Below are 57,029 nucleotides of genomic sequence, written 5' to 3'. Positions count from 1 at the left end.
GTACGGTTCGCCATGCGGTCTCAAAGGTAAAAAAGCCCATCCCTGGCTTCGTCAGACGTTTGAGAAACCGATGATCTTGTTCGATGAGATTGTTGAGGTATTTCACCTGTCGCAATTCCACGTGCTGAGGCAATACTTCAGTGGCTTTCAAGTTGGCAATGGCCTTGGGATAGGCCGCGTTTTTGTCGACATTGATCACACGAGGAGTTCGTCTTGTGGGAGTGGGAACCGTTGGAGCCGTGGGCGAGGCTACCTGTTGAGCTTGAGGCGTTGAATCCGTAGTGGCATGCAGCGCTTTGAGAAAGAAGCGTTTGGCCGCCTCGGCATCCCGCGTTGGACTCAAGAGAAACTCGATCGTGTTTCCTTCAGAATCCACTGCGCGATAGAGGTACATCCAGACGTTCTTGACCTTGATGTATGTCTCATCGACTTTCCACGAATCATTCCAGGCTTTCAGGTGAGGCCGACAGCGTTTTTCCAATTCTGGAGCAGAGTGCTGGACGAGAGCGAAAAATAGTGGTATGGTCGATGGATAGGCCCCACTCCCGCATCATCTCTTTCAGGTCTCGGTAGCTTAAAGCATACCGAAGATACCAACGAACACAGAGCAAAATGATCGCCGCTTCAAAATGACGCCATTTGAACAGTTTGGCATTTTCCATGACAGGGCCTCTCTTCAGAAAATAAGCCCAAACGTATCACATTGGCGTCATCTTTGCAACACAACCGTTCAGGCTTCGTCTCAAAGACAGTGATGAGCATTATCAGGTTCCTCTCTCAGGAAACAAGCATGTCAATCAAGGAATGAACTGGGAAAAATCTGTCCAATTCCGGGGGCCATCTCCCCGTCTCCTAAACGGGCAGATCACCCCGTAGTTCTCAACTGTCGGCCCAGTCACTCCTGTGATGTACAGAAAATGTCCATTTTGAGGAAGCTAGCTCCTCCCCACAGGCCATGTGCATTGCTATGGCTTGAGGGAGAGCACCGCTTTGCCATGCTCCAAATCGACAGGCACCGAGTTCTGATGGTGCACGATCAGCCACTTGCCGTTGATCAAGCGCCAGCACGCGGTCCAACGCAGCCAGAGATCGGTCTTCTGCCCAGTGTTCATGGTTCCGCTTATCCGGTTGAGGCTGTGGGTGAATGCAACATCATCGCCCACCGTGATGGACAGGTCGTGCATTTCATAGCCTATCGGCCCCTGGAACGACGAGAACACCTCTTCCCAAACGTTCCTGAATGCATCTGCTCCCACGTATCGCAGCGGGGGCACGATGTCGAACGACACAACCTCCTGCGCGTAGAGAGACATGATGCCTTCGATGTTCTTGTCATGAAGCGATCTGATGCAATCGTCTAGGAGTCCTTGGATTGCGGCTTCATCGTTTTTCTTGTGTTCTTCGACTGTCATAGTTTCCTTCTTCCTCTCGCCTGTCTGTTATGAATCGCAAATCCTCGTGGAACTTTGCCCATTTTGGGGAGAAGCTGCTGATTTCCTGGCAATTCTTTTGTTGAAAGCATCTCCCCTTAACGTTGTAAAGTTCGTCGGCGGGCCTAATAGGCCATGTGGGGCTTCTGAATAGTTACATCCTTTGCCATGTGTACATTGGTGATCTTATATCCTACCCTTTCGTAGAGAGATATGGCTTCCCTATTATGCCCAAAGGCATGTAACGTGATCCTCTCTAGACCAAGAGCATGCGCCTTTCCCTCAATTAACTGAAGTGTTTGCGTTCCATGTCCTTGTCTGCGAAACGCTTCATAAATCAAAATATTGACAAGAGTAAGATAACGCAATCTCCCGGTCTGCTGAATCATGAGCCAGACAAAACCAACGGAGACGTTCTGAGTGTTCTCGACGATCATGTAGAGGATACTGTCTTTGGTATTCACTCCATTGGGGAGTAGCTCTTGATACTCCCGAGTAGAAAGCTCCATCGCATCAGCAGAAGCATAATTGCCGGCTTGTATTTTCTCTTCTGCATAATTGGTGATGGCATAGTCAAGAAATTGCTGGTACTCCGTTTCATCCATTGGCCTCAGATACAGCATGTACTCTTCCTTTTTAACAAAAACATCTAGCATATAATTGCCAAGTTGCAATTACAGCAAAAACATACATATTCACAAGTATAGAGAAGAGATAGCACAACTAATCTGTGCATCCGTGTGCAAAAAGTTGTGGGGCACCCATTTTCCCGCGCAGATGGTTCTCACACGCTTGTGCATCTTTTCTGCCTCCAAGAGGAGCAGAACCGTCCCGCTGGGAACGCGCACTCGTCCGTTCTCGAAAAGGCTCACCAATTTACTGCTGGATCTGCCACTGGAGCTTGTCCTTTACGGGTGTCAGCCGACCGAAGACGGAATCAGAGAAATGGGTACCAACTCCTATTGTTGAGGGTTTTGCAAGTTCGCGGAGCATCTGCTCGCGCGTGAGCTTTGCTTGTTCGTGGTCGCTGTCCATGGAATTGGTCCATTCGGGATGCTCGAATTGTGCGACACTGTGAAAGATATCACCCAGGAGAATGGCTCGTTCCTGGCCCGAAGTGACCAGGAGTGAAGCGTGGCCAAGGGTGTGTCCTGATGTGGCAAGGATCGTCACTTCAGGGATAATCCGCTCTCCTTCCTCTACGAGTTCGACACGATGCTCCAACAGTTTCAGCGCGTCTTCAATCCCGGATCTCTTTTCTGCCGGATTGTCGAAGCGGTGCCACTCGGAGCCCCGTAGCAAATGGCGCGCGTTTGGAAAAGTCGGGATCAGTTCTCCCTTCACTGGCATCCCAGTCCAGCCTACATGATCAGAGTGCAGGTGCGTGAAGAAGACGATATCAATATTGGCTGGATCAAGTCCCGCCCGCTTGAGACTTGAGAGGAGTTTGCCAGAGTACACCATTCCCTCTACGGACCTGGGGCCATAGCCCGTATCAACTATGACCGCGTGGTCAGGCGTCTGGATGACATAAGCACCAATACTACCAACAAGTTGACCGTGATGATCGAGCAAATGCTGATAAAATTGCCAGTCCGCAGTGGTGGTCGTAGGGAAGAGGACTCTCGGATTGAACAGAAAATACCCATCAGGCAGGTAGATGACACGGATGTCGCCGAGGGTAATGGAGTGGTATGCTGCTGCAGTAACCATTGGTGCGCTTCCTTTCAGTGTCTCTTGGAGTATGTTCAACAATCTCTGACAACGATGGGAGCTTCTCCGTCCATCGCTTTTGATGGAAGAGGGAGAGTGAGCAGGGAAGCTGACAACAGGTGATAGCGTATCGTCGTTCCCAACAAACAGGAATCATGTCAATTGCAGGAATGAACGGCGTGCTCTTCCGGGAGCACCCCATTTCCATGCGTATCCTCTCTAAAACGTGTGATCATCAGTTATGGAACGAGATCACAGGAGTGGAACGAGCCGCATTGTACACCAAACTCCTCACCCCTTTTTTACTTTTGCCCTTCCTCTTGCTCATCTTTTCAAGAAAACTCTTCCTTTCTCTCGCTAAGTTGACAATACCACTGCACCGATGCTGCCTGGGCGCAGGCTGGTGGTTGTGGCAGTCAACACCTACTCGGTTCTGGAGTTGCCCGCCTGTGCAGCTAAGATGATCGGGCCCGTCGTCATCGTCACCCGTTTGCGTCTGGATGCGGCCCTCTATGAGCCTGCTCCTGTTCGCAAACCGGGAACCTTTGGGCGCCCTTGCAAGAAGGGAGCGCGTTAGCCAACCTTGGCAAAGCGGCTCGCCGATCCGGCCACCGTCTGGCAGCGCATCAGCGTGGCTTGGTATAGCGGGACCACACGCACGGTGGAACTGGCGAGCGAAACCGCTGTCTGGTATCACAACGGACTGCCACCGGTCGCGATCCATTGGCTGCTCATTCAGGACCCGCAGGGGCAGTTCGATCCTCAAGCGCTGCTGTGTACCGATCAGCAGGCTCAGGCCCAAACTCTCCTGGAATGGTTTGTTCTGCGATGGCAGATGGAAGTGACATGCGCATGAGGTCCGCGCTCATCTGGGTGGAGAGACGCGGCGGCAGTGGTCCGACCTTGCCATCTTGCGCACCACCCCTGCACTGCTCGCTCTCTTTTCTTTGATCACAATCTTTGCTCATCAGTTGCTCCAGGATCAGCCTTTGCCCGTTCATCAGGCAGCTTGATACACCAAAACGCTTCCTACTTTTTCGGATGCACTGGACGCGCGTTCGCCAGCATCTGTGGCCAGTGACACTTTCTCCCCTGTCGCCTGCTAAACCCGACATCGTAGAAATCCCTCGGGCTCTTTTCGAGCGCTTCATCCAGACGCTCGCTTTTGCAACCTGATATGGATAAAGTCTAGATAAGAAAGAAGCTTTTTATCAGCGAGGTCGATGTGAAAAGGACACTTCCTGCGTCCCTCGGTGGAGAGCCGTTGGGAAAGGCTCTATTGGAGCACCTGCCAGTCTATGCTCCTAAGCTGCACCCGTAAGGAAGGGGTATGAAACGTACTCAAGAGGCGTGAACGCAAGGACATTTGCTGTCACGATCTTTGGGATGTCCAAAATGAACGGCTTCATGCCAACGCTCATATGAGACATCATCGTCATATGCTCTTGTCGTGCTTTGCGCATGCCAATGTTCCCTTTCGTTTTCTACGCTGAGATCAGTACATGTGCTACTTGACGATCACAGTGAGATTCATGCCAGGATGGACAGTACAGTACAATTGGAATGTACCTGCCGTACTGAAAGGACCAATCTCCTGATTATCATTACCGGTAAATTGAATGTTAACTTGAGCCGCGCCAGGTTCTTTACCAGCTTTGGGTGCGTTGTTTTGCCAGGTGCCATTGGCGATGATATGCCCAATTGGGACATCGTTAACAATATTGACTTTTTCGCCTTTCTCAATGGTGATCGAGGTTGGGGTAAAGACGAGCTCCTTCATATGAACGGTATTGGGTTTATTGCTTGCATCCGCATTGCCAGTCGCGCAAGCGGTGAAGAGGATTGCAATGGAGCTAAAAAGGAGCAGGATTGCAATAAGCTTTTTCACAGTGAATTATCCTCCAGAATACATAGAATAGGAGGGCAAAGCGCCCTGCGTGAATATGTTCTTCTTCCTGTTCGGGTTATAAATGTCGGCTTCTCCCTCAGATTCGTTCCTTCATGCCTGACAAATGAGTAGGTATAGACACTCCTGCGACGCCCATCGGGGAACAATCGGTGATGCCTCGCCGCCTCACCGATGAGGTCACATCTGAGACCTTCCAATGGAAGACATCGGCTGCCGCTGGGACAACGCCCCCTTGGAAGAGGCTCAGCCCCGACTCTTACCGAGGCCTTCCTCTGCGCCTCCAGCAGTACTCAGCGTTCCTGCGTTGATCCTGACGGTCCATCACCCCATTTCCCGATTTACCGCCTGAGGTCGTCAGCCCAGAAGTCGCTCACGTCGAGCGCGGACATGGATGCTCTTTTGAAGCCTCCCTATCCGCCACGTCACTTGAACTTCCACTCCAATTATTTGCCCCTCAGGCGAGCGACGACGGGAGCAAAGTTCTCCATTTGCCCGCCATTGAGTTGCAGGTACGAGAAACCATAGCGCTCACGGAGCTCAAGCATATACTCAATCGTCTGTTCAAGGCTCATTTGCCTCTGAGAAACTGGAGGGCCGCCAGCCTGGGGCTGATAGGGAACTGAGCTATCGGTAATGGCGATATCGTAGACAGGTTGCGCCAACTCCAGATTCGCGAAGCGCTCTCCTGCCGCCTCGCGTACCCAGGCGACCTTCTCTTCGAGAGGGATATCGGCGAGATCGCTCTTTCCTCCCTTGTTGTAGGTAGGTGTGGGTGAAACGATTGTAGCCTCTCGGGCGGCAATGGTAAGCATCCGTTTGCCAGCGCTACCAACCAGGATGGGTAGATGAGGCTTCTGTATCGACTTCGGCATGCCTGACAGTCCCGTTACCGTGTAGTACTTCCCGGAGAAGTTCACGCTCTCTTTCGTGAAGCACTGCTTGATTACCTGAAGCGCCTCCTCAAAGCGACTGACGCGTGTACCCGCGCTATCAAACGGAATGCCCAGTCGCTCGTAGTCTTCGCCACCAACGCCGGCTCCAATCCCTAGCTCAACACGCCCATTGGAGAGCACATCGAGGGTTGCGATCTCTTTTGCCAGCAAGGCGGGATGGCGGTAATCATTGGCGAAGACATAGCTGCCAACATGCAGTGTCGTTGTCGCCTCCGCCGCCACTGTCAGCGCCGTGATGATGCCCAGTTCCATCATCAATCGGTCCGGCATCATCAGGGTAGAATAGCCTAGTTCTTCAGCTCGACGTGCCAGACCCACCCACTGGTCACGCGATGATGCGGCGCTTACGACGCCAAAACGAAACGGTTTAGTCATAGTAGAACTTCCCTTCACTCTTACACATGGATCTTGGTCAATACAACTCCTTGTGAGATCCCCAGGCTTAGGTTGTTGCGATTTGGACCCTTCTGAGCTTCGGCCTTGTCCCCATAAAGCATACCGACGTGCGATTCTCCGCCAGGGCGCGCGTATACAACCTTGATCACGACTGGCCACGCGGATCGTCCCTGCACGCTGACTCCCCTGCGAAGATTCTTCCACCAGCGCCCGTCGACTGCCAAGAATAAAGAAGGTCTCCGCTACACCACAGCATTCGCTTTGAGATGTACTTTGACCACTGCGGCACCACGCTCAATGGCCCGGCGTAGATCATCGGTGTCAGGTTTTCCATCGGAGCCAGCCTTAATCCCCATAAAGCGGCCCTGTGTTGGATTCTTCGCGAGAATAACCTGGTAGACCTCCGACATTGCTTCTTTGTCCGTCACCACCTCCGTGACGGCAAAGCGCCGTTCCCCATGCAAGCGAAGCCACACGGTGGCCCCACCGCGCAGATTTTTCCACCAGGATCCACCGACAGCCAGAAGCAAGGTGTCACCCTGCCGCACATAGCTGATTGGGGTCGTAAACTCCTTGCCACTCTTGCGCCCGGTAAACGTGATGAGCAAGAGTTTACTACTCATCACCCCGTGCAACGGTGAACGCAAGATTGTCTTCGATAATGGATTGAAGACGGCCTGAATGAAGCGAAACGTATTGCGTTTGCGTTCCGCTCTGGGTGTTGTCATCATGATTATTCCTCTTCCTCTCTGTACATAGTTGTGCCTTCTTTCTCACCAGCGCTGTCTGATGGCTTGACGCACCAAGGAGAAAAGGCAGAGACCTGCTTCATGTGTTCCGCTCTATGAGATGTTTGACCAGTGCTCTGACGATCGCTTGCTGTCCCGCAAGTGAAGGGTGAAGCCCATCTGGATACATCAAGTCAGGAGACGTGGGATTGCCAAAAAGCGCCTGGAGGTCAAGCACGTCTCCTGATTTGCGGCGCAGAAGATCTCCCAGGGCAATGAGATCTTCATTGTTCCAAGTCAATTGAAGCCGCTGAAAGAAAGGATTGGCGGCAATGCGCTCAGAAACAACGAGTGGAGGGATGATCCATATCTGACGAGCTTTCGTCTGAGTAGCCGCCAGGTGTTGGATTGCGGCCACGTTCCTGGCAGTTTCCTCCAGGCTCACCAGAGATTTTGCCAACGGGAAACCGATCCGCTGCACATCATTTGCACCCACAAAGCAGATAAGCCAGTTCGGTTTTTGGAGCAACGTCGCTGTCAACGAGCGCAGCGCCTGGGTCGTCGTCTGACCTGAAACGCCAGCGTTCACGAAGCGGACCTGATCATGTGGTCGTCGCAACTCAAACGCCTGGCGGAGCAGTTCCAGCCACGACAGCAGATCGTCGGTCGAGCTCTCGCCCAGACCAAGTACGATCTCTCCCGGTTGGAACGGCAACCGGTCAATGCCATCTGCAAAAGCTGCGTCATCCAGAAGAGACTGCGCCGTCTCCCGCACCTGCTCTTGAAAGCGGCTTTTCAGCCGCTGGTAGTCGGCAGTATCCAGTTGAAAGAGGGTTGCAATTTGTGTCTCAGTCAGCCCTGGCAGGAAATCTAAAATCTTTTCAGGGTGCTGGAACTGTATGAGTTTTTCTAGCTGTTGCTGATGGATAGTGGTCATGTTGTAAAGTTCACCTTTCTTTTCTGTCCCTTTGAAAAAGAAGGGAGTCGATAATGATGGACAGCATCCCATCCTGTACCTGTCAAGATGTTTCTTTGTCTATCTGAGAATGCTCGCCAGGCACGAGAACTGGTGCCACCTCTGCCGGGGCAGATTGGGTTCCTGGTCGTACAAACCACACAAAGCCCACATTGAGAACTGCCAGAGCAGTCACAACAAGGATCCCCATCCTCATTTGAAGGGCTGGGTCAGACAGAAAAAGCCAGAGGACACTGATGATCAACGGGCCGAAAACCGAGCCGATACGGCTACTGAGATTGGAAAGCGCGCTGGCGGCACCCATCATTTCCTGTGTGCCGGCGCTCATCAGAAGCGTTTGATTGGGGCCGTTAAAGAGTCCCATGCCTAGACCAACAAGCAGAAGACGCCAGGCAATATCAACCACCAGTGTTGGACGCGCCAGCACGAGAGAAAGCAAGATCAAACCAGCCAACAACAGACCTGAGCCTGCAAGCGTAAAAGGGCGTGCTCCGTAGCGATCCGTCAAGAACCCACCAAGGAGTCCGACCATCCCCATCCCCAGTGGCATACAGAGCAACAGGAGACCTGCTGTAGATGGCGTAAAATGCTGCACATTGTTGAGATCAAATGGGAAAAGGTAGTAGAGAGAGCCAGCAATGGTCACGCTACAGAGAAACCCAAGCAGGCCCAAGCGGAACGGCGGGAAGCGGAGCAACGCTCCCATCTGACGAAACCCATTGACCGATGGGGACTGATGATCCGTTAGGCTCACGTTACGTAAGCTCAAAAGCCCCAACAGAGCCGCAAGGCCGCAGATCGGAAGATTGACCAGAAAGACAGTTGACCAGTTCCAATGTGCCAGGAGCAGGCCGCCAATCCCAGGGCCGGCGACTCCGCCCAAAGGAGCAAGGGAGCCAATAATACCCATAGCTCGCCCTCGTTCGTGGGGAGCGACGACAGCGGCGGCTACCGCTATCCCCTGTGTTGCAATCAGCGCTCCAAAGCATCCCTGGAGTGCGCGACCTACCAAGAGGAGTGGGAAACTCATTGCCAGCCCACAGATGCTGCTCCCGACACCAAAGCCCAGCACTGCGATCAGGAAAAGGGGGAGTGTACGAACACGGTTCAGCAAATCTCCACATGGCAGGATCAGAATCAATAGAGGAATCGTATAGCTAAGAGTCACCGCTGATGCCAGGCTGTCAGAGAGCTGAAATTGGTGTGCGATTGCTGGCAATGCCAGCGCCACAATTGTTCCGTCCAGGGCCGAAAGAAAGATCGAGAGACCAATGGCAGCGACTGCTAGCCATCTGCGCTCGTTGTACATTTCCCTCTCACCTGGATGAAGTTGCTGTAGCGTTCTCATCGAAATCCTTGCTTATGCGATCACATAGCCGCCGTCAACTGGCAGCGTTACACCGGTAAGATACGAAGCGGCATCCGAGCAGAGCCAGAGCGCGGCCTCGGCGACTTCTACTGGTTCGGCCACACGCCCCAGTGGGATTGCACTCGTGATACGCTGCTTGATCTGTGGATCCGCGATCCAACGTTCGTTGACTGTCGTCACTGTTGTACCAGGTGCAAGAGCGTTGACTCGAATGTTGCTGCTCGCATATTCCAGGGCCGCCGCTTTGGTGAGGCCGATCACGCCGTGCTTACTTGCAATATATGGAGCAATTCCAGCTTTTGTGCCGATGAGTCCTACAGTAGAACTCATGTTGACAATCGCCCCCCCCCCCGTCTTGAGCATCGCGGGAATCTCATACTTCAGTGCGAGAAAGATGCCTGTCAGATTCACCTGAATGACCTGCTCAAAGAGATCTTCAGAGGTATCCACCAGTGATTTGTTTCCTCCTGCAATCCCAGCATTGTTAAAGGCAATATCAAGCCTCCCAAAGGTGTCTACAGTGCGTTTGACGAGTGTCTCAACGGAGGCAGCATCAGCCACATCAGTCTGAACAGCCAGCGCCTCGCCCCCATGGGCCTTAATCTCATCCACAATTTTTGCCATCTCATCTTCACTGCGAGCTGCAAGGACAACGCTGGCCCCCTGCTGCGCAAAGAGACGCGCTGCCGCTGCACCGATGCCTCGGCTTGCTCCTGTGATCAGCGCCACCTTACCAGTGAAGCGAGAGGAATCATCTTGCCCGCTCCCCTGTGAATGCGGTCTTACTGTCATAAGTATGTCCTTTCCCATTTCCATGAAGAGCAACGACTCTTTACATGGATTTCAACTTCGTTTATTATTTAGGTGAACAGTCTGTCCAATGTTTTATTGGACAGACAGATTGTACAATGAATTCCAGAAGGAGTCAAGGCTTTTTTATGAGTCCTCGTCCCTATCGACTCGGGCAGCGTCAGGTCGCAAACGAACAGACGCGCTCTCGTATCATCAATGCGGCCCGCGAACTGCTAATGGCTTATGATAGCTTTTCGACCTTTTCTCTTGATGCCGTCGCGCGTCGCGCAGATGTAGTTCGCGCGACGGTCTACCACCAGTTCGGCACCAAAGCAGGATTGCTTGAAGCGCTCAGTGACTCTTTAGCAGCCAGTGGTGGTATGGAGCAACTTGCTACTGTATTTCGTCACCCTGATCCGCTCGACGTTTTGACCCACTATATTCTGGCCTTTAGTCGCTTCTGGGACGCAGATCGGCTTGTCACCCGCAGGCTCAGGGCTCTGGCTGCCCTTGATGCAGATTTTGAGCGTGTCATACGAGCCAGGGACGAGCGAAGGCGCCAAGGAGTAAAAGTGATCCTGCAACGGTTGGGCGAGAAACAGATGCTTGCTCCTACCCAGTCTCTTGATGAGGCTGCCGATACACTTTTTACTCTGATCAGCTTTGAGACGTTTGATACGCTGGCTGGGAAAGAACGAAGCATGCTGGAAGTTGCGCCGCAGGTGTGCTCTCTCGTCTGTGCAGCGCTTCATCTCAAAACAAAGTGATGTACAGAAACCACAAGTGCGTCAGTTCCCACTTGTGGGTATCAATTCAAAACAAAGTGATGTACAGAAACCACAAGTGCGTCAGTTCCCACTTATGGGTATCAATCCCTCCCCACGAACCTATGAACGCATCCTAGGAAAAAGGAAAACTGTCAACGAGAGCAGGAGACTGACCAACACAATTACCATGAGCGAGAGAGAGAAAGCGTCGATATAGCTCTTGTGATGAGCCAGAAGGGTTGCGAAGAGTGTTCCAATCAATGCCACACCAATCACACTGGCAATCTGTTCGATGATAGCATAGACGCCGGAAGCAGCACCAACCATAGCTCCTTTAATCTCCTGTAAGGCGTTATTCATTACTGGTGCAGCCAACGTTCCATTCCCAGCAGAGGTAACAAAAAGACCAACCAGCAGAGGAACAATTCCATATTGAGGGACCAGGAATAAAACTGACAGAAGCGTCAAGAGATATCCCAATGTGACCAGTGCTGCTCCTAAGTGCAACGTCTTTGCCTTAAGCCTGCGTACTACTTGGGCTGAAACACTTGACGCCAACATATATGCAATTCCCATAATCATCACCACGCATCCCGATTGCCAGGGGAGGTAGCGCAACCCTTCTTGCAAGTAAAAGGGCAGTGTCAGTAAGATCGCTCCAAAGAGCATATCGACCAGGAAGACGGAGCATATCCCTGCCACAAATGAGCGCATTTGAAAAAGGGAAAGTGGCACGATAGGAGTACCTCCATGTTGCGTCAACCGCCACTCATACCTGACAAAAATTCCAAGCAAAAGTAGTGCAATGACCAGGCTCAGCATACTCCAGAATGACCATCCTTGACTGCTCCCACCCACTAACGGACAAATGAGCAAGAAGAGCGTCACTGAAAGCAAAATCACCCCTCGTAGGTCAAGCTGATGGGTAGATGATCTCCGGGTTTCTGGCACCAGGAACCAAGCCGCTACGATCGTAACAAGACCAATGGGGATATTGACGAGAAAGATATTTCTCCAGCCCAACCCCAAAATGTTTGCGGCTAACAGCAGTCCACCAAGAACCTGCCCCAGAATTGCGGCCAGTCCCATAGTCGCAATATAGTAGCTTAGGGGACTTCCGAGAATAAATAGACAAAGAGAGGCCGAGATGATATGCCACACCATCTCACACCAGGCGTTCATACACTGTTTCCGTTTTTCTGGGCCTCTGTGAGAATGCCAGCTTAAAGCAAAAAGAAGACATTGCGCTTTGCAGGGAGGAACCATTTGGAGACGTATTTTGAGGGGAGAGGTTCGGACTCTCCTTCTATTGAGGCAGTCTGGCGTGGCGGAGCCGGGCAAGGGTATACCCCTGTCTGCCCGGCCTCCGGACAATGGCATTTACTCTTTCTCAAGCGGTACGACAGGCTGCATATTTCTGTACAGGGACCGTTGACCAGAGCGACCCCTGTGGCTCAACCCGAAGGGACCGAGTGGTTCGGGGTCACGTTTCCTCTCGGCACTTTTCTGCCCGCACTCTCCATTCAACGCTTGCTGGATGAGCAGGCGTTCCTGCCCCTGGCCTCGCAAACATCCTTTCATCTGGCTGACTCCAGCTGGCCGATCCCTGACTATGAGAATGTTGAGACCTTTATTGAGCGCCTGGTTCGCCAGCATGTGCTGGTCTCTGATCCCGTGGTGCAGGCGGTCCTGGCTCATCACCCGGTAGAGATGTCGTTGCGCACCATCAGGCGCCGCTTTGTCCTGGCGACCGGGCTCCCCTACAAGACAATTGAGCAGATCGAGCGCGCCAAACAGGCCACCGCGCTTCTGGGGCAGGGCGTTTCGCTGATCGACGCGGCATATCAGACCGGGTACGCGGACCAGTCCCATCTGACCCGGGCGCTGAAGCATTTCATTGGCTACACTCCCGCCCTCATTGCTCGGACTCAACATGGGCTGACGCTCCGCTAAAGAGTTTTATCAACAAGCGGGAGCCATAGAGACGCGGCAGGCAAGCCGCGTCTCTATGGCTCCCGCTTGTTGATAAAACCTTATTGGATGGCCATTTTCTTCAAGACGCTCCCCCTCTGTTAGAGTATACTCGTGTTGCTGACTCTTCATGTGAAGAAAGCGGCTACACTGGTTAAATCAGAGTTGAACGATAAAAGGAGCATGCTATGAGAAAAATCATTTCTCTGATCCATCTTTCGCTGAATGGCTTTACCTCGGGTCCCAACGACGAACTGGATTGGATTGCGTATGATCACGAATTGGAGCAGGATGCCCATTCCTTGCACGTGCTCACAGACGCCGTGATCTGGGGGCGCAGAACGTATGAAGGCATGGCCAGCTACTGGCTCACGGTGCCGGGCAATCCCGCCAGCACTCCAGCCGAACTCGAACACGCGCGCTTTCTGGACGCTGCCACCAAGATTGTGGTCTCGCGCACATTGGAGCGCGTTGCATGGAACAATGCACAGAATACCGTGCTGATCAAGGATCACATCGCCGAAGAAATTAATGCCATCAAACAGCAGCCAGGCAAGGATATCTGGTTCCTCGGCAGTCCCATGCTGGCGCGCACGTTTATGGAACTGGATCTGATTGACGAATATCGCATCAATATCAATCCAACGATCCTTGGCGAGGGCAAGGCCCTCTTTGCCGGCGTCACCCGTTCATTCCCGCTCAAACTGCTGGCCTCAAAGACCTTTCAGAGTGGAGTTGTGGCCCTGCGCTACGAACCGGATCGCTCGGCAAAGTAGCAGAAGGCAGACGCGGCATATATGAACGCTTGGTGTGAGTTAGAAAACGCTTGAAAAAAAGGTATCCAGGCTCTAAAGTAAGCTGAAATCAAGAACCTTCAAGGAGCTTACAATGGAACACCTGGATACCTTTCTAACTGTACTCTACGTCATGGTCGATGACCTGTGCAAGCAGCATAGTTTGTCGATGCCCAGACACCCTGGGCCAGCCCCTAAGCTGGGCTTGAGTGAACTCCTCACCCTGGCATTGTTTGGACAATGGGCGCGATTTCCCAGCGAACAGGCCTTTTATCGCTTTGCGCAGCGTCATTTGAAAGCCGCCTTTCCGACGCTTCCCGACCACAGCCAATTTGTGCGAGGTGAGCATGCTTGTGCGCAGTTGATCGAACAGATCGCTTGCCTGCTCGCCTCGCTCCGACTGGGCCAATCCGAAGAGCTATATCAGATCCTGGATGCCACCGGTGTCCCGGTTCGTTGCATCAAACGGCGAGGAGGAGGCTGGTTGGCCGGCGTTGCTGACAAAGGCTGGTGCAGCCGCATCAGCTCGTACATGGGTTTCCACGTCCTGATGGCCATTACCCCCACAGGCTTTTTGACCGGCTTTGGCTTCTCCCAGGCGAGCGTGCATGACACTCGCTTGGCCGAGACCTTTCTCGGTCTGCGGGCTCATCCCTCTGCTCGCTTATCAAGCCCTGGGCAAGCCTTTCCAACCTACGTCGCTGATCGCGGCTTCGCCAGCGAGCCGCTGCAACTGCATTGGCTTCACGACGCTCATGCGGCTGTACTGACTCAATCGCACAATCGCAAGCCAGTCACTGAGCCCTCTCCCCGCTGGCGGCGCTGGATGCACGGCGTTCGCCAGGTGATCGAAAGTGTTTCCGGCAAGTTGCACTTGGCTTTTCGCCTGGCAACCGATCGACTTCATACGGTGCCCGGCTTTCGCGCTCGCCTTGCTGCCAAAGTGGGCCCCCACAACTTTTGTTGTTGGCTCAATCTTCTGCTGGGACGCCCGCCACTGGCTTTTGCCGACTTACTTGATTTCTAACTCACACCAAGCGTATGCTGATGGCATGGAGACGGGATCGAAACAACACATCTATCAAGAGATGCGAGCCTTACTCAACGAAAAGCAGTGGAGGCAATATCTTGCCATGGAAGCACAACAGAGAGGAAGCGTGGCAGAGGTTGCCATGGAAGCAGGAGCGTCAAGAAATACGGTAAAGCGAGGGCTGCACGAGTTGGGAACAGGAGAGTGCTACCGGCCTGGAGAGCGCCTTCGTCAAACTGGTGAAGAAAGAAAGCCGTTGAGCAAGATGCGACGTTGCAAGCAGATCTGGAAAGCCTGCTCGATCCCAAAGGTGATCCGATGAGTCTGGTGCGATGGACGACCAAGTCCCTGGCACAGTTGGTCAAGGCATTGGAAGCTCTGGGGCACCAAATCAAGAAATCAGCCTTGGCAGAATTGCTTCACGATCTGGGCTTCTCCTTACGTGCCAATAAAAAGAACATCGAAGGGGTCTCTCATCCTGATCGAGATGCTCAATTTCATCACATCAAAGGGCAATGCCAGGCGTTTGAACAGCAGGGCAACCCGATCATTTCTGTCGATTGCAAGAAAAAGGAGTTGATCGGGAATTTCAAGAACAATGGCTCAACATGGCAAGCCAAGGGAGCGCAACGGAAGTCAATGTCTATGACTTTTTGTCCCTCGCTGATGGCAAAGCCATTCCTTATGGGGTTTACGACCTGGTCCATAATCAGGGCTTCGTCAACGTTGGCCTGGACCATGACACAGCGGAATTTGCGGTGGAAAGTATCAGAAGGTGGTGGCAGCGATCAGGAAAAGCGTTCTATCCCGACAAAAAGCATCTGCTCATCACCGCCGATGGAGGTGGGTCTAATGGGGTAAGGAACCGCTTGTGGAAAAAGAAGCTGCAAGAACTTGCCAACGAAGAACAGCTTTCCATTACCGTCGCCCATTATCCACCTGCTACCAGCAAATGGAACACGATTGAACATCGCTTGTTTTCCTTCATTTCCATCAACTGGCGGGCGAAACCGCTGACCTCACTGGAAGTGGTCCTCGAACTGATTTCGCATACGACAACGAATGAAGGCTTGACGGTAATGGCACTCAAGGACAGCAATCCCTATCCGACTGGACTCAAGGTGACTGATGACGAGCTTGCTGCCCTCAACTTGCTTCGCGATCCCTTTCATGGCGAATGGAACTATACCATCAAGCCTCAACTGCAATGATTACCTTATTTCCGGAAATACCCTTAATGCCCGTCCACGTTCTTCAGAGAAAAACGTCGTTGTCAGCAGAGCCACGACTTGAGGAAGCATAAGCGCTGCCATACTGCCTTGACAGATGCGAAAGACAATCAACCATATGGTACCAGGTGCCCAGCCACACAAAGCAGAGAACAAGGTAAATCCAGCAACGCCTAGAAGGAATATCTGTTTGCGTCCGTAGAGATCGCCAAGGCGCCCTCCTGTAACCAATACCACGGCAAACGCGAGAGTGTATCCTGCGAGAACCAGTTGTATGTCTGCAAAGCTCGCATGAAGCGTTGTTTCAAGCGATGGAGCGGCAACATTGACAATAAAGGTATCAAGTGATCCCATAAAGGTTGCAAGAAGAACGACCAACAGCATGAGCCAACGACGTGCATCAGCACGAGATGGTTCGCCTTGTTGTAGATCAATATTGGGAAAGGATATATCAGTGACACTCCGCGTCGGCTAAAGCCGAGCAGCTTCTGACACTGTGCCGTAGTCGGATTCGTGAGATAGGTGGCGTAGCCACTACTCAAAGTGAATCCGTAGTTGGGACGCAATATCTGAGAGGGGCGCGCCCATCCGGCGCCTTCCTCTCTGGGCGGTGCCATGCCCGTTGGCATGATCTCCACGCCTTGCCGCAGGGAGAGATGGTCCCATCTGGCATTTGGCATCCTGGGAGATCCCAACACCTGAGCCTTTCGGCTCCCTCTTCGCACGTCGCGTCAGAGCATGAGGCTTTTCCTTCAAAGGGGCTTGCGTACGCTCGATCAAGCGCTGCCCGACTCTCAGGCTGGCATTTCTGTCGGCATGGTCGCGCATCTGGCACTGTGGGCAGAAGCAGAGGGCGGTGCCGGGAGTATAGCCCTCCTGGGGTTGTCCCTGGTTGTAGCGCACGACCAGGCCATGACAACGATGGCATTGCCGGCTGGTATTGCGCGGATTCACACGGGCCGTGATGATACCGCCTCCATTCCACGCCTTGTACTTTGAGTAGCGGAAAATGCGGCCCTTCATCCAGTAGGCCCGTTTCGTATTGCCCCGACGCGAATACTTGCCCTGCTCTGGTTGCAGGTTGCCTAGATGCTCGAAGACGAGAATACTCGCCTCGTGCTTGGTGGCGAACTGGACAATGCGAGCGCTCACCAGGTGCGCGCTCTGTTCGTCAACGTGCCTGATTTTGGCCCAGAGGTCGGCATTGTCCTGTTCGTTCTCGGCAATGATGCCAGTCTGTGATCGGTTGCGCGCAATACGTCCAAGCAGTTGCGCGCCTTGTGCCCGATACCGCTGTGCCACTCCCAATGAAGGAAGTAGCCAGGATGGTGCCGTCAACGGTCTGGACGCTGCACACAGCTACGTGATGATCAAGATTGAGATCCACCGCGCAGAGACGTGTATCGGCGGCGGTGAGTTGCTCTATAACTTTTGCGGGCGCCTCGAATGTCTTTTCGAGAGGGGTATGCAACCACCAGCGATCTCCCTTGCGGACGAGTTGCGGACTGCCCATCAGATCACCATCAGGGAGATCGCGACCGAGCGTGTGTAGTTTGAGCCAGGACCAGCACGAGCCGGTCCAGACCTTGAGCATGATAGAACGGGTACAACGCTCGCGCCAAAGGCTTGCGTAGAAGGGAGCCGACTTATTCCATGATCGGGGCGGGACTGGTGGCCGCCCCCTGAACGGCCTCCTCTTGCCCTTCTTCGTGTGTTTGGCTTCGTGTTTCTGCTTACGTGCTCGCCATGTTCTGAGAGAGGAGAAGAAGGAGCGAGCCGAGCCGAGCGCGGCATTGATAGCAGCGCGTCGGAACAGAGCAGGGATATCTGGCGCGAGATCGGTGAGTGGCATGATCGGATGGGGGTTGGCACCCGTTCCATGGGTGAGTCTCTCCAGGGCCGTGAGGGCCTCCTTATTTTTGAGGGCAAGAAGACCTTCGTGTGCCTGGATACAGTCGAAATAAAAGGCCACGACGTGATTGAAGAGGACCTGGTTTGCCGCGAAGTAGGCAGCATACTGCGGTGGATAGTGTAATGCCTGCCTGATGGTTTTCGTGGCTTTTGCCATGTTCAGTACCTCCTCTCGCAAAATATATGGTATCTCTCTTAGAGAATACCAGACTGATGTGAAATTGTCAAACATGTGTTCTATATAGTACTATATTTTACAAGGGCTAAAGCCCAATAACACGCCTCACCACGGTCTAAAGAACCGTGGCTTGCGGCGGGCTAAAGCCCTCTCCTGTCATGAGATATTTATTCTCTTTCGTCGAAGTGTCATTGTGCTCTTGGCTGTAAAACCGTATGTTGAACTGGCAGCAACACACCATTGCATGTAGACATCCAAGCGGTATTCATGGGTGATGTGATACATCAAGCAGTTTTAGCATATGAGGTTGCCTGCCAATTGAGTGATATCTATTGTCTCTGCCATTCGCTGGTAGCCTGTATCATTCGGATGAATATCATCACCAGAATTACACCTGGGATCGAGTCTCGTTTCATCCTCTGGATGGCGTAACGCTGCCGCAAAATCAAAGATGGCATCAAACCACTGGGTTCCCTGTTCGCGGAGCCAGGTATTCACAATACGCCACTGTGCTACCTGCTCAGGCGTGTATGAACCAGGTAGAATCGTCGAACCGAAGATGCGCGGGCGGCGTTCCCGCAAGAGAGTGGCAAGCTGCTGCAAACCATCAATCATAGTTGTGGCTTGTGCATCATTGCGCAGGTCATTGATTCCAATCTGCACAATCACGTCTGTCACAGCTACTTGTTCCAGGACATCCCAGGCCAAACGATGCAATGTCATCTCACCTGCCGCAGAAAACCGAGTTGTTAGCAATTCATTCCAACTGATGCCTGCGTTGAGGACCGACATAAAGCCTGCCTCGCCTGCAGCCGCGAGCCGGCGAGCTAAGTAATCTGGATAGCGCCTGTTTGCATCGATAGTGGAGAACGCGCCATCAGTCGTAGAATCCCCCAGCGTTACGACCACGTTGATTGGTTTTTCCGGCAAGACATCCACACCAGTTACAGCCCACCAGGCTGTCGTCATGAGTGGATAGGAGGGAAGAAGTTCCTCAACCGCCGTTATCGTACTGGCGCTCCTGGCACCAAGCGTTGAAACATAGGAGGTCTGTGAGGCGATGAGGTGTCCAGTGAAGATGTCACCCTCTGCGACGATAAAGTTGATGACGAGATTGCTGAATGCTTCCACCTGAAGGTGAATGGGATCACTCACTATTTCTCTCCCGGCTTCAATTGAGACACGTTCCTGCCCTTGAAAAAGGACAGGTTGAGATGGTCTCTCCTGCACAAGACCAAAGATGGAGCGCCCGACAGAGATTGAGGTGAGCACGAGTGGGTGCTCACCGTAGCGGTTTGAAAAGCGGAGCCGGATCTGGCTCCCTCCAGCATGGAGATGGACGATTTGTGAGAGCGTGCGGCCCGTGAAATGTGCTGGCTGCATTTGCATGGGGGCTGCGTACCATGCGCCTCTCCAATTGGACCCGGAGTCCGAAGCAAGAGGAAGAGACTGAACATCCTGCTGTTTTCTTGTATCTGCATGCATGGTGAATTTCTCCTTTTTTCTTCGAGAGCCATTCTGGTTCTTCGTTTGCGTATTTGATGCGCAAGGGCTTCTTGATGCGTGTAGTGTACCCTTGATTGTTGAGGCAATCTATGGCATAGTGTCAGGAAAATATGTCTGATCATCTCAATATTGGAGAATATCGTGGATGTTTTGACAGATGTGCTTCATTCCCTCGATCTGAAAGGTTGGCTTTCTTCGCGTACAGAGATGACGACGTCCTGGCGTTTTGAATTTGCTGCCAGTCAAGATATGATTTTTCACATTCTCACGTTTGGTGGTGGGTATCTCTTTATCGAGGGAGAGCGAGAGCCTCTGCGAATCGAGGATGGAGACGTTATGCTCTTTCCTCATGGTCATGCTCACATCCTCTGTGATGAACCCGCATCACCCTTGACCCAAGCCGTATGCTTGAACTATGAAGCGTATCGTGAGCATCGGCTCTTCCCTTCCGAGAATGAAGGGACAAAGATGGTGATGCTTTGTGGCGCGTTCCATTTTGACCAGCCTGGCGACTCCCCCTTGCTCCACTGCTTACCAAAAGTCATTCATATTCCAGGAGAACGGGGACGCATGGAGCATGGCTTTGCTGATATCGTGAATTTCATAGCCCGTGAGTCAATTTCCCTGAAGACGGGGAGTGAAGTGATGCTAAGGCGGCTGACAGAAATGCTCTTCATCCAGGTCATCCGTCTTTGGATTGATCAGCAAGCAGATGCCGAGAGAGGATGGTTAGCAGCACTACGAGATCAGCCCATCAGCATGGCACTGGGTCTGATTCATCAGTTTCCCGAGCAAGGGTGGAAAGTCGAGGAATTGGCAGAGGCGGTAGCACTCTCTCGTTCTGTGTTCTCCGCGCGCTTCACGCATCTTGTGGGGGAGCCACCCTTGAAGTACCTCACACGCTGGCGTATGCAGAAGGCATTGCGTTTACTCAAAAACGAGGTCAAGGTGGAGAAGATCGCCCAGCAACTTGGCTATGAGTCGGAAGCGGCCTTTCGCAAAGCCTTTAAGCGAGAAATAGGCATCCCTCCGGCCCGGTATCGCAAGCATGGCTAACTGGACACGCAGAGCACTAGCATACAAAGCTTACCAATGCCGAGACAGAGGTTGAACAGATTGTGAATGGGGTTATGTTGCAAAAACAATGAGGAAAGAATGTAAATGTGAGCAGACTCGCTCAAGCTTTCTTAGGCAACCACTCCAAAGAGCGTGGTGATCAGTGCGACTTGCCCTCTCACATCCCCTTTTACAGAGAACGCGGCGAGAAAGCCCCGGTCATTCATGCCGGGGATGAATCGCCGCCTCTGCTGGATGAGAGGAAAGAGAGCAGGGTCAGATACCTAGAACTTGCGTTCTTCTCGTTCCTCTGGGACAATAGACGTCAGTGGATCGAGATCACGTGTATGTTCGAAGAAGGGGCCACAATGCCGAAGAAGTGTCAGGGACAACGCAAACAGAAGGAACAGCAGGAGAAGCGACCTGCGACGCCCACCTTTCTGCTGGAACTGCCCCTGGCCGTCGATGCAGGGCAAGCCGCCCGCCTGCGCGCTCATCTGGAAGCCGCTCGTCAGCTCTACAACGCCATCCTCTCCCAAGGACAACAGCGCCTGCGCCGCATGCGGTCTGACCCCGCCTGGCAAGAGGCCCGCGCCCTTCCTCGCACCCACAAAGCGGAACGAGCGGCAGCCTTCTCCGCCTTGCGCAAGGCGCATGGCTTCTCCGAAGCCGCGCTACATGAAGCCGTCAAGAGGCTGCGCGTGGGCTGGATTGCCGAGCACATCGAGGCCGTGCTCGCCCAAACCCTGGCCACTCGCGCCTATCGTGCTCTCAACCGCGTCTGCCTGGGGAAAGCGAAACGCGTGCGTTTCAAGAGCCGAGGACGTGGCCTCTCCAGCATCGAGAACAAGCGCAACGATACCAGTCTCCGCTTTGTCCTGCAGCCCGCCTCTGAAGGCAACGCCGGCTATCTGCTCTGGAACGGAGACCAGTTGCCCGCCCTCATCAATTGGAAGGATGAGGTGGTGATCCATGGCTTGAGGCACCGCATCAAGTACGCCCGCCTCATCCAACGTCCCGCCAGCAGCCCCAGAGCGGCCGGAGCCGATGCACAGGGCTCTCGCTACGTCGTGCAGTTGGCCCTGGAGGGCAAGCCCCACCACAAACCCAAGCACACGATTGGCCAGGGCATCGTTGGGGCTGACCTGGGACCCTCGACCCTTGCGCTCGTTCCCCAGCAAGGGGAGGCGAGCTTGCAGGTGTTCTGCGCGGAACTGGCTCCTGAGGCCTGTGCCATTCGCCGTTTGCAGCGGCAGATGGATCGGCAGCGGCGAGCGGGCAATCCAGAGCACTACGACGAGAAGGGGCGCGTCAAGAAACAGGGGAAGAAGCGTCTGCCCTGGAAGAACAGCAAGCGCTACCAGGCCACCCGGCGGCGCAAGGCGACCAAAGAGCGCAAGCTGGCGGCGCACCGCAAGAGCCTGCACGGCCGCAAGGTGCACGAGGTGGTCGCGCTGGGCAGGACCATCATCCTCGAAAAGGTCTCCTACAAGGCATGGCAGAAACGTTTCGGCAAGAGCGTGGGACTGCGAGCACCAGGGATGTTTGTGGAACTCTTGAGACGCACCGTTGCAAGCACGGGCGGCACCCTGGTCGAGGTTCCCACACGCACGACGGCGCTGAGCCAATGGTGCCACGACTGTGGCAGACGGGTCAAGAAGCCGCTTTCTCAGCGCTGGCATCACTGCGAATGCGGCGTAGGACCGGTGCAACGCGACCTGTATTCGGCCTTCCTGGCCGCCTATCTCGATCCAGCAGAACCCACTCCCTCGTGTGCCCGGTACCAAGCGTATTGGGAGGGTGCGGAAGCGCGCCTGCGGGCAGCACACGAGCGTCTAGCACAACGCGCGAGAGAGGGGCAGTCCTTGCCCCGAAGCTTTGGCATCCCCAGAGCCGGAGCGCGTCTGCCCAAAAGTCCAGGGGAACCACCACAAGAGCCAGCTTTCCTGCATCAGTGGGAAGGACTGGAAGCGTGGAACGAATCCCTGGAACCCCCAGCGCTTTAGCGCGGGGAGCTTCAGTTGCCTCAGTTCACACTGGTCAACCATACGCTCTGCTGTTTTGAGATCATTGAAGGCTTTGGGATAGGCGGCATTCTTGTCGACATTAATCACTCGCGGTTCGTTCGGATGAGAAGTGGCAAGGATCTTCACAAAGAAACGCTTGGCTGCCTTCCCATCCCGGGTCGGACTCAGCATGGAATCAAGCGTATGACCTTGCGAGTCAACTGCTCGAGAGAGATAGACCCATTCCTTCTTCACTTTCATGTACGTTTCATCAACCCGCCACGAATCCGTTGTCGTCTTCAAATAAGGTCGGCTGCGCCGTTCTAGCTCAGGGCATAGTGCTGAACCCAGCGATAGATCGTGGTATGGTCGACACCTCGCTCCATGATGCTTGAAAGGGGTGGTCAGTCCAAAGTGAGCAAAAAAAGTCTGGGCCCTTGAAAATAAGGCTCTTGTACATACCCAACACTATCAACGGAAGCAGGGACTGGCAATACCCAAGCAGGCGAAAAGAGGTGAGTGAGTCAAGAAAAATGGCTTGTCATCCAATCTGAGAGATCAGTGGTCATGTCGAAGACGATGGTATTTTCATGGCTATCAGGGATTTCAAATTGCTCAATCACCGGATAAAAACTCTCATTAGCGAGAGAATTCCTCTCTTGTGTCGCCACCACCTGCTGTCTCCTCTTTTCGAGTTCTGCAAGAGGGATGGAGAGGTAGATCGTCACGACCTGGTACTGATGTGAAAGTGCCACCTTCCTATACCGATCTCGGAGCCACTTGAGAAAAAGAGTATCATCCAACACCACGTTTTTCTCCTGGTGCATGAGGGTATCAAGTAACTGGATGCATTGCTGATGAGCTTTCTCCCATTCCTCGGCAGGTTGTGGGCGTGAGAGATCGAGCCCTCGTTGTCTCATGAGATCATCAAGACTCACAGAGACACTCTGGGTTCGTTCGGCTATCTGCTTCGCTAAAGTGGTCTTTCCTGAAAAGGGAGCACCACATACCAAATACAATGTTCTCATCATCGGCCTTTCTCGCATGTATGGGGATGAGTTTAATCTCTCTGTCAGCAGCATACAAGATTTTTGTTCATTGAGCAAGACTGGAAACAAGCGAATTTCGCTTAAAATTCACAGATTTAGGTTATTTGGAGAAGCACAGGTGATAGTTTTTGCTCACTTTGGACTGACCACCCCTTTCAAGCATCATGTGGCGAGGTGGCTTCCCCTTTGCGATGCAACCGTTTACCGAGATGCCCTGGAGCGCCTTCGTGCAGAAAGTCGACGAAGAGTTGAAAGCGGCCTTTCTCCTGGCCAAAGCGGTCCTTCCGATCATGAGTCAGCAAGCCTTCGACAGGCTCATCTACGTCTCGGCTGGAGTGGTAAAATATCCCGATGTGGGTATGATTGCGCACGGCACCGCCAAAGGGGCGCTCAATACGTTTGCGAATTTCATCGCCCAGGAATTTGGTCCGCTAGGGATAACCGCCAATGTCGTGGCTCCTGGCATGACCGCAACAGATGCGACCGCCTTTGTGCCTGAGCAGGTCAAAGAAGCCTTCAGTAACATCACGCCACTGCGCCGTGTCGGAGAGCCTGGTGATGTCGCACGGGTTATCGCCTTCCTTGCCAGCGATGACAGTCGCTTTCTCACAGGAACATACACACCGGTCGACGGTGGGTTCACCCTGGAGTAAGTCGTGTGCCGTGAGGAGAGTTTTCTCTCCTCCGGCCAGCATGTGCGAGCGGCAGTTTCGCCAGTGTTCCCTGGCTCAGACCCATCTCGAGGAGCCTGATTTGCTGAGAACAGAAAAAAACGAGGGAGAGATATCTATGTGTCGTTGGGGTAGTGTGATGGCAATCGGTCTTGCCATCTTTCTGTCGGCAGTTGATGCTAGGCTGCTATCGGCGAGCAGGCCTGCCTCCCAACCCCACGGCTCAGATCAGCGCTTCTCCTCCTTGGCAAACCAGCGCTCGGCTGAGTGAACGAGAGATGCTACGACTTCATTGAGTTCCTTCCCTCTGTCGGTCAACTCATATTCCACACGAATTGGCGATGCTGCGAGAACATGACGTGCCACAAAACGACGTGTCTCAAGATCCCGTAAACGCTCCGTCAACATGCGGTCGGAAATACCTGGAATTGCCCCCAGCAGTTCGTTGAAGCGATACGACCTCGTTGCTAACAGAGAAAGCACCGATCCCATCCACTTTCGTCCCAGAAATTCTAGTATTTCATGATATTGCCCACAGGCAGCGCGATTCTCCACACCTCCGACTCCCTGAGCGCCCCCCTCCGTTTCATGCGCCATTTGATTACTCTCCTCTCCTACCTTTACAGTTCTTACTAGTATGTATCTCCTTACTGTATCACAAATCCCTCACAACAAAGGGGATCGATTGTCGAAGATTAGGGCATTGAAAAGCTCTCAGCAATTACTATTCTGTAAAAACTCGCACAAAAATACTTCTCCCATCATCGTCTTACACGTCTCGCTTACCATATGGCTGACGGAACCATTGTCATCTGACTTCTTGACAATACCAAGTTGATATGCTATAAATTTGTTCGCAGGCTACTTAAAAGTAGCCTGCGAACAAATTTATAGCATATCGTAGGATGAGGTGGATGAGGGCTGAGCCTTCACTGCTGCAACTCATTTTTCGAAAGGATTCTTGACAATGGTCCAGTTAGCACATCGCACCGTGCTGGTTGTTGGTGCATCGGGTGGGATCGGCGAAGAGGTTACGCGCACGCTGCTGGCGACGGGAGCAACAGTCATTGCGCAAGGACGTAGCACTGCTAAGTTACAGGCACTATGTCACTATACTGAGGATCTCAGCGGGGGAAGATTAGTCACATTCGCCCGAAATTTTTCAACCTCACAAGAAACCAATAGTTTCGCGACCCACCTGCTTAATGAATTTGGGCAGCTCGATGGCTTAGTCATCTCGATGGGCGACTGGAGCACGGGCGGAGGCGCGCCCTTGCTTCAGGTGACTGATGAAGCTTGGGAAAAAGGCTTGCAAAATAATCTCACCAGCCACTTTTATGCACTACGCGCCTTGGTGCCGTTGGTTCGGCCCCATTTAGGGGCAGTCGTTCATCTCAGTGGCTATAGTTCGGACATTCCTTACCCCAAAGCCGCTCCCGTGAGCGCTACCAACGCCGGACGCAAGATGCTACTCTTGACAATGGCTGAAGAATTGGCCGGTCAAGGGCCACGCTTCTACGAATTGATTATTGGCATGATTCGCACCCGCCCACGTAAACAGGTCGGCATTGATAATGAAGCTTGGTACCAGGCAGAAGAGATTGGTCAGTATGTTGCTCGCTTGATCGAAGGAGAAGATACGAGAGCGCAGAAAACATTACATTACCTGACCGATCGCGGTTCCACTCCACCTTCACGCTGACCACTGCAGGCCTCTTCGTCAACTCATCTTTCCTTAAGTTGCGCAATAAGAGCTCCCAACATTCTCTCCCCCGATTTCTCCTCGAAGCAGGCAACAATGTATGTAAAGAGGAGAGAAAAGATGCTGAGAGCAGTGTTCAGCGGAGAAATATCAAGAAGCTCGCCTACGTCTTTTCGTTTTCGTGGAACATGACTGCTCTTAGTTTCTGGATAACCTGAACATGCTTTCAAAAGACATGTTTCCTTCCCAGATGCTTCTCAAATCATCGATCTCTTCTTTTCCTTAGAGGGGAAAGCGGGGGAGGAAAATGTTGAGAGCTCTAAGATCTGGACGGATTTCGTCTTGTTCAGGCAAGGCTCCGTGAAGCAGGAAGCCCTCGAAGTGATTAGAGCAATCCCTGGCTTGAGCCATGGAGAAGATGTCAGTGAAATGATTCTGTCGTTCTCGCTGGAACAGGAGAAAGCCATTTTTTCCCCCACCCCATGATAGCTATCACTGCATCTTGCAAATCAAGCCCTGCCTCAGTTAATTCATACTCCACTTTGACAGGTGAAGACGCAATGACCCGACGGATGACAATGTTCTGTTCCTCAAGCTCCCGTAAGCGTTCCGTGAGAAGACGATGAGAGATACCAGGAATGATATTCTCAATCTCGGTAAAACGACGTGGCCCTTTTATGAGCGCAAAGAGAACGGCTCCCATCCATCGACGGCCAATGAGTTCAATAGCTTGATGATACTGGGGGCAAAATTCCAGGTTCTCTACGGTTTCACTCTGCTGAATTGGGGATCTCTCTCTCGATTGGGCCTGATGATCTGTCATAGCTTTCTTCCCTCTCAACGCATGGCATTGTTCTTTTTCTCACACTATACCATAACAACCTTCTTTTTGAGAACCGGGGAACATAGCATAACTTGAGTATTTCTTACATCTTTGGTACTTGACACAACCAATCTGACAACGTATACTCATATTAGTTACTATAAGTAACTTAGGTATTAACAATAACTAACTATCGATGAACAATTTGCATACTCACACGTTGATTTCTGTTCTGCCGAACAGACTGAAGACGACGGCAGCAGAACAGATAATGCTTTTCAGGGAGGAATTGTATGAGTACATTTGACACGAACACTACCCAGGCATCTGCACTTCAGCATCTAGCCTTCTTCGTTGACTCGTGGAAAGCTCATGGCACTTTTTTCGCCACCCCTACTTCTTCTCAAAAGACTATCGAGATGAATATTCATGGCACCCAGGATTTAGAGAACAATTGGCTCATCTTGCGTACAGAGGAAATTCCCACGCCTGAGAATCCCCATCCTCTTTCTGCCATCTACATCTGGGGCTATGACCTCACCTCACGACAATTTATTGCCTCCTGGTTTGATAGTCACGGAGGGAGAGCAACACAGACCTCATCTGGCTGGGATGGAGATCAACTTGTGTTCCTAGTGCATTCTGACGAAAGGTCATAGGAAATGTGGTATCATAGAGGGCATGAAAGCCCCCATTTTTATTCGACCACTGACCAAAGACGAACACAGCCAGATCCAGGCGGGGTTGCGTTCGTCCAATGCCTTCGTGTTGCGACGCAGCCAAATATTGCTCGCGTCTGCCCGTGGGGAGCGCGCCCCCGCTATCGCCAAGTATCTGGGCTGCGACGACCAGACCGTTCGCAATGCGATCAAAGGCTTCAATATAGCTGGACTCACCGTGCTCAAAGAGGGGTCTTCGCGTCCCCATCGACTCCGAACGACCTTCACCATCGAAGCGGCCGAGCGGTTGAAAGCGCTCTTGCACCGCAGTCCCCACGACTTTGGACTCGACCGTGGCCTGTGGACCTTGGAACTGGCGGCCAAGATCAGTTTCGAGCAGGGCGTTATCCCCCACAAAACGTCGGTGGCGAGCGTGCGCCGAGCGCTCCAAAGCTTAGGGACCAATTGGAAGCGTGCCAAACATTGGATTACCAGCCCCGACCCCCAGTACCAGCAAAAAAAAACGCACGCGATCGGCTGATGGCCTGGGCGAGCACCCAACCAGGCTGGGTCATCGGGTTTGTGGACGAGGTGTGGTGGAGCAGGTTCGCTCTTCCTCGTCTGTCCGCCTGGCAAGGGAAAGATCAACCCGTGCGCTTGGTGGAACAGACGTGGCAAAAAGGTGATCCTGATCCCAAAGCTCTCGCCTGTTATGGAGTATTGTGGCAACAGGGACCGATCGATGATCCGATTCGCAAACAGATGTCGCTGCGCTTCGTGACCGGACGCCCCGTCAGCGCCATCACCACCCAATTTCTGGAGTGGTGTTGCACTCGACTACAAGCTCAAAACAAGACTTCTTGGCTGCTGATCTGGGATAATGCCTCCTTTCACGTGAGCAAGATGGTGCGGACCTGGATCAGAGAGCACAACAGCCTGGTCAAAGCCGAGGGCAAGGGCGTGCGTATTCTGCCTTTGTTTCTGCCCACGAAAAGCCCCTGGCTCAATCCCATTGAGCCCAAATGGGTCCATGCCAAACGCAATGTAGTCGAACATGATGGGCTGCTTACCGCCAAACAGCTTGCCGCACGAGTCTGTGCCTACTTTGGATGTTCCTATGAGCCACATCTTGTTCTTTCCGAAAAGGTTTCGTAATTATGCACTAGGTGAGATGACCGTTGCAGATCAGACATTCCCTCTGCGTGATACCTTTGTCAAAAAGGGAGAAAACACGTATTATCACATCGGAGAGGCGTATTTCCAGGCACAGTGGGTTCCTGTAGATGAGGAAACAGTTTCTCGAGAAGAGAAACCGCTGCAATAACGCCCCTACAAGCGTGTGATCACCGTAAAACGCTTAGCCTGCATGTCTCGCTGTCAGGAGGAGGGGACATGCCACTGGACTTGGCTTTTTTATTAAAGACGGTTTGATCGAACCTGTCGATTTGGCCCTCTCCCATTCGTCGTTTTAGTATGAAGGGGAAATCTGGTCCCCTGAAAATCAGAGGGGGAGGTCAGAAAAGGACTGGCAAAGAAACCGTCAGAGGAACTCTGATAGGTCAATGGTCAAACAGTACCTCGCTGGCCCTAGCGGGGATTTTTGGGAGGGAAAAATGCCGGAACCCCTTTTGGCACCTAACGTTGCGCAGGAAAATCCAAACAAGCAAAGGAAATATGTTATGTCAAGACAGATGATGGGAACTCCACAGAATGAGGAAGACCGCCTCGACGAGGCAGGCATTCCTCCTATGCAACTGCATCATATTGCGTTTAAAACTGCCAGGTTTCTGGAGATGCGAGAGTTCTATCGCACCTTCCTCGGCGTCCACCCGGTCCTCGAAGTGGAGGGCATCGCGGGTTTTTACACCTTCGATCTGGCTCACCATCGCCTGGTCCTCTTTCACGATCCCATATGCACCGAACAGGTGCTCACCAGCGCGGGCATGCATCATGTAGCATTTACCTACAGCATTGACGATCTCATGCGGGTGTACCAGCGTTTGAAACACAAGGGCCTGCTGCCGTACATGGCGATGAATCATGGTCCGAATACGTCGTTCTATTACCGAGATCCTGACAACAATGCCCTTGAACTCCAAGTCGACAACTATGGACCCGACTTGCGCAAGGGTCTGGAAGCAATGCGCGCGCTCCAGACAAGTTCCAATCCCCTCGGGGTCATGGTGAACCCGGAAACATTCCTGGCAGCCTGGCAAGCGGGAGCAACACTCACGGAGTTACACGAACGTTCCTGCGCGGGCGAGTTTGCCGAAGGAGCCGCTCCGTTCCCAATAGGGTGATCAGTTCAGGGCAATATCCGGCACTGACGCGCATTTCTGGAGCCAGTCCAATCAGACTCCAAAGAGGCAGATAATGACCGGCGGGTTATTCGGACACCGAGAAACGCGGTGCCCGAATAACTCTGTCCCTGAGACTGAGCCATCCCGGTTCATGGCGTGATCTCCATCTCAGGGGCGAGAACAGAGATCAGTTGTCCCAACTCTTTTCGTCGGAATCGCACCAATAGACCAGTTTTTAAGAGGTTTTTTTCTATGGATGCTGCGGTCTTACACGAGTATGGAACACCACAGTTTGGCACATTTGACGACCCCGTAAAGCTGACAGGCACCGAGATTGTGGACGTGACCGCTGCGGCTATTAGTCACTTCGATCTCTTTTTGGCCTCAGGGCAGCATTTTCTCAGCCCATCTCAGTTCCCGTTCGTCGCCGGGCGTGAAGGGGTTGGTCGTCTCGCTGACGGGAGGCGCGTCTACTTCGCCGCTCCCATCTCGCCTTACGGCTCGATGGCACAACAGACCATGGTGGCTTCTCAGGGTCTTATCGAGGTTCCTGATGGGGTCGATGACGCGGTGGCTGCCGCCTTGGGCAATGCAGGGTTGGCGGCATGGCTCCCCCTGGAGTGGCGAGCGCAACTGATTCCAGGAGAAACGGTCCTGGTGCTGGGGGCCACTGGGATTGCTGGTCAGCTTGCGGTGCAGGCCGCCAAAGTCCTTGGTGCCGGGCGCGTCGTTGCTGCCGGCCGCAATGCAGACATGCTGCGGCGCGTCCAGGAACTGGGGGCAGATGCCACCGTCAATCTCACAACGAGCGACAGTCTGGTAGCCTCGTATCGTGAGGCGGCACAGGGAGAGATTGACGTGATTATCGACTATGTGTGGGGACCACCAACCGAAGCTGCGCTTCAAGCGGCCACGGTCGGTGGGCGCCTGGTTCAGGTGGGGACCACCGCCGGGAATGAAATCACCCTGAAAGGCTCCCTGATACGTAACCAATCCCTCACGATCTTCGGGTACGCCAGCGGTCATGTCTCTCTAGAGCGAAGAACGACCGTCTATCGCCATATGGCAGAGCTTGCAGGGCAAGGTCGGCTCATTGTCCCTGTCGAACGCATGCCCCTCCAGCAGGTTGAACAAGCCTGGGAGCGTCAGCGGGCCGGGACACGCCAGCGACTCGTCCTCATGCCTTGAAATGGGACGTTCATGGGGGAGTACAAGGATTCGTACAAAAGTGGGCCATTTGGCAGAAGGCCCACTTCCTCACATCTTTTATCGCACCTAATGTGTAAAAAGTGCTGATGTTCACTGGCTCTCAGAGAAGTATTTTTGTTCTCCATTGGCTATTTACCGCACCTAATGCGCGGTTAGGTGCGATAACGTATGGGCACAGACATCGATATGTACAATGCCCAGCATTCGGAGCGAAAGAGGAAGCATGGATAAAGCATACGTTCACGGCTACGATCATCGAGAAACCATCCGTTTACAGGACCAAGCCTCTACTTTGGTTGAGCTCCTGCACTCCGATACCTCGTATCCGGCAGGAAGCCGGGTTCTGGAAGCCGGTTGCGGCGTTGGTGCACAAACTGTCACCCTTGCGCAAAACAGCCCGAATGCTTTGATTACTTCTGTCGATATCTCCGAGGTCTCTGTCCGAGAAGCCAGGCGAAAGGTGGCGGCGGCAGGCTTGACCAATGTTCACTTTCACCAGGCAGACATCTTCAATTTATCTCATGGGCTGGACACCTTCGATCACATTTTCGTCTGTTTCGTCCTGGAACATCTCTCACGGCCTCTCGAGGCACTGCAAACGCTGAAAAACCATTTGAGGCCAGGCGGCACAATCACGGTGATCGAAGGGGATCATGGTTCGGCCTTCTTTCATCCTGAGAGCGAAGCCGCATATAAAGCGATCCAGTCTCAGGTTGAACTGCAACGGCAGGCTGGCGGCAACGCGATGATTGGGAGAGAACTTTACCCGCTGTTGCTTGGCGCAGGCTATACATCCATTCGTGCCTCTCCTCGAATGGTCTACGTCGATTCGAGCAAACCTGAGTTGGTCGAAGGGTTCACAAAGAGGACATTTACGGCGATGATTGAGGGTGTCCGTGAAGCGGCAATCAGCGCAGGTCTCGTTGAGCCAGACGTGTTCGAAAAGGGAATCAGGGACTTATATCGGGCGACAGAGTCGGATGGAGTATTCTGTTACACGTTCTTTAAGGCTATCGGAGAGAAATGAGTGGGTAGGACTCCATTAACTGGTGAAAGTGGGAGAGACTTGCAAAAATCAGGCTCCATTGACAAGATATGGAGATGCAAAGCACCACATCTGACCCAATGGAGCCGTCGAGACCATTTTGCCCGAAGCAGCATGCCCCGGCGCGGGGCACCACCAGGGATGAAAGAGGATATACTGGAGAGAGATCGCGGCCAGAGTGAGAACGGACTCCAAATTATGAACAGAAGCGTGAGCCCGAAGCTGTCTCCAGGTACCTGTTTGCACCGCCAGTTGTCGCTCTTTTCTAGAAGCACGTAGAGGAATCTAACCTTTCAGGCCGGGTACCTCTTGGTGCTTATCCGAAAACTGAAGGTATTGTCAACTTGGGAAAGTAGCTGAACAATGTGCTAGAATAGCTGCATGAAAACAAACACCCCTGCTCCAAGCTACAAAGGCTTTCGCTTCCCACCTGAAATCATCAGTCACGCGGTCTGGCTGTATTTCCGTTTTTCCCTCAGTTTTCGCGATGTGGAAGAGCTTCTGGAACAGCGCGGAATCGTCGTGAGCTATGAAACCGTGCGGCAGTGGTGCTTGAAGTTTGGGCAGACCTACGCGAACGAACTGCGCCGTCGCCGTCCGAAAACGGAGACACATGGCATATGGACGAGGTGTACCTGAAAATCAATGGCAAAACCCATTATTTGTGGAGAGCTGTTGATCAGTACGGCAACGTGCTGGACATCCTGGTGCAGAGCCGACGCAACAAGCAGGCGGCCAAAAAGTTCTTTCGCAAGCTCCTCAAAGGGTTGCAATACGTCCCGCGCGTGATCATTACCAATAAATTGAAGAGCTATGGAGCAGCGAAACGCGAGATCATGCCTGGCGTGGAGCATCGGCAACACAAAGGCTTGAACAATCGAGCGGAAAACTCACATCAACCGACGCGACTACGAGAGAAGAAAATGCGGCGGTTTAAATCGGCCAAACACGCACAACGCTTTCTTTCGGCCTTTGGACCCATCGCTGGACATTTCCAACCACGAAGGCATCGTTTCCCTGCTGGGGAGTACCGTGCCCTTTTGCAGGGCCGATTCCAGCAATGGCATGAGGTAACTAGAGTCAAGCAGGTCGTATAACTCCTCTACCTCCCCACTTCTCATTACCCTTTTATTGCTTTTCTCCTATAGCTCACCAGTATATTTCGTTTTTATAAATAAGTTGACAATGCCCGTGTGATCAATACGCAGACCCCGTTCGAGCATTACCTCTTCCAGGTCACGATAACTGAGCGCGTACCGCAGGTACCAGCGCACACAGAGGAGAATCATGTCGGGCTGAAAGTGACGCCACTTGAACGAATGCTGATGACTCATCAAGGGTACTCCTCGGCTACGCCTCAAATAAAGAAGAGTTTGCCATCGCACCCTCATTCTTGCAACACAACCCTATGGGGTACTTTAATGTCGCACGACGCGACCTGCTCTCCTTTTTCAGCTCGTGCGTTTTTATCATTGGCCTGCTGACCAGCGCTGCCTTTGGCATCTATCCGATGGTGCTCCCGGCAACCGATAGAGTGCATAGCCTGACGATCTACAATGCCTCGGCTTCTGCCTATGGTCAGATTATGGGGCTGGCCTGGTGGATATTCGGCATGCTGCTAGCCATCATCTACTTCGTTGTTACCTATCGTCTTTTCTGGGGAAAAGTGAGTGTTGCCAATCGGGCAAGAGAGTAACTGCGATGAGTCTTCTCTGCTTGGTGAAAAGTATTGGCCCTCGCGGCCAATACTTTTCACCAAGCAGAGAAGACTCATCGTACATAGTTTGCGGTTTCATCCCTTAACTCAAAAGCATTGTTCGCCAAGAACACCGCTACAACCTTTACTCAACTATTATGACCTCGTGTATCTCCAGGCGCGGGAGTGTCAAGGTGGCTTTCCCCTCGGACCAAGTAAAAGGGAGCTCGCTGCCAGCTGGCTGACTCGTAATCCTCTGCGGTTGCTCTTCACAGCGGACCGTAATGGTCAGCGGGCCCACCACCGGAATCTCATCAAAGACATGCACCTTATCGTCCGCGTGGGGGCCGGCCGTGTTGACAAGATTGATTGCGATCTTGCCATGTGAACGATTGAGGGTCACATCGACAAGGTGCGATCCTGTGACCGTCGCCAATGGCTCGGGGAAAAGCGCATTGATCAGGGCATGCATAAAGTCACGGACAACCGTGGTTGTCGATTCCAGGTAGCGCTGGCCCACGTTGAAGTAGGTCGCGGCAATCTTGCCCTGCCCATACGTTGTGATGGAGGCCGCGTGAGAGGAGGGTAAGGTGGTATTGTTGCTGGGATACCAGCGACCGAAGGCCTGCGCCGACCCTTTGAGCCGTACCTGTGCGTTGGCTGCTTTGAGCCTGGCCAGGCGTCCCGCATGTTCCAGGTAGATCGGCTGCTGCTCCTGCGTTGCGTCTGTCAGCTCTACCTGCAAGGCATCGGCAAAGGGCGACGCCGTCTGCGGGCCAACGAGCAGCAGATTCCCACCATTGTGGACATAGGCCAGCAGCTCCTCGATCTGATCCTGTTCTAACCGGTTCCATTCAGGAATGACGATCAGGGGATAATCCGCAGTATGCCCTTTGAGCTGATGTTCCATGAGAACATCGGTAGAATATTGATTATCAAGGAGCACCTGCAACACACCTTGCAGCGGCTTCAGAGTTCCGTCGTACGCTTCGAAGTGCACGTTTGTCTGCCGATAGAAGGTTGAGCCTGCATAGTAGAGCGCGATCTGGGGGATTGGCTCGGCACGATGACAGATCTCCTGCCGTGCACGACAGAATTGCGCCACCTCGCGGGCTACCTCCATCTGCCAGGGAAAGATGGCCCCGTTACGGTCCTGCTGGAAATACATCTGAAACCCCCCGCTCAGGGCCAGGACGATCGCTGCTTCGCGTTGCAATTGTATGACCGATTTGGTCGAGAAGTCTTCCTGGTTCTCATTGGTATGCTGACCGCCAAAACTCCAGGTCATGAGATCCCAGGGGAGACCTTGATGGCGTAGACCGCGAGCCTCCAGACGTGCACCATTGACGCTATTCTGTAGCCAGAAGTCTCCGGAGAGAAAATCCACCCCCGCGCTTACCGGCTCAGGCATCTTTGCCGAGAAGGACCAGTTGCTGCAAATCTGAAAATCAGGGTTGTGTTTGTGCAGTTCATCTACATAGTGGCGGAGATACTGGCGGAACCCTTCGCGACAGAACTGCGAGAACTCATAGTAGTACGGATCGGTCGGGGCATGCGGGATCTCCTGGATACCCGTTTGAGCCTGGAATGCAGCAATAACCTCAGCGCGATAATCATTCTTGGACGCCCAGTTATCACCATCGATCCAGACACCATCCACGCCATAGACGTCGTTGAGCTCCTTCAGTTGAGGAATCAGCAACTCGTCAACGTAAGGACCAAAGACCGAGGTCGTATGTGGGTCCACCTTCCCCTGCTCATCTACACGCGCCCAATCAGGATGATGTTTGACCGCCATCTCATCCAGGACTCCGGAATAGTGCATAAAGAGCGCCACCCCGCGCCGGGCCGTCACCTCGCGCCAGATCTCCAGCGTATCTTTGACAATGCCAAGCGCACGATACCCCACGTTGGTAGGGTAGCTGGCATAGCCCTGGTGGCCTTTGCAATCGCACTGCACAAAGTCTGGTTGTACCATCTCAATAATATGTTCAACCATCGCTGGCGTTACATCTTTACCCACCGCCGTGGACTCTTCCCTGGCATGAAAGTCGAAGTGAAGACCCAGAAAACTCTCTTTTCGCCGTAGCCGCGCTGGCTGTGATGATGATGTCTGCAAAATACGTTTTCTCCTCTCGTGCCTCTGGTAGAGATCTATTGTTCGCGTGCCTTAAGCAACTTCTTCGGTCGATTGCCGCTTGAAGAGTAGCACAAAAACTGTTGGGATTACAATCATAATGAACAGAATGATGCCAATCGCTGAGGCATATCCGAAGTGTCCATCCGCAATATTGAGGTACATCTGTAGCGCTGGCACATAGGTTGCCGTCCCTGGCCCACCAGCTGTCATGACAAAGATATCGACAAAACCCTGCACGGTACCCGCGATCACAAAGAAGAACAGAATGCGGAATTGCGGCATCAGGAAAGGCAGATCGATCTTTAAGAAGCGATCCAACCAGTTCGCGCCATCAACCTGTGCCGCGTCATACATCTCCGCATTGATATTGAGGAGTCCACCCATATAGACAAGGAAGGCAAAGGCCGAGATAAACGGGAAGCCGACGCTGATAATTGAGCCCAGGGCGGTCCTCTCATCACCCAGCCAGGCATGTTGAAACTGTGCCAACCCAAGGCTGCCCAGTAGTTGATTGAGCAGGCCCGTATTGGGATCGTAGACCATGCGCCACATAAACGTCAAGACCAGCCCCGGTACAACGGACGGCAGGACAAAGAGTGTACGAAAAATGTAGCGATGCACATTGTTTCGTACCCAGAAAACCAGTTCCGCCGCCAGGAGCGGGAACGTAATGGTCTTTAAAATGTTGGCAATGACGATTAGTACCATGTTGAGCAAGCCTGTACGAAAATAGATATCGTTGAACAGGATATTGCCATAGTTCTGCAGTCCCACAAATTGCGTCACATTTTGCAGGCTAAAGTTGGTAAGTGAGTAGTACAGAGCCGTCAGGATCGGGTAATAACAAAACACGATGATCAGCGCGATGGCCGGGAGCGTAAAAAGGTAGGCGATACGTTTCTTCTTGATCAGCATCAATGTCGCGCGGCTGCTGTTGCGTAGAGAGCTTGTGGCCAAGATAAAACTGATCACAAGGCAGAGCCCACAGAGCGCGTTAAAGGTGATCCAGTAAGGTTTCAAGGTATCGCCCAGCACGATAGCTGGAACCGCCGTGGGATCCACCGTTTGCCATGGTCCATTACGTGGTATCAAGAGATACGTGTTGCCTGCGGCCGGTAACACTTCCTGTACATCATCGCCAGCGACGTTTTGGGTCGTCTGGATATTGCCGTCTGTATCCAGGACAAAGAGCGCTCCCTGCGCATCGCCGATCAGGAAATATCCTCGCTGCTCATCAAAGACAAGGCTCCGTATGGCGTAATTCGAGGCCGCGAGCTGCCATACCGCGTGCCCCTGTGTATCGATCAGCGTGACATTACCAGCATTATCGCCGGCCAGGACCCTGTTATCCGCCAGGACCAGTAATCTACTAATCGGTTGAGCCAGCGTGGTCGCCCAGCGTACTTTTCCGGTCGCAGCATCGAGCATCGTTACCTCAGATTTTGCCGTACCATAGGCAACCGAGTTCCCTCTTACGTACAGAGCCGATATTGCATGACTTCCCGGCGAGGAGATAAAGACTGGCGTCTTTGCCTTTGCGTTGTAGTAGGCGACATGATAGTTACTGCTATAGGCCCCACTCCCATATCCGACCAGGAAGCCCTCCCCGGGCGCAGACTGGAGCGCGACGATACGACCATCGACATGCTGCACGGACACCTGTTGAAAGTTTGCATCAAGTTCAGTGATATTGCCGTCGGCTGTCCCGACATAGAAATGCGGGGCACCAGTCTGCATGGAGACCGCCAGGCCACCGATCAGGTCAGGGAATTGCATATGTTGAATGGTGCGGCCATTTTGTTCTAGCCGCACCTCATTCGCAAGGGTCCCTACCAGCACCTGTTGCGCATTGACTGGCGTCACAAGTACTGCGTTGTTGCTCTGACCGAGGTGTGCGGCCAGAAATTGTCGCCCACCTGTCTGTTGGTGCAAAAAGAAGGCCATACCGATGTTGCTGAACAGCAGGAGCAGTGCAAAGCCCAGCGTAAGCTTCGCGGCGAAGGATTTTAGCCATGCTTGAAGGGAAGACAATCGTTTCATATGAGATCTTTCATACACTACCATTTAACTATTACGAGCCCGGCTGCCTTGCGACATTATCGAGATCGGCGTTCGTTAACTGATATTGTTTCAGCAGCGCATCAAAGTTTGTGATGAGATATTGCTGCAGCGCTTTGCCAAAGCCGTCAGGCGTGAGCTGGCCTTGCAGTGCCTGCTGGTACATATTACGGACATCGCGTTGGAAGTTGCCCCCGCCCCAGTAGAGCCATTCGTGGTTGTAGCTTACCTCGGCATTCCCAGTTTGTTTTACTTTCGAGAAGTATTGTGTGTAAATAGCTGGATCTTGCACACCTTTGACCTGTAAGGGGCCACCGGGAGCGAAACTACTGCTCTTCGCCTCTACATCGTTGTAGGGTTTATAGCCCTTCTGGCAGGTCCAGAACTGGAGGAAGTCGACGGCCAGATTGACCTGCTGCTGATTCTTCTTGATGATACTGAGGTATTCGCCCGCCGAGGATTCAATCGTGCGCACAGGCGAATTCACCAGAGGGCCTTGCATGGCAGGGGCCTCAAAGTTGGCCCAATCAAAGCTCTTCACAGAACCAGCAGGGATCTTTAATGCTTTCAAGCGATCCGGTGACAATGATTGCAGGTCCTTGTACAGGTTCACCAGTTCCCAGGTGCCATCCACCATCATCGCGGCCTTTTGCTGCAAGAAGGGGGTATACGTATCTTGTGTCACAAAGACGTCGGAAGTCGCATACTGAGGGAAGACCTTGACCATATTTTTTACCATATCGGCGACCGCAGGCGTATCAAAGCGCAGCTTGCCATCGCGTATGCCACGCAAGAAACGCTGGGTGTTGAGGGTATATTTACTATGGATGTTGGGATCTTTGGGGTCCAGTTTGAACTTGCCGTCCAAGTTTGGATCATAGTTCCAATCGCCCTCTTGGGCACGAACCTGTTCAATCCAATCGATATGGTATTGATCGAAATAGGTTTCGGCGAGCCACTGGGGGAGCTGATAGGAGTAGTTGATTGCGATTGGGGTCACACCTATGGCCTTGATTTTCGCGCATACCTCAGCAAACTCGTCCCAGGTCGTGGGTGGTTGTGCGCCAGCCTTAGCGAAGAGCTCCTTATTGTAAAACCACATGATATGCACGCTGCGGGTCGGCAGCATAATACGTGCGCCTGAGGTGCCGCGTGCCGCAAAGAAATCCCAGTTGATGGTCTGGTCCCAGGGCTGGTTCTCGTAGGGATTGATGCTGGTGCGATACTCGTCAAAATTCACATAATTTCGATAGCTCGGTACGTAGTTGCCAGAGACAAGATCCGGGCGAACATTACCCGCTGCTAATTGCGTCCCCAACCAGGTCCCGTAGTCTGTTACTGTCGAACCTGGCAACTCCCAGATCAGTTTGACGTTGGGTTGAACCTGTTTGTAGGCATCGGTCAATGCCTGCGCGCCTTTGTCAAAGGAGACATTGAGCGAGATAATGAGCTGGCCTTCCAACTGTTTGTTGCTGCCAGTGACGGCAGCCGGATGGGTCGGCTGATTGCCCCCACTGCAGGCCGCAAGCGTGGTAAGAGCTGTGCCGGTGCCCAGCATGGTGAGGAAGTCACGACGTGTCTGCTTATCACCCAGAATGTTTGGCATATCCACAGTGTTACGTCCTTTCTCCTGTACCTTTTCTCTTCACTGAGAATTTCAGGAAAGCACACGAAGGTACTGAGTGCTACATTTTCCTTAATAATGAGGGAGATCGCATTAGGCTGCGTATGCTCATGGCGCAAGATAGAAATGTGATCAGCGGTTGTCTTACGCTTTTACTGAGCTAGACATGATGCCTTGAATGTAATACTTCATGGCGATGATGAAAACGATCAGTTGAGGAATCGTCGCGACCACGTAGCCGGCGGTCTGTGCTCCCAGGTCCGGTCGATTCGCAAATTGGTTGGTGACGGGATTAAATTGTTGCAGTGCCATCATCAGTGTATTGTTGTTCTGCGAGAGCATGAGACTTGGCCAGATCAGATCACTATAGAAGCCAAGAAAGTTCATAATACCAATGGTCACCAATGTTGACGAGGCCAGTGGGATCGAGATGTACCAGAGAATATGGATATCGGACGCACCATCGATACGCGCCGCGAAAAACATCTCCTCTGGCTGGCTGCGTAAGAATGTGGTGAGCAAAAAGATTGCCAGCGGCAGACCGCCCGCAATGTTATAAACAATCAGTCCCCAAAGTGATCCACGCAGACCAAGCTGATTCGCCAGAATAAAATTGGGGGTAAGCAAGATGATGCCTGGAATCATCAATACCACAAGGACCATTCCAAACAAGAGACGCCTCCCCGGAAAAGTGATTCTGGCAAAGGCATAGGCCATTGGACAGGAGAGAACCAGGACCCCGAGGATGGAGGCAAAGGTCTCAAATAGGGTGCGTACCAGTGGCATTGCTAGGGGAAATACCGATGCCTGGTAGTTGCTCAATGTGATAGGCCAGGGAATGAGATGCCAGAAATCCGCGTAAATCAAGACGGATGGGCGCAGTGACATCGAAACCATCACAACGATGACAAAGAAAGTGAAAACTATCAATATAAAAAGTAGCGCATATTGAATAACCGTCCCGAGTGATAGCGACCTCCGCACGGCCCCCTTCCGTGTCCAACGGCTTATCTTCTCGTTGGAGAAGTCTTCATTGACGCGTTCCTGTACACGCTGCATACAATGACCTTTCCGAATAACCTGGTGATTAGCTGGTAACCCCCAGAAAAAGATACGCGTTGTCTCTGCTCTTGTTCAAAGCTCGATAGTCAGCATCGCTGCTGGTCCGCCGAAAATAAGTATTACTTATTCTGACTAAATCTATAACATTACTTTACCGAGCAAGTCAATAGTAATCATAGTAATTTCTGCCATAGGGAGCAATTTTTGTGTAAAAATCCCCATTTCTCTGCCTTCAGCGCACTAATTTAGCCCACAGGATCTTTTTTATTAGCGTTTATTGAACAACCCGCGTAAAATTTGTATGATAAATATACAGAGAGGCCGCTTGACTTTATCGCGATTTTATCATATAACATCTACAAAGATATGAACATTAGAAGTGAAGAGGAGAGGATGGAAGGTATGGCATTGATCGGCAAGCCGAATACGACTCCATATCAGCCAGCTTACGAGGTAACTGCTGTAAAAATAGCAGATCTTATCGAAGAAAAGGCACTGAAACCAGGTGACCGTCTTCCAACCGAGCAACAGTTAAGTGTGTTGTTAGGAGTAAGCCGCACAGTTATACGCGAGGCGATCAAGGTGCTGGTCGCGAAGGGACAGGTACTGACTCGTAAAGGGAGTGGTATGTATGTCGCTCATACCACTCCCTCGATCGCGACAGCTTCCATCCATATCTCCATGAGTACTGATCCAGAGCACGTCTCCAAACTTTTCGATTTTCGCGTGATCCTTGAAACCAATTCTGTCAGGATGGCTGCGCGGTTAATTACTCATCGGGACGTTCGTGCGTTAGAGGAGTTTGTAGAACGCAATACGCTGGCAGCTGAACAGGTGAATTTATCTGATTTCCATGATTCGGACGTCGCGTTCCATACGGGGCTTGCTAAGGCCACACAGAATCCTTTTTTGATCGCCTCCATTTATGAGATTATGCAGCTACAAGATCGCACCCTGAATATTGTGTTAGCAGGGACCACACCAGGGTCCTTACGCGAGGCTTCGTTGCAACATAAAACTATCCTTGAAGCGATCAAGGATGGCCATGAAGACGATGCGGCAGAGGCAATGCTCTTGCATCTGCGTACCCTGATCGAAAACTATGAGCTAGAGGTGCGCAGACGCTTGCAAAATACTGATATGATCCAGTAGTAAGCATATGCACTCTTTGTTGCGCGGTCGTTATTGCCAGCCATACACACGACGAGGGTATACAACCAGGAGCTACCTTCATTCATGTGAGTCTTTAATATTTTAGATTTAGAGGCATGGTTCACTTTTTGAACCATGCCTCTAAATCTAAAATATATACATGCATTCTATAGGGAGGCACCATGCGTATTACTGACATTCAAACGCAATTTGTCCCTGTCCCAGCCGTTGAACCAGCTTTCCGCTGGCGCAATGGTTTGCCTGGGTCAAATCCTGCTGGTACCAATATCGTTATTCGCATCCTGACAGATGAGGGGATTGAAGGAGTTGTGGTCTCTTCACGCGCCCATATCGTTGCTGATCTGCTCGATCGACGTTTACGTGCGGAATTGATTGGACAGGATCCGTTACAACGCGAATGGTTGTGGGAACGTATCTGGGAGATTGATCGAATTGAAGAACTGCCTATCTATGTATTTGGCTTGCTGGATATCGCGCTTTGGGATTTAGCAAGCAAGCATGCTAATTTACCGCTGTATCAGTTGCTCGGCGGCTATCGTACCAGCATTCCAGCGTATGCGAGTACGGTAACCTTTGCCTCGATTGAAGAGTTCCTGGATGTCGCGGACCAATGTCTTGAACTGGGTTATCCGGCGATCAAGCTTCATGCCTGGGGTGATGCACGCAAAGATGCCCGCCTCTGCCAGGCTTTACGTGCCCATGTAGGACCCGATATTCCTTTGATGTACGACGGTTCCGCTGGTTTTGATCTTCCGGATGCTATCTACCTGGGGCGTGCTTTATCTGAGGCCAATTATTTCTGGTATGAAGAGCCAATGCGTGAGTTCAGCATTGCGTCCTACACGCACCTTGCGCGTTCTGTCCAGGTCCCATTGTTGGTGGCTGAGACCTCTGATGGAGCGCACATGAATACCGCTGACTTTATCGCCAGCGGCTGTGCCACCTTTGTACGCACCGGCGCGACACATAAGGGGGGAGTGACCGGTGCTATGCGTATTGCGCACCTCGCGGATGCTTTTCGCCTGCGCGCGGAGGTTCATGGCAGCAATATTGTGCATCGCCACCTTTGTATGGCTATTTCTAACACAACCTACTATGAGTCGTTGATTACCTCTAATCCAGTCCAGCGTGAAGCTGCTGTTGACCAGCATGGATTGGTCCATGCCCCGACAGAGCCTGGAATAGGTTTTGAAAAGGTGCTAAACGCTATAGTGTAGTGGCAACCTTTACGGCTGCCACAAGCAACTGTTCATGGGTCATCAAACCGCCCAAGAGGAAAAACTTCGCCAGCTCAAACGCGAGTTAGAGCGTACGCGACAGGAGAGTGACATCCTAAAATCAACTACCGAGCTATGGAGGCAATCATGACAGAACCCTTTTTTCTTATTCAAACGGTGTAAATACCGTTTTCAAAGGAGCGGAAAACATATGCAACCACTTCTGGATGATGGAGATCTTGTACTCTTTCAAGGCGATAGTATTACGGATGCTGGACGAGATTATCTCAATCCACATCACCTTGGATACGGTTACGCGCTGATGGCTTCGGCCTGGTTCCAAGCACTCTATCCTGAAAAACAGGTGCGTTTTCTCAATCGTGGGATCAGTGGCAACCGTGCCATTGACCTCGCAGAGCGTTGGCAGCAGGATTGCCTCGACTTACGGCCCACCTGGATCTCTCTCTTGATTGGCATAAACGATACCTGGCGGCGCTATGACCAGAACGATCCTACATCGACGGAAGCATTCGAGGCGACCTATCGCTCTCTGTTGCAAAGAAGTACAGTGAGTTTGAGCGCCCGTTTCATCCTGTGTGAGCCATTTGTCTTGTCGGTTCCAGCTGATCGCGACTTGTGGCGCGTCGACCTGGACCCCAAGATTGCCGTTGTGCGGAAACTTGCGCGTGAGTATGGGGCAATTCTTGTGCCTTTCGATGGTCTTTTTGCCCAGGCATCTGCACGTCAGCACCCCGCGTTCTGGGCTGAAGATGGAGTACATCCCAGCGAAGCGGGAAATGCGCTGATGGCCCAGTCCTGGCTGCGCGCTATCCAGGCCATTGTGTAAGCTATGTTGGTCTATCTAAGATCTCCCCGGATTGAAAAGCGCAGGGGTTCGGATCAGTTTCACGTAAGATAGTGAGCAATGCTCGCAAGGAAGAGAGAAGCACATGAGCTGGACGAGCGCCCTGATTCAGGACAATCTCTATCACCGAACCCAAAGCATCAAAACGCAAAAAAACACTGATTTACAACACAGCCGAAGTATATGCTTCTAAAGTGGAGCAGTGTCTTATTCCCATGATGATGGTTTTGTGTGGATGGAGCGTCACTCCATCCACACAAAACCATCATCCCGATGCGCCTTCTGTGCTTTTTTACTCGCAGCCAATGGTTATGGCAGTTTCCGTCTCGGAGGGGAGAAAAAATCGTATATACACATGCACCGAGCGGCGAGGGGGGCCGATGGTCCATCACTCTAGACAGCAGTGATGCCTCCGCGATAGATAATGGTCAGATCCTGTGCCCGTTCTGAGCGAAGAAAGGCGCTAATTTCTTGCTCGCCAGATCCCAGGCGAGATGTACAATGGTGATTGGGTTCCAGCCTTTTATCTCGCTGACGGAGCCTTGCTTGAGTGCTGACGGTAAGACCGGCAAGAGTTCCAGCATCTCCGGCCTGAAATCAAGCACCATCTCTATCAGAATAGCCGGCGGGGTGATGGCCACGTCAGCGTTATAAATCTCTGCGTTCTTGGCTCAATCTGTTCCTGCCGAATGTACAGGCAGTGGAGACAGCAAGAGAAGGGTACTGGTCTGGGCATCACCGAAGCCGTGCGTTTCTCGCTCGCCCAGACCGAGCGGCACTTCCCCATGACACGTCCAACTGCCCAGATTGACCGCATCCGTATGCAGTATCTTGTCGGCTTCATTGGCATCCTGCGCTGCTTTTGCCAGGCTGCCTTGCGCAGTATGAGAGAGCAGCAGGTGAGCATAGCAGAACAGCGACTCTGGGTCCAGAACCTGCTCGCATCTTTACACAATCCCCTGCATATTTGCAGTGTCCTTGCCGAGTATCTCGACCTTGAGCAATGCGAGGTCTTCTTGCATCATAATGATCGGTACTACCTGCAATACCAAGGGACAGTGAAGCTGTTAGAACGGCAGTTAAGTGATATCTCTTCGCGTTACCCTCCACAAGCACGCCATCAAGCACGTTTCGAGGAGGAAAACACCCAGGGCGAGTATCCATTACAACTGTTCAGCGAGGACATCCTCTCTGCCTATCAAGAAACGCTGGCGATCGCGGCAGAGCAACGAGCCACTCTGCTCGATACCCTGCGTCAAGGCGTGCTAGCATTCCTCCCTCGCTCGCTTGTACAGCCGAAAAAAGAAACGGAGTAGCGTTCATTTCTCCGCTGCCGAGTTTGACAGCGAAAGGGGCAGCGAACGGAGCGCAAGCCAACTGCTCCATCGCACTCCGCCGCCACAGGAAGGCACAAGAATGGAAGCACAAAAAGAAAAGACCATCTCCTATGACACCCTGACAGACGGGGCACAATACCAGATCGATATCTATCCGGAAGAACAGTCGTTTACCTTCTACGCCAGGCGATATGCCAAAGGCTATCAGGTCCGAGGCATCCCTGATCATCACCTGGACCTACTGGAAGCGCAGGGAGGCATGGGACGGAGCTGGATGCGGGTCACCTTTGGCGACTCCTGGGACTCCCGGCAAGAGATGAGTACACCTGCTCTGGAATAAACCCGCAAAACACACAGGTCGCCCATCTCACCATGCCAACCATAAGACAACAACTGGGGGAGAAGTAACAACAGCACGCAGCACAGGCAACACACACTGCATGAAAGGAAAACGCGTTATGGATGACACCCTCAACCCACCGTCCCCGTTAGCACCAACATCAGATATCGCGCGTCGGGTCACCATCACTGCAGAACTGACCGAAATGGAGTCTGGAATACATGTCTTTGTGACCGTGCATCTTGTCTGCCATTTCGAGTGTACGCTCAGTCTTGATTGGGTGAGCCCAACAGGACAAGGAAAACGGCTTCTTGACCTCGATCCACCCGCTGCCCATCGCCTCTACCTCCAAGAGGTGGTGGCTTCAGAAGAGATCCTCATCGTCAGTGTGAGTCCTGCTCCTTCCACCCCGGACGAAGACGTCGAGCAGTCCGACGCCTGTTATTTCCAAGTGCTTCAGGGATCAGCCCATACCCATGAACTGGTATGCAGCGCCATCGAGAACGAAGACGCCCACACCGCGTTTGACATCTCCATCAGGCATCTTCCCACCATCCATCAGCCGCAGGACATCCCAGAAGTGCATTTGCCCTGGCGACCAAAGCACAAGGAATAAGGCATGTCGTGAGTGTCGCCAATGGGTGGACTGGATCACCTGGGAGGCTCTTCTCTTCTGGCCACGAAAGACCAGAGCCTCCTTCACAATAGAGGGCGTTTACCCACCCCGCACATGCAACGCAAGCCGACCATTTTGAGCAACTTTCCCCACTCTTTTACTAAGGCCGCTCAGAACATGGTTCAAGGAAAGAAATAGGGACACGAAGTTGCTCTTGCAGCGTTTGAATATGCTTGTGCTCTGTAGAGGTGGTCGGGGCGGCCAATATGCACTTCCACAATTGTGCCGTGCGTAATGATGGTTTCACATTGATTAAGCGTTGGATGATCCTCTGGCCGACGGAACCATATCACCTGCTGATCAACCTCAAGGCGAAAAACCACTGCCGAAAACCACTCGCTCCAAATTTGGTGCCGGTGATTGGCTCAAGATGCGTGCCGTAGCCGAGCAAGCGTTAGTCCGGGCGCGCGTGAGAGCCGTGTTTGCGGATGAAGGACATCGCTTGATGCAAGGGGATGGCCGTCACAGCGTCGATGAGCAACTGGAATGGCTGAAGTCGTTAAGCAATCGCACGCATGTTTTACACGTGCTGGCAGATCCCTATGCTCTCTTCGGGTTTCTCGGTAGGATGTGGTCAATATCAATGCGATCATCATTACGAAAGACGAGGCCGCACCATCTGCATTTCCTTTGCTGCTTCTGCAAAAGATTGCCAAGCTTACTACTCTAGGGGGATATTCTCTTACCTGCGAGCACCAGTAACCACTAGAGGCAGGAGTTCCCGACCTCCTCAAGCTCACAATATGTTATATGATATTGGTATACAAGTAAAGCTGATTTTGCTTGTATATTGCAAAAAGAGACGAGGGCAAACTTGAAATTAATTATTAGTTACTTTATTGTACTTAACATCCTGACTTTTGTCGTCTATGGCCTAGATAAGCATTCATCCAGAAATAGAGGACGAAGAGTTCCAGAGAACGTCTTATTGTTACTCGCATTTGCTGGTGGCACCCCTGCCGCCTATGTTGCACGAAAATACTTTAGGCATAAGACGATCAAACGCCCCTTCATCACAAGGCTGCGGCTTATACTCATCGTGCAAATATTTGTTTTGCTTCTCTATATTCTGTTATCTTTCCGTGGACAGGCTTAGTTTTCATTCGTTTGTCAAAGAGATCCAGATAGTTACTTTTTTAGATATTCTTATTGATATTTTTACAAAAATTGAAACTCATCTGCTAGAGTAAAGGAAAACAGCGAGAGGGACATGGAAAAAGAAAATCTTCGTGTATACTCTTTCGCAAGGAATCCAGGCTCGCCTGGCTCTACCCCCAGACCAGCAAACGAGCCATTACGAAACACAAACGTGTCGAGTTCTCTTTGATTTCCCTGGTCCCTCTTTCGCCCATCGAGCCACTTACACGGGTCATCGTTGCCACATATCTGCAACTGAGATCGGTGCGATGATCGGCATCACACGCGGTGAAGTAGTCTACGAGTTGTTCTACGCGGCCTTGCCACGAGGGGCCTTCACGCCTGCTGATATCGTGGATCTCTACTTGCATCAGGGAACGTTCAAGTGTGCGCTTTCTGATGAAGACCAGGAGCAAGACCTAGATCGCTGGTGTTCGCACACCACGTGGGGCCAGGAGTTTTGGCAAATCCTCGCACAATGAGTCTGGAATGGCTCCTCTCTTTAACCTCCTCTGTGGAACAGGCAGCAGCCGGGACTCCCACGCGCCCTCTGGCGTGATCCTTCTTCACGCTTCTTTTCTCTCTCACAAACAGCCTGTCCCTACAACTGCTGCCGTACTGATTTAGGAATCTCGGTGAAGAAACATAAGTGGGCCAAATAGGAAAAGGTGCCTATTATCACTGAGACCAATATGCTGCTGGTCGTCTTCACCGATGTTATGTCCAACATCGATATGAGCCAACGCTATCGCAAACAAGCAGAGCGCTACCAGCAAGCGCTGGAGCACAAATAGCAGTAACCCCAGTTGACAAATCCAGATAAATACATGCGCAAGGAAGAGGGCTATGTTGGCCTAGAAATGGCATTGGAAGCGATATTTCCCCTGGTCGACAAAGAAACACGTATGCAACTCCAACGCAGCGTCGCGCAGCGCTGCGGCCAGTTCGTTCTACTGCTGGAACGCGGCGAGCAAGCTGTGCTGGTGCAGCAACCAGACCCAGGAGACCTTGGCAAACGTCATTCCCGTCCACTCGGCCGACCTGCGAGCAAAACGGTAGGCCTCGAGGAGGGTCTGTTCCCCAGCAGGCTGATCAAACACCTGGCGCAGTTCGGCAGAGAGCGCGACGCTGGAACTGCGTTTGTCCATCGCCTCAACAAGGCGAGCATAAGAGGACAGCCCCACCGAGGCAATCGCATGCGCCTGGCGCATCTGTGCATGACTCACCATCACTGCGTTTCCTTTCCACTGCTCAATCTCCTTCGAGCATCCCTGGCAGGAAGAAGGCAACAAAAAGAGGACAGCGGTCCACAACGCACAGCAACCGGGGTCACTGGTCGTTGGTCTTCACTGTCCCCTCATGTGGGATATTCTCTATCGCACTGACGCTCCTGCAACAAACAGCACACGCAGAAAAGGCAGAAGCCATCAGCTAAAGACAACATGGGCTAGAGAAAAGTATATCATCATCCCCTCGACTGGGCAATGCCCCTCTCCCCTCGCCCGTCAGCCAATCCCAGCGTGCGCATCTCATCCCTCAGCAAAAGGAATCCCTGAATTCCATCCTATTTCTAGAAACGAAAAGGAACGATGATCTCCAAAGGTGAGGAGGAGTTGGACGGAGAGATGCTCGTGAGCCGCTTATCCGCTTGCAGGCTGGACAATGACGAGATAGGCCAATGACCACATATAAAACATCGACAGTCGAGCACCGCTGCGACGAAAGGTTCATTCCCTTGGAAGCCAAGCGCCGCCGACGCGAAAGGTCAATCCTTTCATTGAAGAAAACACGCTAGGGGAATTGTCTATCATCGGAAGCAACACGCTCGCGACACCTGGATACTCGGCTGGCTGGCACGTGAACTGCGACCAACAGAGTGGCTGCCACGACAAAATCCTCGGGCAGAACCAGGACACGGCCCAAAAGGATGTGGAGCCGTCACTCGTTGGCACACCTGGTTCTGTCAGAACTGAGCACCCAGAAACTCATCAAAGATTATGGCATGCTGATTACAACTTGTCTCTTGCTATGAGGTTGCCTGTAGGAGTACTTGCAAGGCCACAAGCCGATCGAGGAAAGCTCTTCGTCGTTCGGAGAGTGAGATCGATTCCCCCCTGATGGGGCGCAGACGGAGGTAATTCCGTAGCTCGTCAAAAGCACAACAAAAACGTGCCGCCGCCTCAAATGTTCCAAATCCGCGCATGGGATAGTATCGCTGTTTGATGCCTCAGTGGTCTTGCTCCAGACGATTGTTGAGATACCTGTTGGTCCGATGCTGGACACGATTGCCCATTGTCTCGCGGATAGCTCGTGGATACGAACGATGCCCATCCGTTGTCACCTGATCGGGAATATGACCAACCACAGCAGCTGCCTGCTGGAAAAACCGCTGAGCTGCCTCCATATTCCGTTTCTCACTCAACATGGAGTCAACGAGATGGCCATCATGATCGATCGCGCGATAAAGATAGCACCATTTTCCGTGAACCTTGAGGTAGGTTTCATCCACGTACCAGGATCTTCCTGCTTGCCCTCGTCGTTTCATCCGCAACTGGTCAGCTATCAGTGGGGCAAATCGCGCTTCCCATTCTCGAACTGTTTCATGAGTGAACACGAGGCCCCGCTCCAGAAACATTTCAGCCAGATCCCGCAGGCTCAACTTGTACCGGAGCCGCCACAGGACAACCAGAAGAACCACATCAGTGGGATATTCCAGGAAATTAAACGGTGTTCTGGTGCGCTCGTTGAAGAGGTGCTTGCAAACGGAGCAACGGAACGTGCGAGCCGAGCGTGGTCTTCTGGGTTTGCTCTTTGGTGGTGGTTGAGGCGCAATGTGGGCAGTTCATGAAGCACTCCTTCTCAGATGAGTCGTTGTTCTTATGAGAATACCTCCCAAACGATCACCACTACAAGTCTTCTTCCGAATTCTGACAGAACCTTTCTTGAGAGATAGTCATTGTGCTATACTGCTACCTTTCTCATACTCGAACGTGTGTAAACACCCTCGAGCGGTCAGTTCTTCCTGCTTCATCGTCGATAGCCAGCGCACGGGAACCTTTGGATCGGCCCTCCCGTTTCGGTCTCACATCAACTCCCCAGGCATTTTACGTCCGGCGGTAGCCACTCTCCAGGACGGCCAGCTTTACGCGTGAAGCTGGCGAAGCTCTTCTGTTGCGAACCACAGCAAATTCAAGGCGGCATTGAGATCCCGGTCGATCACCAGCCCACAGGCCACGCACTCATAGGTGCGGTGTTTGAGCGGCATCCGCTTTTTGACCTGCCCACAGCACGAACAGCGTTTGGTCGAAGGGAACCAGCGCGAGGCGATGAAGAGCTCTCCCCCGGCGTTGGCCACTTTGGTCTTGAGGAACTGCAACAGTTGCCCCATCGCGGCATCGGCCACGGCACGCGAGAGCTTCCGGTTGGCCATCATCCCCAGGATGTTGAGGTCTTCGATGCCGATGGACCCACAGGTGCGCACCAGTTCGGTCGTGAACTTGTGCTGCACATCCCGCCGAATGTTGGCGATCTGCTGATGCTTGCGTGCGACCTTGAGTCGTTGCTTCTCGTAATTCTTACTGAACACGGTTCGCCTGGTTTGCGGGTCTTTCGTCTTCTCTTTCTTACTGAGTTGGCGTTGCAGCTTGCCGAGTTTCTTGAGATGGAGCGCTAAAGGCCTTTGGTTCTCAAGCCTGCGCCCATCGCTCACCACAGCAGCGTGCTTTACGCCCACATCTACCCCCACCACTGCTTCGGGCGTTGTGGGGCGCTCCCGTGTGATGTCTCCTTGGATGGAGACGTACCAGTGCCCCGCTTCACAGCAGACCGTCGCCCCCAGGATCTTGACCCGTTCGCACACGACGTGCTTGCGCTGGTTGCGCTTCTTCGTGGGAGTGGTGGCTTTCCCCTTTTCGACGAAGCGCAGTTTTTCGGCGAGGTTCACCGTTCCCAGTCTGCGTAAGAGCTTGCCTCGGTCCTTCTTCGTTTGGCGCTGATCGAGGATGAAGCGGCCAAGTCCGGGAATCGAGATCCAATGGCTTCCCAAGATGAATTTATCGTTGGAGAGATAAAACGATTCGTGCGACTTCCCCTTTTTCTTGTACTGCGGGTAGTTCGCTCGGCCCGCAAAGAAGTTGTCATAGGCGTTTTTGAGGTCGTCGAAGGCACCCTCCACCACACACTTCGTCACCTGATAGGTCCACGGATACTCCTGCTCCCGGATCTGGTTGAATTGCTTCTTGAGTGCGAGGGCATATGGCGGTTTGAGCACGCGCTGCTCTTGGGGAACGGTTTCCTGCTCAGCTTTATACGCCTGATACTGCTTCTCCCACTGCTCCCGTCCCCAGTTGTAGATAAAGCGCCTCGTGCCACAGGCTCGTTTGAGATACTCCACCTGTTCAGGGGTGGGGTTCATCCGGATCTTGTGCGCGGTTTTCATCCTTGAGCGCCTTTTCTCCCGCTTTGCGGGAATTCCAGTTGAGCAGGACTCGACACCCGGCAAGTGGCGATCGTTCAGCGAGCGGCTGGCAGCTTCGGAAGGTTGAGCGCCGTGGTCAGATCGACCTCATGAGAGGAGCGACGCCCAGAAAGCGTTCCTTTGGCTTTGAGCCTGCTTTCTCGGTCCCAGCGCTGCACTGTTTTCACGCTGACATCCACCTGCTTGGCAAACGGTACGACTGCGTACATCTACTTATTCTCACTTACTTTCGCACACGTTGTCAATACTTAGTATGTATCTCCTTCCATGCCTTTGTAAAGGCTGTGGCGTCCCGCCTTTCTCAGATTTCGCGGTCTCAGGAAAGGCGGGGCGTTTGCATATCAGTCAAACTTACAGCTCCGCACTACACGATCTCTTTCCCTACAAAAAATACCTCCGTTCACTCGGTCTTCTCGGATAACTCGGAGTTATCCGAGTTATCTCACACGTAAGTGTACTCAGTATTTCAACAGTTGCCAACAGTTACACAATATTTGTTGACATCTGTTGAAATCCTGGGTATAACTGTAGCATGATCGTGCTATGATGAAAGCGTCGCCAACGAGAGGAGGAGACAGTATTGATCGTCCATCAGCAACAATCTGGAAGTGATCTTATGAATCAAGAATCAACAGAACCAACATATATAGCTCTAGAAGACGCTGCCAAGGAGTTAGGTGTTAACCGGAGCACCATGTACTACTACACAAAACAGTTGACCATTGAAACGAAGAAGTTCCCGCTGGACAAACGAACATACATTTCGAGAGCTGATCTAGATCGCATTAAGTCAGCAAGACAGAGTGCGTCTGACAGAAGGCATTAATCAATTGAAGCGAAAGAGTCGTCCGATTCCTCCGAGCTATCGGATTGCCCGGAGTGGTCGGATAGATCGGAGCTGGCGATCTGTGCGGTTATTATACATTGCAAGGAGTAAACGGTTAGCATTACAATACGCAACTTTTTACATTTTGTAAAAAGTTCATTCAGGCCAGTTGGGAGGCCATTTTATGGAGAATTCTGAAAAAGAAAAGCAGGGATTCGAACTTCTGCCCATTTCTCAGGAGGCACTTGGCGGCCAGGACACAGAAGAGTTCTACGAAGTGCGCCGGATTTGGGTAAAGGAGGAAATATGCTGGTATTATTCCGTAGTCGACGTTGTTAAATTGCTTACCAGGTCGAAAAACCCTGGTGTCTATTGGTCTGCCCTCAAGAAACGCAATCGTCATGATCAGGGATTTACCGACATTCTCACACAAATCAAAGAATTGCCGCTGCGTGGGAAGGATGGCAAGCTTCGTGGGGCCGAGTTTGTAACGCGAGAAGTGATGTTACGCTTGGTGCAAAATATTCCAAGTGAGCGTGCGGAGCAAGTTCGACGCTGGCTTGCCCAGGTTGGTGAGGAGAAGTTGCAAGAGGTCGAGCAGCAGACACAAGCGGAGCAACTGCGTGACCTGTATATCCGCCAAGGGCGGACTCCAGAGTGGGCCGATGCGCGGATCCAAAATTTGTTAAGCCGAAATGCCCTGACTGACGAATGGCTTGCCAGAGGTGCCCAGCAACATCTTCATTTTGGCCTGCTAACTGGTACTATTCACCGAGGCACATTCGGGATCACATCAGATACGCATCATCATGCCGTGAAGAAGCTCCCCAAGAGCATAAAGAACGCACGAGACCATTATACAGAAGAGGAACTTGGCGTCCTAACGCTGGCTGAGCTTGCTGCACGTCGTATGCATGAACAAAACGACAGCCAGGGTGTGCCGCAGCTTTTACAAGATGCTCAGGCTGCTGGGAACTTTGGGGGTCAAGTGCGCCAACAATTTGAGGCATTGACTGGCCAGCCCGTTGTCTCTTCCCAGAACTTTCTAGACCAGCCCAAAGGCAGGAGAAAGAAGAAGCAGCTACCGCTACCTGAGCAAGAGACATTGTTCGAGGCCACACAGGAACCTGACATTGATGAAAAGTAGCCCATTTGCTGACTTTCTGTATTGCCAGAAAGTCTGCAAATTGTAGAAGAATATCCTCTGATTTAGATTTCTTGTTTCCTCCGATGTATCCGTTCCCTCTGACTTATCGGACTTCTCAGGGTATAGCTCTTCTTTATCTTCCCTAGACCAGTTGGCTTTTGAAAAATTATATCCCTCCTCATGCCACGAAGCAGAAGCCAAAAAGCAATCGTCACCACCTGGCCAGATCCGGGTGTGGCAGGGTGCGGCAAGTTTTTTTGCGCGAGGCCGAGTCCAGGAAAAATACAAGAGAGCCATCGGCAGGATCACACTGGAAGGCCTTCTGCCTTCAGAAACCGCTCGAACCAAGCTACCATGTGCTGACGGGAGGGTTCCCACAGGTGTGGTAAAAGCCTATGACCAACATCAGGATATTCCAGGTAGCACAAACGATCTGGAGCAGTCGCATAGAGTGGTGCAAGCTGCTCGTGGAACGCACGGATGGATCGGGCTGGCACTGCCTCGTCCTTCTCAGCAGCTTGGGAAAACAGAGCAACCGGGAAAAAGCGCTCAGCATGTCGGTGTGGACTCTCGGGCCAGGGCAGTTCCCATTCTGGAGAGCCAAGGATGGGGGTGGCCACACGCAAACGGGGCTCGTTGACGATGGCGGCGTAAGTGATTTCGCCGCCCATCGAGATTCCTCCGATGCCCAGACGCTCGGGGTGTGCCCACCCGCAGGAGAGGAGTTCATCAACAATCATTGGCACTTCGGCAGCCGTCTGGCGCACAATTGTCAGATAGTGAGCCTCAGTGGCTTCTGGTTCCCTTGCCCAGCGTTCGTCATTGAACATCTCTGCGAAATGGGGGAAGCGTCGTTGCCCATGGCCGATAGCATCCAGACTGATCACCAGAAATCCGGCTTGTGCGAGACTGATCGAATTGGCCTCGATCTTCTCTTTGTCTCCGCCAAAGCCGTGGTAGAGCAACACCGTTCCCCGCTCAGCACATGTTTCTCTCGAAGTGTGGAAGTAGAGAAGGGCAGGAACAGAAGCAATGGTGGTAACTTCTTTTGTAAGAGGCATTCAAGGAATCCTTTCTGTTGGAGAGAATCCTGCTTATTTAAAGGTAGTGTTGCAAAAAAAATTAAGCTCATCAAAATGATACGCATTCGAAAATCGTATCGATGTAAAAAACGCAAAAGATGCACATCTTTTATCAAAAAAGGTTTCTTCTACCGCAAATCTAACCCTTATTTTGATGAGCTTAATTTTTTTTGCAACACTACCAGATCGGATGGGCCACCTCCGGTCATCAACACTGCGAGTCTGGTCGCTGTGTCCTCTTGCGGCAGTGGCGTCAGGACCGCTAGCCTCAAGTCAGGCCGAGAAGGCTCGACAAGGTTGCTTGCTTGCAGCATGAGGCGACCAACCAGCGGGTGATCAATTTCATAGTGATCGTGACAGGTCAGGCGAATCTCATGCTTCGGCCACCAGGAACGAAACTCAGGGCTGGCTTGCCGTAAATCAGCGATGAGATCAGTAAACCAGATCTCGCCAGCATACTGGTCGCTCTTCGCACGTAAGAACGCGAGACTCAGGCGGGCCACTCGTTCCCAGTGAACCAGGCGTTCTCGTAGCGTTGCATTCATGAAGATACACCAGACCATGTTCCTCTCTCGCTCGCAATTGCTGGCAAAATTGCCCAGGACGCGGCTGGCACTTTCATTCCATGCCACCGCATTTAAGCGTCGATCTATCAGGATTGCTGGATAAATGCCCAACCCATCGAGAATAGCCTGATAGGTCGTATTCCCCGGCTCAGTATCTTCTTCCCAGGGCTGCTTCACCGGATCTTGTGCCAGGATGAACAAATGGCTGCGCTCTTCCCAATTCAGTTGCAAGATGTCCGCGAGGCGGGAGAGGAGGTCATCGGAGACCTGAATAGCGCGGCCCTGTTCGAGCCAGGTATACCAAGAAACACCTACGCCAACCAGTTGAGCCAGTTCCTCTCGTCTGAGTCCCTGCGTGCGTCGCCTGGGAAAATCTGGCAGGCCAAACTGCTCTGGACGCAGACGAGCGCGACGGGTTTTCAAAAAATCGGCAAGTTCGGCGCGGCGCCTCTCTGTTTGTGTCATCTCTTCCTCGTTGTTCTTTGGTTTGTAAACGAATATGTTTGCGATGAAGCTGTTACTTTTACACCTATGATTAACACACTCCTGGTTCTCAGAGGGATGCCGTTCCATAATAGCACCAGAGCGCATGAAGCGTCTACTCAACTCTACTATGGCGTGAGGGAGATGTTTCATTTTGTTCAGCACTTACATCACTTGTCGAGAAAAGAAGGACAGAAAGCACTATGCAACAGGAAGAAGAACGTCTCCAGCCGGTGCTCTCAGCAGCAGTTCGAGAGCGTCCGCTCCGTGATCGGGTTGGAGTGACCATTCTGGCGAATCAAGCTACTGGAGATATCCTCGCCGCAATACGTGAGGCGGAACAGGCCGGTGTCCAGCAAGTCTGGGTGGGGGATATGGGATGGGCCAATTACGCTGATACCTTGACGATCTTTGCAGCGGCGGCCACCCAAACCGAGCGGATCAGGTTGGGAACCTCAATTGTCGCCGCCTATCCACGCCATCCGCTGGTCATGGCGCGGCAAACCCTCGCGCTGCATGACCTAGCTCCTGGCCGCGTGCGCTTAGGGATTGGTCCTGGCGGACGTGCGGTTATTGAGGACTGGCATGGCTTGTCACAGACCGCTCCCCGGTCCTATCTCAAAGAATACGTGGAGGTCTTGCGTGGCCTGTTGTGGGAAGGAGCAACATCCTATCAGGGAAGATTTTTCAAAGGAATGTTTCCCTCGACACGTACCGTCCGAGTTCCGCTACTGATCTCCGCATTAGGCGCCAAAGGCTTTCGGCTGGCGGGCGAGATCGCTGATGGTGCTCTTTCCTATCTGTGTCCGGTTCCCTATCTTCAGCAGATAGCGCTGCCCGCGTTGCGTGCGGGAGCCGAGGCAAAGTCGCGTCCCGTGCCTCCCATCGCTGCACATCTGCTGGTCGCTCTGAGCACAAATGAAGCAACCGTATTGGCGAGCGCGCGCCAAC

General features: G+C 52.5%; 53 protein-coding genes and 8 pseudogenes (2 of these 61 running past the window's edge). 31 read left to right on the top strand and 30 right to left on the bottom strand.

Going from position 1 to position 57,029, the window contains the following annotated elements; translation table 11 throughout:
* The 4 genes and pseudogenes from KRAC_RS53575 to KRAC_RS53560 all read right to left on the bottom strand — a co-directional run.
* Positions 1–662 (bottom strand): annotated as a pseudogene (locus tag KRAC_RS53575) (IS6 family transposase) (it extends 113 nt beyond the left edge of the window).
* 303 nt (positions 663–965) lie between these two features.
* Positions 966–1,412: a YybH family protein gene (locus KRAC_RS53570; RefSeq protein WP_007921525.1), complete on the bottom strand. Its 447-nt coding sequence runs from the start codon at positions 1,410–1,412 to the stop codon at positions 966–968.
* A 143-nt stretch (positions 1,413–1,555) separates the two neighbouring features.
* A complete protein-coding gene (locus tag KRAC_RS53565; RefSeq protein WP_007921523.1) occupies positions 1,556–2,053 on the bottom strand; it encodes a GNAT family N-acetyltransferase in 498 nt (165 codons plus the stop codon).
* A 253-nt stretch (positions 2,054–2,306) separates the two neighbouring features.
* Positions 2,307–3,143 (bottom strand): MBL fold metallo-hydrolase, encoded by an 837-nt coding sequence (locus KRAC_RS53560; RefSeq protein ID WP_007921520.1) that lies wholly within the window; start codon positions 3,141–3,143, stop codon positions 2,307–2,309.
* A 382-nt stretch (positions 3,144–3,525) separates the two neighbouring features.
* Between KRAC_RS53560 and KRAC_RS64405 the strand changes: the two genes are divergently transcribed.
* The gene (locus KRAC_RS64405) at positions 3,526–3,720 is read left to right on the top strand and encodes a hypothetical protein (protein WP_052569332.1); all 195 of its coding nucleotides are present in this window, start codon (positions 3,526–3,528) and stop codon (positions 3,718–3,720) included.
* 6 nt (positions 3,721–3,726) lie between these two features.
* Positions 3,727–3,999 carry a hypothetical protein gene (locus KRAC_RS70440; RefSeq protein ID WP_052569331.1) on the top strand — a complete coding sequence of 91 codons (273 nt, stop codon included), beginning with the start codon at positions 3,727–3,729 and terminating at the stop codon, positions 3,997–3,999.
* Between the two features lie 651 nt (positions 4,000–4,650).
* On the opposite strand, the gene KRAC_RS53550 is transcribed toward KRAC_RS70440, so the two are convergent.
* The 6 genes from KRAC_RS53550 to KRAC_RS53525 form a co-directional block, all read right to left on the bottom strand.
* Positions 4,651–5,031 carry a cupredoxin domain-containing protein gene (locus KRAC_RS53550; protein ID WP_007921515.1) on the bottom strand — a complete coding sequence of 127 codons (381 nt, stop codon included), beginning with the start codon at positions 5,029–5,031 and terminating at the stop codon, positions 4,651–4,653.
* A 464-nt stretch (positions 5,032–5,495) separates the two neighbouring features.
* Entirely contained in the window at positions 5,496–6,380 is an 885-nt protein-coding gene (locus tag KRAC_RS53545; protein ID WP_007921513.1) for a TIGR03621 family F420-dependent LLM class oxidoreductase, read from the bottom strand.
* 263 nt (positions 6,381–6,643) lie between these two features.
* On the bottom strand, positions 6,644–7,132 hold the full coding sequence (locus tag KRAC_RS64395) for a nitroreductase/quinone reductase family protein (RefSeq protein ID WP_007921509.1): 489 nt from the start codon (positions 7,130–7,132) through the stop codon (positions 6,644–6,646).
* A gap of 97 nt (positions 7,133–7,229) precedes the next feature.
* Complete coding sequence (locus KRAC_RS53535) at positions 7,230–8,066, bottom strand: SGNH/GDSL hydrolase family protein (RefSeq protein WP_040447620.1); 837 nt, start codon at positions 8,064–8,066, stop codon at positions 7,230–7,232.
* An 82-nt stretch (positions 8,067–8,148) separates the two neighbouring features.
* Positions 8,149–9,453: an MFS transporter gene (locus KRAC_RS53530; protein ID WP_007921502.1), complete on the bottom strand. Its 1,305-nt coding sequence runs from the start codon at positions 9,451–9,453 to the stop codon at positions 8,149–8,151.
* 12 nt (positions 9,454–9,465) lie between these two features.
* Positions 9,466–10,266 carry an SDR family NAD(P)-dependent oxidoreductase gene (locus KRAC_RS53525; protein ID WP_007921500.1) on the bottom strand — a complete coding sequence of 267 codons (801 nt, stop codon included), beginning with the start codon at positions 10,264–10,266 and terminating at the stop codon, positions 9,466–9,468.
* Between the two features lie 146 nt (positions 10,267–10,412).
* On the opposite strand from KRAC_RS53525, the gene KRAC_RS53520 reads away from it, so the two are divergent.
* A complete protein-coding gene (locus tag KRAC_RS53520; protein ID WP_040447618.1) occupies positions 10,413–11,033 on the top strand; it encodes a TetR/AcrR family transcriptional regulator in 621 nt (206 codons plus the stop codon).
* A 120-nt stretch (positions 11,034–11,153) separates the two neighbouring features.
* Here the strand turns inward: KRAC_RS53520 and KRAC_RS53515 are convergent, their stop codons facing one another.
* Entirely contained in the window at positions 11,154–12,215 is a 1,062-nt protein-coding gene (locus KRAC_RS53515; RefSeq protein WP_007921498.1) for an MFS transporter, read from the bottom strand.
* Positions 12,216–12,299: 84 nt separating this feature from the next.
* On the opposite strand from KRAC_RS53515, the gene KRAC_RS53510 reads away from it, so the two are divergent.
* The 4 genes and pseudogenes from KRAC_RS53510 (at position 12,300) to KRAC_RS53495 (ending at position 16,039) form a co-directional block, all read left to right on the top strand.
* A complete protein-coding gene (locus KRAC_RS53510; RefSeq protein WP_007921495.1) occupies positions 12,300–12,986 on the top strand; it encodes an AraC family transcriptional regulator in 687 nt (228 codons plus the stop codon).
* 206 nt (positions 12,987–13,192) lie between these two features.
* Positions 13,193–13,780 carry a dihydrofolate reductase family protein gene (locus KRAC_RS53505; RefSeq protein WP_007921493.1) on the top strand — a complete coding sequence of 196 codons (588 nt, stop codon included), beginning with the start codon at positions 13,193–13,195 and terminating at the stop codon, positions 13,778–13,780.
* A 112-nt stretch (positions 13,781–13,892) separates the two neighbouring features.
* The gene (locus KRAC_RS53500) at positions 13,893–14,825 is read left to right on the top strand and encodes a transposase (RefSeq protein ID WP_007921492.1); all 933 of its coding nucleotides are present in this window, start codon (positions 13,893–13,895) and stop codon (positions 14,823–14,825) included.
* 321 nt (positions 14,826–15,146) lie between these two features.
* Positions 15,147–16,039: pseudogene (locus tag KRAC_RS53495) on the top strand (ISAzo13 family transposase).
* Here the strand turns inward: KRAC_RS53495 and KRAC_RS53490 are convergent.
* From KRAC_RS53490 to KRAC_RS53475, 3 genes and pseudogenes are all read right to left on the bottom strand, one after another.
* Positions 16,040–16,441, bottom strand: a complete 402-nt coding sequence (locus tag KRAC_RS53490) for an MFS transporter (RefSeq protein ID WP_040447616.1) — start codon at positions 16,439–16,441, stop codon at positions 16,040–16,042. It lies immediately after the preceding pseudogene.
* Between the two features lie 150 nt (positions 16,442–16,591).
* A pseudogene (locus KRAC_RS68325) lies at positions 16,592–18,125 on the bottom strand (zinc ribbon domain-containing protein).
* Positions 18,126–18,440: 315 nt separating this feature from the next.
* Positions 18,441–19,631, bottom strand: a complete 1,191-nt coding sequence (locus KRAC_RS53475; protein WP_007921491.1) for a GDSL-type esterase/lipase family protein — start codon at positions 19,629–19,631, stop codon at positions 18,441–18,443.
* Between the two features lie 162 nt (positions 19,632–19,793).
* Here KRAC_RS53475 and KRAC_RS53470 point away from each other — a divergent pair, with 162 nt between their 5' ends.
* Together KRAC_RS53470 and KRAC_RS53465 are read left to right on the top strand one after the other, a co-directional pair.
* Positions 19,794–20,708, top strand: coding sequence for an AraC family transcriptional regulator (locus tag KRAC_RS53470; protein WP_007921490.1), 915 nt, complete (start codon positions 19,794–19,796; stop codon positions 20,706–20,708).
* A 368-nt stretch (positions 20,709–21,076) separates the two neighbouring features.
* Positions 21,077–22,714: a zinc ribbon domain-containing protein gene (locus KRAC_RS53465; RefSeq protein ID WP_075164651.1), complete on the top strand. Its 1,638-nt coding sequence runs from the start codon at positions 21,077–21,079 to the stop codon at positions 22,712–22,714.
* A 9-nt stretch (positions 22,715–22,723) separates the two neighbouring features.
* Here the strand turns inward: KRAC_RS53465 and KRAC_RS68320 are convergent.
* Positions 22,724–23,097, bottom strand: a pseudogene (locus KRAC_RS68320) (IS6 family transposase); the annotation flags it as partial.
* Positions 23,098–23,238: 141 nt separating this feature from the next.
* The gene (locus KRAC_RS53460) at positions 23,239–23,742 is read right to left on the bottom strand and encodes an ATP-binding protein (protein ID WP_040447613.1); all 504 of its coding nucleotides are present in this window, start codon (positions 23,740–23,742) and stop codon (positions 23,239–23,241) included.
* A gap of 212 nt (positions 23,743–23,954) precedes the next feature.
* Between KRAC_RS53460 and KRAC_RS53455 the strand changes: the two genes are divergently transcribed.
* Positions 23,955–24,416: an SDR family oxidoreductase gene (locus tag KRAC_RS53455; RefSeq protein ID WP_211221503.1), complete on the top strand. Its 462-nt coding sequence runs from the start codon at positions 23,955–23,957 to the stop codon at positions 24,414–24,416.
* A 246-nt stretch (positions 24,417–24,662) separates the two neighbouring features.
* On the opposite strand, the gene KRAC_RS53450 is transcribed toward KRAC_RS53455, so the two are convergent.
* The gene (locus KRAC_RS53450) at positions 24,663–25,031 is read right to left on the bottom strand and encodes a winged helix-turn-helix transcriptional regulator (protein ID WP_007921485.1); all 369 of its coding nucleotides are present in this window, start codon (positions 25,029–25,031) and stop codon (positions 24,663–24,665) included.
* 370 nt (positions 25,032–25,401) lie between these two features.
* Between KRAC_RS53450 and KRAC_RS53445 the strand changes: the two genes are divergently transcribed.
* A complete protein-coding gene (locus KRAC_RS53445; protein ID WP_007921483.1) occupies positions 25,402–26,136 on the top strand; it encodes an SDR family NAD(P)-dependent oxidoreductase in 735 nt (244 codons plus the stop codon).
* Between the two features lie 421 nt (positions 26,137–26,557).
* Here the strand turns inward: KRAC_RS53445 and KRAC_RS53435 are convergent, their stop codons facing one another.
* Positions 26,558–26,959 carry a winged helix-turn-helix transcriptional regulator gene (locus KRAC_RS53435; protein WP_007921479.1) on the bottom strand — a complete coding sequence of 134 codons (402 nt, stop codon included), beginning with the start codon at positions 26,957–26,959 and terminating at the stop codon, positions 26,558–26,560.
* Positions 26,960–27,252: 293 nt separating this feature from the next.
* On the opposite strand from KRAC_RS53435, the gene KRAC_RS64390 reads away from it, so the two are divergent.
* The 7 genes and pseudogenes from KRAC_RS64390 (at position 27,253) to KRAC_RS53395 (ending at position 33,269) form a co-directional block, all read left to right on the top strand.
* A complete protein-coding gene (locus KRAC_RS64390; protein WP_007921478.1) occupies positions 27,253–27,618 on the top strand; it encodes a DUF1579 domain-containing protein in 366 nt (121 codons plus the stop codon).
* 22 nt (positions 27,619–27,640) lie between these two features.
* The gene (locus KRAC_RS53425) at positions 27,641–28,159 is read left to right on the top strand and encodes a helix-turn-helix domain-containing protein (RefSeq protein WP_007908282.1); all 519 of its coding nucleotides are present in this window, start codon (positions 27,641–27,643) and stop codon (positions 28,157–28,159) included.
* Positions 28,102–28,773: a transposase gene (locus KRAC_RS53420; RefSeq protein ID WP_244422055.1), complete on the top strand. Its 672-nt coding sequence runs from the start codon at positions 28,102–28,104 to the stop codon at positions 28,771–28,773. Before KRAC_RS53425 ends, KRAC_RS53420 begins: the two co-directional genes overlap by 58 nt.
* A gap of 524 nt (positions 28,774–29,297) precedes the next feature.
* Complete coding sequence (locus KRAC_RS53410; RefSeq protein ID WP_007921474.1) at positions 29,298–29,918, top strand: VOC family protein; 621 nt, start codon at positions 29,298–29,300, stop codon at positions 29,916–29,918.
* Positions 29,919–30,170: 252 nt separating this feature from the next.
* Positions 30,171–31,106, top strand: coding sequence for a zinc-binding dehydrogenase (locus KRAC_RS53405; protein WP_007921473.1), 936 nt, complete (start codon positions 30,171–30,173; stop codon positions 31,104–31,106).
* A gap of 244 nt (positions 31,107–31,350) precedes the next feature.
* Entirely contained in the window at positions 31,351–32,154 is an 804-nt protein-coding gene (locus tag KRAC_RS53400; RefSeq protein WP_007921472.1) for a class I SAM-dependent methyltransferase, read from the top strand.
* 399 nt (positions 32,155–32,553) lie between these two features.
* Positions 32,554–33,269 (top strand): annotated as a pseudogene (locus KRAC_RS53395) (IS6 family transposase).
* Between the two features lie 84 nt (positions 33,270–33,353).
* On the opposite strand, the pseudogene KRAC_RS53390 reads toward KRAC_RS53395, so the two are convergent.
* Positions 33,354–33,506 (bottom strand): annotated as a pseudogene (locus KRAC_RS53390) (IS6 family transposase); the annotation flags it as partial.
* Positions 33,507–33,580: 74 nt separating this feature from the next.
* Here KRAC_RS53390 and KRAC_RS53385 point away from each other — a divergent pair.
* A complete protein-coding gene (locus KRAC_RS53385) occupies positions 33,581–33,868 on the top strand; it encodes a cytochrome d ubiquinol oxidase subunit II (RefSeq protein WP_157508118.1) in 288 nt (95 codons plus the stop codon).
* 145 nt (positions 33,869–34,013) lie between these two features.
* Here KRAC_RS53385 and KRAC_RS53380 read toward each other — a convergent pair whose 3' ends face one another.
* The 4 genes from KRAC_RS53380 to KRAC_RS53365 all read right to left on the bottom strand — a co-directional run bounded on the left by KRAC_RS53380 (position 34,014) and on the right by KRAC_RS53365 (position 40,749).
* Positions 34,014–35,987, bottom strand: coding sequence for an alpha-amylase family protein (locus tag KRAC_RS53380; RefSeq protein WP_007921470.1), 1,974 nt, complete (start codon positions 35,985–35,987; stop codon positions 34,014–34,016).
* Between the two features lie 51 nt (positions 35,988–36,038).
* Positions 36,039–38,048 carry an outer membrane protein assembly factor BamB family protein gene (locus KRAC_RS69925; RefSeq protein WP_052569328.1) on the bottom strand — a complete coding sequence of 670 codons (2,010 nt, stop codon included), beginning with the start codon at positions 38,046–38,048 and terminating at the stop codon, positions 36,039–36,041.
* Between the two features lie 31 nt (positions 38,049–38,079).
* The gene (locus KRAC_RS53370) at positions 38,080–39,672 is read right to left on the bottom strand and encodes an ABC transporter substrate-binding protein (RefSeq protein WP_040447607.1); all 1,593 of its coding nucleotides are present in this window, start codon (positions 39,670–39,672) and stop codon (positions 38,080–38,082) included.
* Between the two features lie 162 nt (positions 39,673–39,834).
* Entirely contained in the window at positions 39,835–40,749 is a 915-nt protein-coding gene (locus tag KRAC_RS53365) for a carbohydrate ABC transporter permease (RefSeq protein ID WP_007921465.1), read from the bottom strand.
* Positions 40,750–41,145: 396 nt separating this feature from the next.
* Between KRAC_RS53365 and KRAC_RS53360 the strand changes: the two genes are divergently transcribed.
* The 3 genes from KRAC_RS53360 (at position 41,146) to KRAC_RS53350 (ending at position 43,989) form a co-directional block, all read left to right on the top strand.
* Positions 41,146–41,904 carry a FadR/GntR family transcriptional regulator gene (locus KRAC_RS53360; RefSeq protein ID WP_052569327.1) on the top strand — a complete coding sequence of 253 codons (759 nt, stop codon included), beginning with the start codon at positions 41,146–41,148 and terminating at the stop codon, positions 41,902–41,904.
* Between the two features lie 182 nt (positions 41,905–42,086).
* On the top strand, positions 42,087–43,142 hold the full coding sequence (locus KRAC_RS53355) for an enolase C-terminal domain-like protein (RefSeq protein WP_007921463.1): 1,056 nt from the start codon (positions 42,087–42,089) through the stop codon (positions 43,140–43,142).
* A gap of 211 nt (positions 43,143–43,353) precedes the next feature.
* Positions 43,354–43,989 (top strand): SGNH/GDSL hydrolase family protein, encoded by a 636-nt coding sequence (locus tag KRAC_RS53350; protein WP_007921462.1) that lies wholly within the window; start codon positions 43,354–43,356, stop codon positions 43,987–43,989.
* Positions 43,990–44,435: 446 nt separating this feature from the next.
* Here KRAC_RS53350 and KRAC_RS53340 read toward each other — a convergent pair whose 3' ends face one another.
* Positions 44,436–44,648: a hypothetical protein gene (locus KRAC_RS53340; RefSeq protein WP_040447605.1), complete on the bottom strand. Its 213-nt coding sequence runs from the start codon at positions 44,646–44,648 to the stop codon at positions 44,436–44,438.
* Between the two features lie 48 nt (positions 44,649–44,696).
* Here KRAC_RS53340 and KRAC_RS53335 point away from each other — a divergent pair, with 48 nt between their 5' ends.
* From KRAC_RS53335 to KRAC_RS78875, 6 genes are all read left to right on the top strand, one after another.
* Positions 44,697–45,323, top strand: coding sequence for a hypothetical protein (locus KRAC_RS53335; RefSeq protein ID WP_007921460.1), 627 nt, complete (start codon positions 44,697–44,699; stop codon positions 45,321–45,323).
* A 100-nt stretch (positions 45,324–45,423) separates the two neighbouring features.
* Positions 45,424–45,684, top strand: a complete 261-nt coding sequence (locus tag KRAC_RS53330; protein WP_007921459.1) for a hypothetical protein — start codon at positions 45,424–45,426, stop codon at positions 45,682–45,684.
* Between the two features lie 118 nt (positions 45,685–45,802).
* The gene (locus KRAC_RS53325; RefSeq protein WP_007921458.1) at positions 45,803–46,300 is read left to right on the top strand and encodes a hypothetical protein; all 498 of its coding nucleotides are present in this window, start codon (positions 45,803–45,805) and stop codon (positions 46,298–46,300) included.
* A gap of 850 nt (positions 46,301–47,150) precedes the next feature.
* Positions 47,151–47,456: a DUF1294 domain-containing protein gene (locus KRAC_RS80510; RefSeq protein ID WP_420795867.1), complete on the top strand. Its 306-nt coding sequence runs from the start codon at positions 47,151–47,153 to the stop codon at positions 47,454–47,456.
* Between the two features lie 133 nt (positions 47,457–47,589).
* A complete protein-coding gene (locus tag KRAC_RS53315; RefSeq protein ID WP_040447604.1) occupies positions 47,590–47,979 on the top strand; it encodes a hypothetical protein in 390 nt (129 codons plus the stop codon).
* Between the two features lie 186 nt (positions 47,980–48,165).
* The gene (locus tag KRAC_RS78875; protein WP_274532202.1) at positions 48,166–48,291 is read left to right on the top strand and encodes a hypothetical protein; all 126 of its coding nucleotides are present in this window, start codon (positions 48,166–48,168) and stop codon (positions 48,289–48,291) included.
* 156 nt (positions 48,292–48,447) lie between these two features.
* On the opposite strand, the gene KRAC_RS53310 is transcribed toward KRAC_RS78875, so the two are convergent.
* The 4 genes and pseudogenes from KRAC_RS53310 to KRAC_RS64380 form a co-directional block, all read right to left on the bottom strand.
* The gene (locus KRAC_RS53310) at positions 48,448–48,726 is read right to left on the bottom strand and encodes a hypothetical protein (RefSeq protein ID WP_007921447.1); all 279 of its coding nucleotides are present in this window, start codon (positions 48,724–48,726) and stop codon (positions 48,448–48,450) included.
* A gap of 797 nt (positions 48,727–49,523) precedes the next feature.
* Positions 49,524–50,343: pseudogene (locus KRAC_RS53305) on the bottom strand (IS6 family transposase).
* 296 nt (positions 50,344–50,639) lie between these two features.
* The gene (locus KRAC_RS53300) at positions 50,640–51,935 is read right to left on the bottom strand and encodes an RNA-guided endonuclease InsQ/TnpB family protein (protein ID WP_007921446.1); all 1,296 of its coding nucleotides are present in this window, start codon (positions 51,933–51,935) and stop codon (positions 50,640–50,642) included.
* 77 nt (positions 51,936–52,012) lie between these two features.
* Positions 52,013–52,183 (bottom strand): annotated as a pseudogene (locus KRAC_RS64380) (IS607 family transposase); the annotation flags it as partial.
* 407 nt (positions 52,184–52,590) lie between these two features.
* Here KRAC_RS64380 and KRAC_RS80505 point away from each other — a divergent pair.
* Together KRAC_RS80505 and KRAC_RS53290 are read left to right on the top strand one after the other, a co-directional pair.
* Positions 52,591–52,800, top strand: a complete 210-nt coding sequence (locus tag KRAC_RS80505; RefSeq protein ID WP_420795884.1) for an IS630 transposase-related protein — start codon at positions 52,591–52,593, stop codon at positions 52,798–52,800.
* 184 nt (positions 52,801–52,984) lie between these two features.
* Positions 52,985–53,947 carry a BRO-N domain-containing protein gene (locus KRAC_RS53290; protein WP_007921443.1) on the top strand — a complete coding sequence of 321 codons (963 nt, stop codon included), beginning with the start codon at positions 52,985–52,987 and terminating at the stop codon, positions 53,945–53,947.
* 305 nt (positions 53,948–54,252) lie between these two features.
* Here the strand turns inward: KRAC_RS53290 and KRAC_RS53285 are convergent, their stop codons facing one another.
* Together KRAC_RS53285 and KRAC_RS53280 are read right to left on the bottom strand one after the other, a co-directional pair.
* The gene (locus tag KRAC_RS53285) at positions 54,253–55,008 is read right to left on the bottom strand and encodes an alpha/beta hydrolase family protein (protein ID WP_007921442.1); all 756 of its coding nucleotides are present in this window, start codon (positions 55,006–55,008) and stop codon (positions 54,253–54,255) included.
* Between the two features lie 167 nt (positions 55,009–55,175).
* Complete coding sequence (locus KRAC_RS53280; RefSeq protein WP_052569326.1) at positions 55,176–56,060, bottom strand: helix-turn-helix transcriptional regulator; 885 nt, start codon at positions 56,058–56,060, stop codon at positions 55,176–55,178.
* Between the two features lie 221 nt (positions 56,061–56,281).
* Between KRAC_RS53280 and KRAC_RS53275 the strand changes: the two genes are divergently transcribed.
* Positions 56,282–57,029, top strand: the 5' portion of a protein-coding gene (locus KRAC_RS53275) for an LLM class flavin-dependent oxidoreductase (RefSeq protein ID WP_052569325.1). It continues 269 nt past the right edge of the window; only the first 748 of its 1,017 coding nucleotides appear in the window; it begins with the start codon at positions 56,282–56,284; the stop codon falls past the right edge of the window.

This window comes from Ktedonobacter racemifer DSM 44963 (assembly GCF_000178855.1).
Lineage (GTDB): Bacteria > Chloroflexota > Ktedonobacteria > Ktedonobacterales > Ktedonobacteraceae > Ktedonobacter > Ktedonobacter racemifer.
The sequence above is the reverse complement of the archived record's forward strand: the minus strand, read 5'-3'. Positions and strand labels throughout refer to the sequence as shown.

Excerpts from the sequence above, each read along its gene's own strand:
- KRAC_RS53570 (WP_007921525.1), bottom strand. The coding sequence starts at position 1,412 with ATGACAGTCGAAGAACACAAGAAAAACGATGAAGCCGCAATCCAAGGA.
- KRAC_RS53565 (WP_007921523.1), bottom strand. The coding sequence starts at position 2,053 with ATGCTGTATCTGAGGCCAATGGATGAAACGGAGTACCAGCAATTTCTT.
- KRAC_RS53560 (WP_007921520.1), bottom strand. The coding sequence starts at position 3,143 with ATGGTTACTGCAGCAGCATACCACTCCATTACCCTCGGCGACATCCGT.
- KRAC_RS64405 (WP_052569332.1), top strand. The coding sequence starts at position 3,526 with ATGCTGCCTGGGCGCAGGCTGGTGGTTGTGGCAGTCAACACCTACTCG.
- KRAC_RS53545 (WP_007921513.1), bottom strand. The coding sequence starts at position 6,380 with ATGACTAAACCGTTTCGTTTTGGCGTCGTAAGCGCCGCATCATCGCGT.
- KRAC_RS64395 (WP_007921509.1), bottom strand. The coding sequence starts at position 7,132 with ATGATGACAACACCCAGAGCGGAACGCAAACGCAATACGTTTCGCTTC.
- KRAC_RS53535 (WP_040447620.1), bottom strand. The coding sequence starts at position 8,066 with ATGACCACTATCCATCAGCAACAGCTAGAAAAACTCATACAGTTCCAG.
- KRAC_RS53530 (WP_007921502.1), bottom strand. The coding sequence starts at position 9,453 with ATGAGAACGCTACAGCAACTTCATCCAGGTGAGAGGGAAATGTACAAC.
- KRAC_RS53525 (WP_007921500.1), bottom strand. The coding sequence starts at position 10,266 with ATGACAGTAAGACCGCATTCACAGGGGAGCGGGCAAGATGATTCCTCT.
- KRAC_RS53520 (WP_040447618.1), top strand. The coding sequence starts at position 10,413 with ATGAGTCCTCGTCCCTATCGACTCGGGCAGCGTCAGGTCGCAAACGAA.
- KRAC_RS53515 (WP_007921498.1), bottom strand. The coding sequence starts at position 12,215 with ATGAACGCCTGGTGTGAGATGGTGTGGCATATCATCTCGGCCTCTCTT.
- KRAC_RS53505 (WP_007921493.1), top strand. The coding sequence starts at position 13,193 with ATGAGAAAAATCATTTCTCTGATCCATCTTTCGCTGAATGGCTTTACC.
- KRAC_RS53500 (WP_007921492.1), top strand. The coding sequence starts at position 13,893 with ATGGAACACCTGGATACCTTTCTAACTGTACTCTACGTCATGGTCGAT.
- KRAC_RS53490 (WP_040447616.1), bottom strand. The coding sequence starts at position 16,441 with ATGCTGTTGGTCGTTCTTCTTGCAACCTTTATGGGATCACTTGATACC.
- KRAC_RS53475 (WP_007921491.1), bottom strand. The coding sequence starts at position 19,631 with ATGCATGCAGATACAAGAAAACAGCAGGATGTTCAGTCTCTTCCTCTT.
- KRAC_RS53465 (WP_075164651.1), top strand. The coding sequence starts at position 21,077 with ATGCCGAAGAAGTGTCAGGGACAACGCAAACAGAAGGAACAGCAGGAG.
- KRAC_RS53460 (WP_040447613.1), bottom strand. The coding sequence starts at position 23,742 with ATGAGAACATTGTATTTGGTATGTGGTGCTCCCTTTTCAGGAAAGACC.
- KRAC_RS53455 (WP_211221503.1), top strand. The coding sequence starts at position 23,955 with ATGCAACCGTTTACCGAGATGCCCTGGAGCGCCTTCGTGCAGAAAGTC.
- KRAC_RS53450 (WP_007921485.1), bottom strand. The coding sequence starts at position 25,031 with ATGGCGCATGAAACGGAGGGGGGCGCTCAGGGAGTCGGAGGTGTGGAG.
- KRAC_RS53445 (WP_007921483.1), top strand. The coding sequence starts at position 25,402 with ATGGTCCAGTTAGCACATCGCACCGTGCTGGTTGTTGGTGCATCGGGT.
- KRAC_RS53435 (WP_007921479.1), bottom strand. The coding sequence starts at position 26,959 with ATGACAGATCATCAGGCCCAATCGAGAGAGAGATCCCCAATTCAGCAG.
- KRAC_RS64390 (WP_007921478.1), top strand. The coding sequence starts at position 27,253 with ATGAGTACATTTGACACGAACACTACCCAGGCATCTGCACTTCAGCAT.
- KRAC_RS53425 (WP_007908282.1), top strand. The coding sequence starts at position 27,641 with ATGAAAGCCCCCATTTTTATTCGACCACTGACCAAAGACGAACACAGC.
- KRAC_RS53410 (WP_007921474.1), top strand. The coding sequence starts at position 29,298 with ATGTCAAGACAGATGATGGGAACTCCACAGAATGAGGAAGACCGCCTC.
- KRAC_RS53405 (WP_007921473.1), top strand. The coding sequence starts at position 30,171 with ATGGATGCTGCGGTCTTACACGAGTATGGAACACCACAGTTTGGCACA.
- KRAC_RS53400 (WP_007921472.1), top strand. The coding sequence starts at position 31,351 with ATGGATAAAGCATACGTTCACGGCTACGATCATCGAGAAACCATCCGT.
- KRAC_RS53385 (WP_157508118.1), top strand. The coding sequence starts at position 33,581 with ATGGGGTACTTTAATGTCGCACGACGCGACCTGCTCTCCTTTTTCAGC.
- KRAC_RS69925 (WP_052569328.1), bottom strand. The coding sequence starts at position 38,048 with ATGAAACGATTGTCTTCCCTTCAAGCATGGCTAAAATCCTTCGCCGCG.
- KRAC_RS53370 (WP_040447607.1), bottom strand. The coding sequence starts at position 39,672 with ATGCCAAACATTCTGGGTGATAAGCAGACACGTCGTGACTTCCTCACC.
- KRAC_RS53365 (WP_007921465.1), bottom strand. The coding sequence starts at position 40,749 with ATGCAGCGTGTACAGGAACGCGTCAATGAAGACTTCTCCAACGAGAAG.
- KRAC_RS53360 (WP_052569327.1), top strand. The coding sequence starts at position 41,146 with ATGGAAGGTATGGCATTGATCGGCAAGCCGAATACGACTCCATATCAG.
- KRAC_RS53355 (WP_007921463.1), top strand. The coding sequence starts at position 42,087 with ATGCGTATTACTGACATTCAAACGCAATTTGTCCCTGTCCCAGCCGTT.
- KRAC_RS53350 (WP_007921462.1), top strand. The coding sequence starts at position 43,354 with ATGCAACCACTTCTGGATGATGGAGATCTTGTACTCTTTCAAGGCGAT.
- KRAC_RS53335 (WP_007921460.1), top strand. The coding sequence starts at position 44,697 with ATGTACAGGCAGTGGAGACAGCAAGAGAAGGGTACTGGTCTGGGCATC.
- KRAC_RS53330 (WP_007921459.1), top strand. The coding sequence starts at position 45,424 with ATGGAAGCACAAAAAGAAAAGACCATCTCCTATGACACCCTGACAGAC.
- KRAC_RS53325 (WP_007921458.1), top strand. The coding sequence starts at position 45,803 with ATGGATGACACCCTCAACCCACCGTCCCCGTTAGCACCAACATCAGAT.
- KRAC_RS53310 (WP_007921447.1), bottom strand. The coding sequence starts at position 48,726 with ATGGTGAGTCATGCACAGATGCGCCAGGCGCATGCGATTGCCTCGGTG.
- KRAC_RS53300 (WP_007921446.1), bottom strand. The coding sequence starts at position 51,935 with ATGAAAACCGCGCACAAGATCCGGATGAACCCCACCCCTGAACAGGTG.
- KRAC_RS80505 (WP_420795884.1), top strand. The coding sequence starts at position 52,591 with ATGAATCAAGAATCAACAGAACCAACATATATAGCTCTAGAAGACGCT.
- KRAC_RS53290 (WP_007921443.1), top strand. The coding sequence starts at position 52,985 with ATGGAGAATTCTGAAAAAGAAAAGCAGGGATTCGAACTTCTGCCCATT.
- KRAC_RS53285 (WP_007921442.1), bottom strand. The coding sequence starts at position 55,008 with ATGCCTCTTACAAAAGAAGTTACCACCATTGCTTCTGTTCCTGCCCTT.
- KRAC_RS53280 (WP_052569326.1), bottom strand. The coding sequence starts at position 56,060 with ATGACACAAACAGAGAGGCGCCGCGCCGAACTTGCCGATTTTTTGAAA.